This is a genomic window from Streptomyces sp. NPDC006283, assembly GCF_040613325.1.
Lineage (GTDB): Bacteria > Actinomycetota > Actinomycetes > Streptomycetales > Streptomycetaceae > Streptomyces.
The window spans coordinates 1-56392 of sequence record NZ_JBEXRZ010000014.1 but is presented as its reverse complement, the minus strand read 5'-3'; the positions used below and the strand labels follow the sequence as shown (position 1 = coordinate 56392).

The window sequence follows — 56392 nt, the reverse complement described above, 5'->3', positions numbered from 1 at the left end:
AGTGGCGGTGGCGGGCAGGGCGGCACCGGCACCTCCGAGGGAAGCGCGGCCGAGCCTCAGCTCGTCACGGAGGACGGGCTGAAGGACGGCAGCGTCGCGGTCACCTACTCGGCGCTGGGCGGCTCGGTGACCGGCCAGACGACGGTGTCGAACGCGTGCGCCGGCACGATCTACTACACGGGCGTACTCCCGGGCCAGTGACGCGGGGCGGGCCTGCGGCCTGTCCGGTCGGTAACGCGGGCGGGCCCAGGCCCCGCCGTCTGTCGGGCGCGGGTCCGCGTCCGCCCTGGCCCCGCGAGCCCGGCGGCCCGGCCGCCCACAGCCCGTCTCAGGCGGCTTCGGCCTCCAGGCCCAGGGCCCGGTCGTGTTCCGACTCCGCCTCGCGGCGGACCAGGCGGAACCACATGAAGAGCACGAAGCCGGCGAAGACGAACCACTCGCCCGTGTAGCCGAGGTTCTGGAACGCCTTCAGGTCCAGGCCGCTGTTCTGGGGCGCTGCCGCAGGGACGGCGGTCAGGCCGTCGTCCGCCTTGGTCAGCGTCACCCACGCGTCGTACACGTCGTCCGGTACGAGATTCACCAGCGAAGCCGCGCTGATCATGCCGAGCTGGCCGCTCGGCAGGCCGCCTGCCGTGTGCACCCCGTCGGTGCCGCTGGACTCGGAGGCCTGCAGCGCACCCGTCACCGTGACCTCGCCGGCCGGCGCAGCCGGGGCGGGATCGCCCTGGGGCAGCCAGCCCCGGACCACGGGAAGCGTGCGCCCCCCGTCCGTCTTCAGCAGCGTCAGGACGTACGACCCCCGCTTGCCGTCGAGCTCACGCTCCGGGACGAGGAACTGCTCCCCGTACCGGCCCGAGGCCGTCGCCGTCCGGCCGGACGTCTCCTTGTCGACGGGGAGCAGCTCGTCGAGCGGCACCGCCTTCTGCGTCTGCGGTTCCGGCTTCTGCTCCGCGGCGCGATGAGAGTCCACTCGGTCCTCGAACCTGCCCAGCTGCCACGTGCCCATGAAGATGCAGAACGGGATCGCCAGCAGTACGAAGACGTTGATCCCCCACCAGCGGGGCGTCAGCAGGAATCGGTACACCCCTCCACGGTACGGAACGCGTCCACCGCTCCGGGTGCCGGGGCCGCTGTGACGGCAGCCTCACAGCGGCGGACCCGACGATCGCCACCGCCGCCTGCGCGGCTGCGCCCGCCCCGGCTTCGCGCGGCTGCGCCACGGCAGCGTCACGGCTGCGGCACCGCCGTCTCGCGGCCGCCGTTCGGCTTCGCGGTTGCCGGTCACCGCTGCCTCGTGCCGCCGCCCGCCTGCGGTACTGCCTTGTGACCGCCACTGCCCGCCTGCGCGGTTGCGGTCACCTGCGCGGCTGTGCCCGCTTCACTTGCGCGGCTGCGCCACGGCTGCGCCACGGCTGCGGCGCCGCCGCCCCGGCTTCGCGGCTGCGGCACCGCCGTTCCGGCTCCGCGGTTGCGCTCGCTCCGCCTGCGAGGCAGCGGCACCGCTGCCTTGTGCCGCTGCCGCCCGCCTGCGCGTGGCTGCTCCCGTGGTGCGTCAGCTCTGCAGCATGGCTGCCCCCAGATGACGGTCGGCGAAGTCGATCTCCAGCCGCACCTGCTTGATGCGCTCCTCCACCACGAGGGAGCCGTGTCCCGCGTCGTACCGGTACACCTCATGGACCGCGCCGCGCGCCACCAGCCGGTCCACGTAGTTGTCGATCTGGCGGATCGGGCAGCGCGGGTCGTTGACACCCGCCGAGATGTACACCGGGGCGCGGACCGCGTCGACGTACGTCAGCGGCGACGAGGCCTCGAAGCGCTCGGGAACCTCCTCCGGGGTGCCGCCGAACAGCGTGCGGTCCATCGCCTTCAGCGCCTCCATCTCGTCGTGATACGCCGTCACATAGTCCGCGACCGGGACCGCGGCCACGCCCAGCGCCCACGCCTCCGGCTGGGTGCCGAGGCCCAGCAGCGTCAGATAGCCGCCCCAGGATCCGCCCGCCAGGACCAACTTCGCCGGGTCGGCGAGACCCGAGGCGACCGCCCACTCGCGGACCGCCGTGATGTCCTCCAACTCGATCAGACCGACCCGGTGCTTGAGGGCGTCCGTCCACTCCCGGCCGTAACCGGTCGAGCCGCGGTAGTTGACCCGGACCACCGCATAACCGTGGTCGACCCAGGCCGCGGGACCCGCCATGAATGTGTCGCTGTCGTGCCACGTCGGGCCGCCGTGGATCTCGAAGACGGTCGGCAGCGGGCCCGTGGCCCCGGCAGGCTTCTGCACGAGGGCGTGAACAAGACCGCCGGGGCCTTCCACCCAGACGTCCTCCACCGGCACCGAATCCGGTGCCTTCATGCCCGGAGGATCGAGGACAACGCTGCCGGCGGTGGACCGTACCTGCGGAGGCTGCGCCGCGGACGACCACAGATACTCCACGGACCCGTCAGGACGGGCGGTCGCGCCGGAGATGGAACCGGCGGGCGTCTCGATCTGGACGAGTGCGTGCGACGCCAGGTCGTAGCGCCACAGCTCACCGCGGGCCTCGAAGCTGTGGGCCAACAGCAGCGCCGAGCCGTCCGGATACCACTCGGCGTTCACATCGCCGGGCAGCTTGATCCCCAGGTCGGTCTGCTCCCCGGAGACGACGTCCCAGATCATCGGCTCCCAGCGGCCGCGCCGCTGGTGCCCGACGAGGAGCCTGGTGTCGCCGTCGACCGGGGCGAATTCGAGGGCCTCGAGCCCGAGCTCAACCGTGCCGCCCTCGGTGTCGTCGAGCTCGGCCACCGGGCTCCCGTCCAGGCGGGTCACACGCAGCGCGGAGTGCATCGCGTCCCCGTGCTCCGTGTGCTCGATCGCGAGCAGGGCCCCGTCGTGCGAGAGGCCGCCCACGCCTGCCGACTCCCGGTGCCGGTAGATCTCCACGGGCGCCTCGCCCGCCCGCACGACATGAATCGTCGTGCCGTCCTCATCGGTGGAGCGACCGATCACCGCAGTGGAGCCGTCACGGCCGAGGGCGACACCGGCCGGATACGACGGCTCGAGGCCCGGCGCTGCCGGCACGTCCTCGCCACCGCCGAACGGCTGCCGCATCCAGATGCCGAACTCGTCCCCGTCGGTGTCCGAGAACCACCAGATGGCCTGGCCGTCAGGGGTGACTATCCCGTCCGTCGTGCCGTTCGGCCGGTCGGTCACCTGGCGCTGTTCGCCCGTGGACCGGTCCCAGGCGTACAGCTCGTAGGTCCCCGTCGCGTTCGACACGAACAAGGAGCGGTCCGGCGCGTCCTCCGCCCAGTCGGGCAGAGAGACACGCGGCGCCCGGAAGCGCTTCTCCCAGTCGGGCATGGGGGGAGTGCCGGGCATGTCGGGCAAGGTGTGTGCGTCGCTCATGCCCTCCATCAAAGCGGATTCCGCCGACACCCTCCGCAGCCTGTGGATAACTTCTCCACAGGTGGGCGCCGGCGCATCGCGCGACACCCGCTCGGCGTCCTCTCGGCCCCGTCACCACTCCGGTCGTTCGGCACGGCGAGGCCGCCGCCTCCTCGGGCAGGGGCGAGGCTGCCGCCTCTCGGCTCTTGTTCTGTGCCCGCCGACGTTCCCCGGCCGCTCCTTGGACCGGGCAGGGCACCGCGTGGCGGGCCCGACGGGCAGCAGCACACGGCGGGGTGATCGCATGCTGGTGTGGGCAGCACGAAGCAGACCTCGGCGTTCCGTAGTGGCCGACGTCGCGGGGGAGATGCGGAGGTGGAGCGGGCGCCGGAGGCCTTCACGCAGGGCATGGCGGCGCCGGCGTGCGAGTGGGTCCAGCGGTTGGCGGAACGGAGAAAGGGTTGGTGGAACGCAAAAGGCGTGCACGCGGCGGGAGTTCGCCGATTCGCGGGCAGCTGGACGGCAGGCCGGGACGAGCAGAGCGACCGGCCGGGCGCGGCACGCTGCGGATCAGCCGACGAAGGCCGGCTCACCGATGTGCCGAGGCCCTTCTGGGCCCCGGCACATCGGGCGGGCGTTGTCAGATGTTGACGCCGAAGTCCTGCGCGATGCCGCGCAGACCCGAGGCGTAACCCTGGCCCACGGCGCGGAACTTCCACTCCGCCCCGTTGCGGTACAGCTCGCCGAAGACCATCGCGGTCTCGGTCGAGGCGTCCTCGCTCAGGTCGTAGCGAGCCAGCTCGTTGCTGTCGGCCTGGTTGACGACGCGGATGAAGGCGTTGCGCACCTGCCCGAAGGACTGGCTGCGGCTCTCGCCCTCGTGGATCGACACCGGGAAGACGATCTTGTCGACCTCGGCGGCCACGCCGGCCAGATTGACCTTGATCTGCTCGTCGTCGCCCTCGCCCTCACCGGTGAGGTTGTCACCGGTGTGCTCGACGGATGCGTCGGGGCTCTTGAGGTTGTTGAAGAACACGAAGTGCTGGTCGCTCAGGACCTTTCCGTTCGTGTCCACCAGCAGGGCGCTGGCGTCCAGGTCGAAGTCGGTCCCGGTGGTGCTCCGGACGTCCCAGCCGAGGCCCACGACGACCGCGGCCAGACCCGGGGCCTCCTTGCTGAGCGAGACATTGCCGCCCTTGGAAAGGCTGACTCCCATGGAATTCCCCTGCGCAATCCGGCGCGGGCCGCGCCACTTGACGGTTTCTTTGCCCAACCGGACAACGAGCGACTTGTCGTTCGGGTTCCCCGTTCGCCCGTTCGGCCGCGCCCGCTCCGCTCGTCCGCGCGCCGGCTGCCGCCGGGAGGCCGGTAGAAGGCCGTCCGCGCTGCGCCCGCGCCACGCGCCCGCCGCCCAGTCAGGACAGGCTGCTCACCACGTCGCGCACCTTCGCCGCTACTTTCTCCGGCAGTGGCGCGTAGTGGATGCGTGAGAGGCCCTGCTGTCCTTCCTCGCTCGCGGTGTAGGTGAGAAAAGACTTGAGGGCGGGCAGGACATCCGCCCGGTTGCCCGTGGCGCACACGACCTCATATGTGACGAGGACCATGGGGTACGCCCCCGGCGCCTTGGTCCGGTAGTCGAACTCCAGCGTCATGTCCTTGCCCTCGCCCACGTCCGCAGCCGCGGCAATGCCGTTCGAGGCCGCCTCGGCGGTGGGGGCGACCGGCTCAGACGCCCCCGTGTCCAGCCTGACGGTGGGGATCTTCCCCTCCTTGGCGAAGGACAGCTCGAAGTAGCCGATCGCGCCCTCGGTATGGACGACCTCGGACGCCACACGGTCCGAACCGCTGGCGGAGTGGCCGCCCTTGGCCTGCCAGGCCTTCTCCTTCGGATACGGCCACTCGTCCGGCGCCGCCTCGGCCAGGTACGCGTTCAGGTTCTGCGTGGTGCCCGATCCGTCGGAGCGGTGCACGGCGGTGATCGACGTCCTGGGCAGCTCGACGCCCGGATTCAGTCGCTGGATCGCCGGATCGTTCCACCGGGTGATCTCGGAGTCGAAGATCCTGGCCAGGGTGCGTGCGTCGAGGACCAGGTCGTCGACGCCCTCGATGTTGTAGCCGATGGCGATGGGGCCACCGACCATCGGGAGGTCGATGGCGCTGCCGCCGGGGCACACGTCGCGGGAGAACGCGATCTCCTCCGGCTTCAGTGCGGTGTCGGTCCCTCCGAGCACTGTCGCCCCGCGCAGGAACTGGGCCACACCGCCACCGGATCCGAGGGGCACGTAGCGGATCTGCACGCCCGGGCACGCACTCTGGTACTCCCGCATCCAGTGACGCATGGCGTTCTGCTGGGCCGAGGATCCGGAGGCCGCGATCTTCCCCTGCTCGGCGCAGTCGATCCGGCTGGACCTCGCCACGGAAGGCCGGTCGTCCGCCGCCTCACCGCTGTCGCCACCGCAGGCCGTGAGACACAGAGCGCTGCCAACTGCCGCCGCGACGACGCCGTACAGCCGCACGCGGCCCATCGGTCGATGCTGCACCGAGGTTCCTTTCGGGAGACCCTTTCGGGAGAGCCGGGAGCAGCGATGCTCGCCGACGCATGTGTGACAGAGGTGACGAGCACGCAAACAAATGTCGTCACCATGCTTTTTCTTGGGTGGCCGAGGTCTTACGGACGGACGAGTTCCGTGCCGGGCCAGTGGATAGGATCGTCCGATCATGGACGTGGACACAGGGCACGGGATGATCGACGTCCCGACCGGGCAGGTGACGCTGTCGGACCGGCGGACGCAGCGAAGTTGGACGGTGGAGCTCGCGCCCTACCGGATCGCGGCCGTCCCGCTCACCCAGGCGCTGTACGCCCGGACCACCGGCGCATGGCCGAGCACCGCGCAGGGCGACCGCCTCCCCGTCGAGGGCGTTTCGTGGTGGGACGCTGTGAGCTTCTGCAACGCCCTGTCCCGGTCGGAGGGTTTGGCGCCCGCGTACCGTCTCGGCGCCGGTGCCGAGACGGAAACCGTCGAGTGGGACGAGTCTGCCGACGGGTACCGCCTGCCTACCGAGGCCGAGTGGGAGCATGCGTGTCGTGCCGGTACGGCCGGCGCGCGGTACGGGCGACTCGAAGAGATCGCCTGGTACCGCGCCAACTCGCACGAGCGGATCCACGACGTGGGCGGCAAGCAGCCCAACACGTGGGGCCTTCACGACATGTTGGGCAACGTCTGGGAATGGACCTGGGACGTCTACGACGCCGAGGTCTACGGCACCTACCGCGTGCTGCGCGGCGGCGGCTGGTTCGACGAGCCATGGAGCTGCCGCGCCTCGGTGCGACGCCGCAGCCACCCGACGTTCCGGATCGACGACGTGGGTTTCCGCCTCGCGCGAACCGTCCGGCCGCGCTGACGCACACGACGTTCGCGCTGACGCGCCGGCATCCGTGCCCGGGGAGCTGTTGCGGGAGGCGAGGGGCGTGCGTCGCCGGCCACTTCTGGAAGCGATCGAGCGGGTGCTCGATCCCTCAGATATGTCGAAAGCACTAAGATTCCACGAAGGCGTGATGTGGCCTGCATCCATGGATGACAGGCCACATCACTGAACCTCAGCTGCGAGCTAGCTCGTCACGTCCGGAACTCGAACGTCGTGCAGTGCTTCCAGTCACTGTCGCTGCGGTAGGGATCACCCGTGACCAAGGAGACGATGATCTTGTTCGTCTTGCGTTCCGGACGGTCGAGGTTCCATGTGTAGGACTTACCCGCTCCCCTGGTCACGTGGTATTCCCTGGCGCCGCCCGGGCCAGTCAGATTGACGAAGACGGTGCGCCCGTCCTTCTTCTTGTCCTTCACATACAGATAGTCACCCTTGGAGGTGTACTTCACGTATGCACCTGCGCACCCGTGCCCCTCGTCGGCCTGCGCCGCAGGCGCAGAGATAAGGCTTCCCGCGAGGAACGCGGCGACGGCAGCCGGTACCAACGTGGCCACCCGATGCATGGGCGTGAACTTCAAGTCGTTCCCCCTGGAACGTTGCTCGATGCGCTGTCTGCCGAGCCCGGACGGAGCTGGCCCACAGGGTCGGCGCGCGAGTGAAGCCCGGAGAATGCGAACTGCCTCCAGGCTCCTGCTCAGCCTAGGGTCGTCGGCCGCACTCTGCGGTGAGAGGAAGGCGTGAAGGCTGAGGAACGTCTGTGCCAGTGACCAGGGCTGCAGCTCGCGGCTTGCCGTGGGTGGTTTCAGGACTTGGTCGTCTTCCATGCACTGCAGGTGCTGTCGATGACATGCTTGTTGTGCCACTCGCCGGCGCAGACCCGGATCTCGAGGATGTATCCCTCTTTGAGGTCCTTGTTCTCCCATCGATACGTCTGGAAGCCAGCGGTGTTCCAGATGGTTCCTTGCCGAATGGTCGCCTGGCTCTGGGGATAGACGCTGCGCCAGGCAACGAGAGTCGCGTGCCCGTCCTTTTTCTCGTCGACGACCTCGAACCAGTCCCCGACCTCGCGGAAGCAGCCCGACCCCACTGAGTTGTGGGCGCACGCCATGGCGGACGGAACACTCCCGTCATACGGCGTGGCGTCGGCCTGGTCGATCTCGAAGTGGACGGCCGAGGCGTTGCTGATCGTGAGCAGGGTCGCGGCGGCGACACCACCGAGGACAGTGGCAATTCGTGTCTTACGCAAAGCAGTTGCTTCCTTTGGCAGTTGTTCATCCAGGACGCTGTGAGTGTAGAGCGCGTCTTCCGCGCTCGGTGGTGCCTCGTCCCCGTCAGTCGCACGACTGTCCAGACCACTTGCCACCTACTCGCCGGCCCGACCGAAGAGGCCGATGACCCCACATCGCTCACAAAGGTGGGCCCACGACGCCGAGTACAGGCCGGCTCCAACCGCAGCGGGCGATGCCACCACCTGCCCTGCGGGCAGCTCCTGGGCGGGTACTACTCCTACTCTGCACCGGACGCCCGATCGCCTCGCCCGGCGCCAGTCCCGCCCCCTATCGGGCGCCGACCGCGTGCTGGTAGCCCGCAGGGTGAACTCGTCGAGGGAGACCCCAAGAGCATCGGCGACCGCGCCGACTGTGAAGAACCCTGGCTGGATCGCGCCCCCCGCTCTCCAGACGGGCCAGTGGCCCTGCCGTCCGCCGTGCGCAACCAGGCCAGGCAGCCGGCTCTTCAGTCAGGACCGCTCCATTCGAATGGAAAGTACTTGCTCGATTTGCCGGAGCGTTCCCAGGAGAAGCCGAATGCGTCGGCGCGGTCGACGGTGGCCCGGCCCCACGTGGCGATCTGGCCCGGCCCCACTTCGGCGCCCGGGGCATTGTGGACCTGGACGCGTGCGCCGTTCGGGGTGGTCGGGCCGGTGAGAGCTTCGGCGGTCGCCGTGACACGGCCTGGGATCTCGGCTCGCCAGGTGCCAAGGTCCTCGTCGATCTCCACGTGGATGGGAGCGATGTCCATGCCACGCATCTCGGGGTGGAACATCTCCACGAACTGTGCCGGCCATCCGCCCGCCTCACCGCCGAAGACGGCCCCAAGTGCAGCCCGCTGCTGGTCGTCGGCGCGTTCGTCGAGGAAGACCGCGGCGTACGGATCGGTATGCGTGCCGGCCCACGGGTTGCCCTCGAAGGAGCCGAGCATCAGGACGTTGAGATCGTCGAGCTGTACGTCGCCGAAGTTGCCTTCCCGGATGTGCCAGACCAGCACGCCCTCGCAGTCACCGTAGGTCGGGGGCTGCGCGAACGTGCAGGGGCAGGGAATGGCGCACTTGCACACGTCGAACCAGTCGCCGGCCAGGTGCCAGCGCGTAACGGTGGTGGCCTGTTGTGTCATCTCGCTTCCCTCCTGCCGAGCCCGGAAGAGCTCACTCGGAGCGGCGAGACCGCGTGTCCCGAGTCCGCTCCCGGGATCGGGAGGGGTGGCCTCGCCTCCAGCTTGCACCTCACGTCTCGGTCGGGAAACCGGTCTGCGTCGGCAATCGCCCCCGCGGTGGGCAGCGCCGCCGAGCCGCTCATCGAGCGGACCCACATCTGACGAGCCGGCGGGAGCGCCAGGGAAGTGACCCGGCACGTAAAGGGGTGATCACATGCCGTCCATCGACGGCATCGAGTCCTGCAGCCCCGGCAGCAGCCAGTCCTGAAACGGGGCGAGCAGGGCCAGGACGAGGAAGGCGACGCCCACGACGCTGGTGAGAAAGAAGCCCCGGGACCACAGCTTCTCCATGAAGATCACCAAGGCCAGTCCCGCCATCGCTGCCACGTTCATCACGCCGAGCGGAATGAGGACGACCATCAGTCCGGCGCAGCAGCCGACGCAGTAGGCGCCGTGGTGGACGCCCACCCGCAGGTCGCGGGCCGGCCGCCGGAAGCCGGCGTAGCGCACCAGACGGCTCAGCGGGTCGCGGCAGTGCCGTAGGCAGACGTGCTTGAGGGGACCGAGTTGGTACAGGCCGGCCAGCAGGAAGGCGATCGAGCCGATCCAGCGCCCGGCGGTCGGATGGTCGTCCACCAAGCCGCCGGTGAAGGCCAGGGCCGCGTAGGCGAGCAGTCCGAAGGCCGTCCACACCAACAGATATCCGCCCACGAACTCGATGGAGCGGGCGGCCCGGGTCCAGCCCGAGGACTGCCGTCCGATGCCCCGCACCCAGGTGAGGGCCACCGGTGCCATGGACGGCAGCATCATGGCCGCCATCATCGTCACCCAGAGCAGCAGGAACAGGGGCAGCGCCATCCCCATGGTGCCGGGCTCGACCCCCATGTCCCGGGCCTGTCCGATCGTCAGCGCCCAAGCGGGCACCGCGATCAGGACGACGAGGATCCAGGCCGCCGCGAGATCCCGCGTGGGCAACAATCCCCCGCCTGCTCCGGTGGGGGCGGGGGACCGGGTGGGTACGAAGGCGGAAGTCCGGCTGCGACGCATCGGTGTTGCCTCCTGCGACTGCTTCCAGAACAGCACACGTGCATCTGCGACGCGACCTGGCCCAAACGGTCTCCAGAGAAGCAGGAAGGGCCTGATCATCAGCGAGAATCATGCCCTTGAACTGGTGTTTCTCTGTCGAGGTGGCGGGATTTGGACGGCCTCCACGACGCCTGCGACGTTTTCGACGGTATCCACCCGGCCAAGGAGTGGAACGAGTCTGTTCTGTCCAGGGCCAGGTGGGTAAGGGGTGGGTAGGTCCCCTCGAGGGAGGCTGGTTCGATGCCGTGGTTCGTATGGCTACTTGCCGCCGCGGCGCTCGGTGTCGCGGAGTTTCTCACCCTGACGCTGGTCTTTGGGCTGCTGGCCGCCGCTGCACTGGTTGCCGCAGTCGTCGCCGGTGTGGGCATCGGCCTTCTCGGCCAGCTTGTGGCGTTTGGCGTGGCAGCGGCAGCGGGTCTTCTTGTTGTCCGTCCTGTTGCGCTGCGGATGGCACAGGCACCCCTCGCACGTGAGGGCAGCGACGCGCTGATCGGCAGGCGGGCCGAGGTCATGCAGGAGGTCACGGCTACCCGCGGCCTGATCAAGGTCTCTGGTGAGGAATGGTCGGCTCGCGCTCTCGACGAGAGTCTGGTGATCCCAGTGGGAGCGCTGGTGGACGTCATGGAGATCGAAGGCGCTACAGCGGTCGTCTACCCCCGCGAACTCCTTCCGTGAACGGCTGAACACATCCAACGGAGGAACTGTGGATCCGGTTGTCATCCCGTTTCTCGTGGCGGCGATTGTTGTTGTCTTCCTGGTGGCCGCCACGGTGCGGATCGTCCCGCAGGCGCGCCGTTACAACATCGAGCGGTTCGGCCGGTACCGGCGGACGCTGCAGCCCGGCCTGAACTTCGTCGTGCCGGTGGCGGACCGTGTCAACACCAAACTCGATGTGCGCGAGCAGGTGTATTCGTCCGCTCCCAAGCCGGTGATCACCGAGGACAACCTCGTGGTGAACATCGACACGGTGCTCTACTACCAGATCACCGACCCGCGGGCGGCGGCCTATGAGGTCGCTGACTATCTGCAGGCGATCGATCAGCTCACCGTGACCACGCTGCGGAACGTCATCGGCTCCATGGACCTGGAGGAGACGCTCACCTCACGTGAAGAGATCAATGCCCGCCTCCGCGCCGTCCTCGACGACGCCACCGGCAAGTGGGGCATCCGGGTCAACCGCGTCGAGATCAAGGCCATCGATCCGCCGGTCACCATCAAGGAGGCCATGGAGAAGCAGATGCGGGCCGAGCGTGACAAGCGCGCGGCCATCCTGCACGCCGAGGGGGAGCGGCAGGCCAAGATCCTTACGGCGGAAGGTACGAAGCAGAAGGACATCCTGGAAGCTCAGGGCACGCAGCAAGCCATGATCTTGCGGGCGGACGGCGAGGCGAAGGCGGTGGAGCGGGTTTTCCAGGCCGTTCATCGCAACAATGCCGACCCGAAGATCCTTGCCTACAAGTACCTTGAGACGCTCCCGCATCTGGCGAAGAGTGACAACAACACGTTGTGGGTGATCCCGGGGGAGCTGACCGAGGCAGTTCGCGCCGTCACCCACGCATTCGGCGATCAGTCGGCGATGGGTCTTCCCGCATCCGCGCAACCGCAGGAAGCAACCACCACCGATGCCGACGGCGCGTCGGATGAAGGCGGAGCTCCGGAGCTCGAGGCAGGCTCAACGTTTTCGCTCGACGCTGCCGCGGCTGCTGATGAGGTCGCGAAGCAGGCCGACGCCGCAGTGAGCGACGCGAAGGCCGAGGCCGAGGCCGCGGGTGCATCCCAGGTGCCGGGCAGGGGGCAGACGTCAGGCGATGAGCGCCGACAGAGCACCCGGCAGAGAGGCGCCTGAGATCCTGACCGAACCCCGGCTGCAGCAGCCCGCCGCAGAGGTCGCCGAGTGTGCCACACCGGTCATCGAGCATCCGGGGTCATCAACGGTCCGTGCCGCTGTCTTTCTGCGCAGGACAGAGATGTCACTTCTTCGGGCAATGATCGCGTGCGCGGCCTCGTGAGACAGCACGCTCCCGATGAGCTCCCGCCCTCGCTGTCCTCATCCGGCAGCGCAGGTCTCGGCATAGTGCGGTCACGCGGGGGGACAGGTCGCAGTCGACTACGCCGTCTTGCTTCCTGTCCCAGCGTGGTCGTACGGATGAAGGTAAGACTCTTGTCACCTGCCGAGGAATGGCCGTCCTCGCGCCCGGCATCGTTCAATGTGGGCGGTGAAGCTCGGATGCGGAAGGAATGAACATGGGTCGGGGTGACAGACGGCGCGGTCCGCTGTTCGCAGGAGGGCTGATCGTGGCGATCGTGCTTGCGAGTGTCGGGCTCTACTGGTTCCAGCCGTGGAAGCTGTGGCAGGACGAGACAGTCGAGGAAGCGCTTCCGAGTGTGGCTCCGACTGCGGCAGGGCCGGAGCCGACGACGTCCATGCTCCCGTCCACGTCCACGTCCGCGTCCCCGTCTCCGGCGGAGGAGGGGCCGCGGACTGTCGCTCAGGGTTCCCTGATCAGCCACGAGCACCAGACCACCGGGACGGTGCAGCTCATCCGGCTGCCCGATGGCTCGCACACGGTGCGGCTGGAGAACCTGGACACCAGCAACGGCCCCGATCTGCGTGTCTGGCTGACCGACGCCCCGGTCAAGGAAGGCAAGGCGGGCTGGCACGTCTTCGACGACGGGGAGTACGTCAGCCTGGGCAAGCTGAAGGGCAACAAGGGGGACCAGAACTACGCCGTCCCCACGGGCACCGACCTGTCCGGCCTCACCAGTGTCACCATCTGGTGCGACCGCTTCGACGTCTCCTTCGGCGCCGCCAAGCTGGCATAGAACGGGAAGCCGCTGGAGCTGGAGTGGGTAGGCGTTTCGGTCTCCCCGCTACTGCGCGTCCCTGTCCGTGCTGCCGGCCTACGCCGCCACAGGAGTGTCGTGGCTGTCCTTTGGCGCACGGAGATTCACGACGGACACGAGGCGTGCAGGGCGCACCGCTGGTTCACGGAACCGAGCAGCAGCCGGGCGAAGCCGCCCCTGCCAGTTTGCTCTGTGCCTCCTCGGCATCGAGGGCCGCGTCCACCGCGGGGGCGGACCAGCCGATTCCTCCTGCCACGTCGTACGCCGCCACCGCCTCGACGCCGCCTCCCGCCATCCGGACGTAGTCCATGGCCCAGCGCAGTGCCGCACAGGAGGCCGGGGAGCGATCGATACCTCCCCAGAGAGCGCCTACCCAGACCGCGCTCCGTATCCGGGAGGCTGATGGTCAAAGTCGCCCCCGCCGACGGAGTCGAAGGGTAGTTTCCAGACCTCTGTCGATCAGCCTGCGGAATGCGTGTCCGAGGGGGCACTCGCGTGGTGTCGCCCCAGCAGTTCGGCGAGGCCGCGGCGGGTTGCGGCGATGACGACGCGGTCTTCCGGTCGCAGCACGTAGCCGGGGTGGAGATCCCACAGCAGCTGGGGCTGCTCACCGTCGCGTCGGGTGGAGGCGAGGTCGGGACGGCGTGAGCCGGGGGAGGCGGTGTCAAGGGCGAGGACGCGCCAGGCACCGGGGCGGAAGGACTCGGCGACGGTGCGGCCCTCGAACTGTGGGTGCCCGGCGACAAGGAGGGCGGCGAAGACGAGGACCTTTCGTTCGACCGGGATCGCGCCGAGGATCTGGCGCCCCATCATGGCCCCGGCGAACGGGGGTGCCGCGAGGTGGGTGACGCTGCGGCTGCGCGTGAGGGCCCCGGGGTAGGCGGTCCGCAGTGTGCGGTAGACGGCAGTGGCGAACTCGTCGTCGTACAGCCGCAGGGCCACGCGCAGATCGGCCTTCACGGTACGGGCGTAGAGGGCGGCTTCCAGGTTCGTGGTGTCGGAGCTGGTGAGGGCGAGCAGGGCCTGCGCCCGGTGGACCTTCGCCGACTCCAGGACGCCTTCGTCGGTGACATCTCCGAGTACGACCGGCACGTTCAGGCTGCGGGCGAGGGGGATACCGCGGGCGTCGGGGTCCTCCTCGACGCAGACGACAGGGATGTCGAGCTCCCGCAGCCGGGCGAGGACTCGGGTGCCGACCTTCCCGAGGCCGAGCAGGACGACGTGTCCGGACAGCCCTCGGGGCGGTCGCCGAAGCGATCCGGCGGCGCGGAACGTGCCCAGTGCTTCCAGCGCTGCCGCGACGAGGAGCGGGAGCAGGGCGAGGCCGACGAGACCGGACAAGAACTGGAGGATCTGGTTCGTCGGCGGCGCGCCGAGCGCGGGGTCGTTGATCGCGAACAGGTCTAGCAGCGTGATGTATGCAGCGTGCACGGGGTCGGCGTCGGTAAGTGCGGTGGTGGTGAGGGTCAGGGCGAGTACGGAGGCGACCATGCCGACGAGCGCCCAGCGCAGACGGCTGGAGAAGAGTTCGCCCAACGGCGCCCCACGGCGGGCCAGGCGTCGCGCGGGCAGGGCGGGACCGGCGTACTGGACGGCTTCCAGGACGACACTGCCGCGCCCGGTGCTGCCCGTCACGGCCCGATCGTCCGGCAGGAGGACGGGGCCGTGCGGCCCGCTGGCCTCAGAGCCTTCGGCGCCCGCCGGGTCGGCCGTTGTGGACGACAGCAGCGCCAGGGTGCACAGGCCGGGGTCCGGCACCTCGCCGCGCCCGGGCGGAGTGCGCTCGGCGGCACGCAGCAGGACACCGTCGGCCTGGACGACCTTGCTCGTGCCGGCGACGGCGGTGGCGGCGAGAGCGGGGGCCGCGGTGTCGGCGTCGGACAGGACGGTCGTCGAGGCGTCGAGCACAGCCCGGTCCATGCCGGGGGAGTGCACGAGCGCTGCCTGGTCGAGCAGTTCCTCCAGGTGCTGGCCGAGCTTGCGGTTGTACATGCGGACGACGAGCCGCAGCCCGGGGCTGAGGCGGCGGGCGGCGAGCGCGGCACGCAGGTTGGTCTCGTCGTCCTCGTACAGCAGCGCCAGCGCCTCCGCACGGTCCACTCCGGCCCGGAGCAGCGCCTCCCGGGTGGGGGCCGGCGCGGTCCTCACGTCAACGGGGACGATCGTGCCGCCGCTCGTCGTACCCGACGGCTCCGCGACTGGCTCGACGGTCTGCTCCTCGGCTCCTGCCTCCGTGACGACCAGGACGACCCGCTGCCGGTAGACCTCCCGCAGCTCGTCGGCGAGCCGGTGGGCGAGCCCGTCGTCGCCGCACACGACCATGTGGCCACCGGCATGCGCCTGCGCGATTCCCTGATGCGGCAGCGCCGTCATGTCTCCCCCTGCGGCCTCGTAGAGATGCGTGAAATGAAGCGGCTGATCGCTGACTGTCGTCACCGACGCGAGCGGCCTCGTCGGCCACCGTGGACCAGAAACGCGACGGCTGCCAGGCTGGTGGGGGCCCATATGGCGATGAACGTCCCGATGGCCGGGTCCCACCCGTCGAGGACGAGCAACAGCAGGAACGTCCAAGCGCTCAGGCCGGCCACGGCCCATCCGCTCCTGGCGAGCGGATGTGGCCTCCGGCGGTGTGCGGCGGTCTCACGGTGCCGGAGGTGCCACCTCGACGCGTGGACGCCCCACCCGCCGCCCAGTAGGAGAATGATGCCGCCCCCGGCCGAGAACTGCGCGGCACCTTCCGGATAGGCGTCGGTTCGCTGCCCGGCCTCACCTTCCCGGAGCACGATGACCTCGCCCCGCCAGATCGTGCCCGCGACCCGATCGCCCGGGCGCACGTGGTCCAGGAAGTCGCTGACGCCGCTCAACGTCACCTCCCCGGCGGCCGCGTCGGGGCCGGAGACCTCCACCCAGCCTCCCGGGCTCTTGCCACGGCGCACTCGAACGGAATCCACGGTGAACCAGGCTGCTCGGAGGCAGTCTCCTGTGACCGCCCCACGGCACTCGCTCGCCGCCCGGAACGCACGCTCTTCGGCCACCGCTTGGGGGAGTCGCGCGAACAGCAGCGTGCCCGCGACGAGGGCTGCCGCTCCGGCGAGTCCGATGAGAGCGGCCCGAACGCGCAGCTGCAGTCTGTCGTACGGCTTGCCGCGTCGCGGAGCCCGTGTCACGGCCGGACCGCCCAATCGTCCAGCTCCGCGAAGACGAGGGGCACGGCGCCGCCGCCTGACGCCATGAGGCCGTAGACCGTGAGCATGTTCCCCCGGCCCTGCTTGCCCAGCGCCTCGTACTGGCTCATGGTGACCTCGGACCTCTGCCGCTGCGTGTTGGCGCGGAGGACGTGCACCTTGAAGCTTCTTCTCACGCCGTCCCCCGTCGGACTCTCTCAGTCGGCGATCTCGATCTGCGCGCTCGTCTCCTCCGGCACGGATATGGGTTCCGCCTTGCTGGTGATGCCCCGGAGGAGGGTGGCGAGGCCGACGCCGGTGCGAGGGAAGAGGAGTTCCATGCCCTGGGCGACGTTGTCGGTAACGGTGCGAGGATTGCGGTGCTGCGTCCGCCCGTCGACAGATGCTGCCACCGAACCGCACGGGAGTTCACTGCCGGAGCCCGGCAGTTCTTTACGCGCTCTTGATGCCGCTAACGCGCGCCCAGAGCCCCAGATACGACCTGAGCGATCCGACCCACTGCCTCGTCCAGGACCAGGTGCCCCGCGTCGCCGATCACGAGCAGGTCGGTGCCGAGGCGGAGTCCTGCGGCACGACGCAGCGCAGGCTCGGGCAGGAAGGTGTCGTGCTTTCCCGCGATCACGAAGGCGGGAGTCGTCCGGGCGGCCGTCAGGACGGACCGAGGCAGCGGCGGGGGAGCGAGGCTGCTGCGGCAGGACCCGCCCACGAGCGCCATCCAGTCGGCCAGGCCGCGCGGCGGCTCGGCACCGGGGGAAACCATGTGCCGTAGGAGTCGCTCGGCGTTGGGAACATCCCGACGCAGCAACCACGGAAGGGTCGCGCCGAGGACGGCAGGGCCGACCCGCAGCCTGACCAGCCCCGCCGGCGACACCAGCACGCGGGCCGTGATCCGCTCCGATCGGCAGGTGAGCGCGATCGCGCCACCCAGCGAATGCCCCACGACCACCGCGCCCCGGGGCGCGACCCGGTCCATGACCTCCGTCAGCCAGCGCCCGTACCAGGCCGTACGGTTGCGCCTGGGCCGAACGTCCGCGCTCAGACCGGGCTGCCCCGGCACGTCCAGCGCGATGACCTGACCGACAGCCGACAGCGATTTCAGTGTGTCCAGGGAGACGGCGGCGTTCATGTTCGTTCCCGGTACGAAGACGATGCCCGGAGTCCCTTCTGCCGGGTCGGCACCCACCGTCGTCACATGGGTGACCCCCGCAGAGGAGTCGACACGCGAGCGTGTATGGGGGACCCGCCACGCGTCGAGGCGCTGCTCACACCAGGCGCGTACGCGGTCGTGAGCGGCCGGACTGCGGTAGATCGATCGCATCGCGGCATCGTAGACCCGCGGTGCGTCTACCGGCGTGCGCGCTGCGTGCTCGATCACTGATGCGTGGTCACCATGGCGGAATGCGCCGTCGGCCGGGTGATTTCCCCGTCGGGTGGCGCGGGCGTTGTGTTCAGGGCGGCTGTCAGGATCAGCGCCAGCACTGCGATGACGGTCAGAATGACCGCTGTCACAAGTCGGGGATCGCGCCGTGAACGAGCCTTCACAGGGCGCTCCGGCTGCCGTGGAAACTGCTGGTTCAGCGTGTCCATCGTGGCGCTGAGGGCGGGATCGTCGTGTGTGAGCCCCCGCTCCATGTCGGCAAGAATGCGCTCGTCATCTGCGGGGTGACTCATCGTGACCCTCCACCTGCCGCTGGGGGAAGTCCTACCGTCAGTGTGCTCCTCCCGTGCCGCCTCGACGCGTTGAGCGGTCACAGATCCTGGTCGGGCCACCCCAGGAGGCGGGCGCCGATGACGGCGGTCTGGAGGGCGTAGCGCTGGACGGGATCGCCGGGGTCGGAGCCTGTCAGGTGTTGGATGCGGTCGAGACGGTACGTCATGGCCCGCACGCTGAGGTTCAGGCGGCGGGCCGCCTGCGCGGTGACGCAGCCGGTGTCGAAGTACGCGGTGAGGGTGTCCAGGAGCGGCTGGGCCCCGCCGCGTGCTTGCTGGAGCGGGCCGAGCACGGTGCGTACGAGGTCGGCCATGGCCTGCCGGTCGCGGGTCAGGACGGGGTAGACGAGGAGATCGGCGGCGTGCAGGACGGGGTCGTTCAGGTCCATGCGCGCGGCGAGGTCGAGGGCGTTGAGGGCTTCCTCGTAGGAGTGGACGACGCCGCCGGCGCCGGAGTGGGACCGGCCGATGGCGACCTGACCCCCGTCGGTGGCGGCGTACGCCTGCTTCGCGAAGTAGGCCAGTACCTCGGGTTCGTCGGCCGGGGCGACGCAGATGAGTCGGCCGTCCTTGGTGGTGAGCAGGATGCGGCGGTTGCCGAAGCGGGCGACGAGCGAGGACTCGACGGCGCGGGTGACCGCGTAGCCGTCGTCGTACGGCTCCGGGCCCTGCGCGACGGCCACCGCGTGGGCGTGGGAGAGGAGCAGCCCGAAACGCTCCGCCCGTTCGGCGAGCCTGCCGAGGTCGCTGCGGCCGTAGAGGAGATCGTCGATGAACTCGCGTCGTGCGGCCTCCTCCTGGCGCATCGCCAGGTGCTGTGCCCGGTCGTGACCCTCGGCGAAGGCGTCCACGGCCTGCCCGACGGCGCTCAGGAGATGGGCGGCGGCCGCATGCGGCAGCTCGGGGTGGACACGTTCCGCAGCGGAGAGATAGGCCCGGACAAGGCTCCGCAGCCCGATGCCGGCCTCCGCGGCCCGCTCCCCGCGGGACCGCAGCGCGTCCAGCTCGTCGCGTGTGAGTCTGCGGCGTGTCGCGCACACACTCGACAGGATCTCGGAATACCCCTCCAGATACTGCTCGGTGGTCTCTCGCTCCGTCACGGCCCCTCCCGGTTTCCTGTCGCGCCATTGACGAGTTCCTGACGCGCGCGGTCCAAGAGTGGCATGTCGCTCTTCGGGGGCGTCTCCGGCATCAAGGAGGCGTCAAAGACTGCCGGTTCACGGCAATGCCGACGCGGTCTCTGCTGCGCCAGGATGGTCTCGCGAGACGGGCCAGGCATCGAGTCGCTGCCTGGATCAGGAAACTTCGAGACATCACGGGGGGATCGATGCGTGAGCTCTTGAACGCCGCATTCGGCTTCCCGGCGATGCTGTTCACTGCCGCCGTGATCGTCGTCGCGGGCTTCTGGCTGTTGGTCCTGTTCCGTTTGGCGGAGCGCGACTGTTTCGACTCCGACGTGGACGCCAAAGCCCTGGGTCTCGACGGAGTGCCGGTCTCCGTGACCGTAACCCTGTCGATGGTGGTCGGCTGGCTTCTGAGTGTGGGCGGCTCAGTGCTCCTGGCGCGTGTCGGCTTGCCCGGTGTTCTTTCGCACCTGCTCTCCACGGCTCTGCTGCTGGTGGCCCCGCTCCTCTCCTGGCTGGTGACGCGGCAGCTCGTACGGCCGCTGTCGAAGCTGTTCCCCGACGACTCCGGGCTGTCGCGGCAGGACGTCGTGGGTCTGTCAGGTCCGCCCGAACGGGACCGATCCACTGTTTCTGGGCAGTGCCCTTCCGCTGCGCCGGTACGACAAGGCCGATAGCTCGTCCGGGCGCGCCGCCGGTAAGGCGCCCGCCCACGCAACGCCGCCGTTTGAGCCTGCGGCTCGCCACTTCTTCCATCGACACGGGGTTTCTCATGGATGCCATCACCCCGGGCATCGGCGCGTTGATCGCCGTTGTCCTGCTCATCGCCGTCGCTCTGCTCTTCGCCGTCACCCGGCTGTTCCGGAAGGTGGAGCAGGGCAAGGCCCTGATCGTCTCCAAGATGCGGAAGGTCGACGTCACCTTCACCGGCCAGGTGGTCCTGCCCGTGCTGCACAAGGCCGAGCTCATGGACATCTCGGTGAAGGCGATCGAGATCAGCCGGACCGGCCGGGACGGGCTGATCTGCCGGGACAACATCCGCGCCGATATCCGTATCTCGTTCTTCGTCCGTGTCAACAAGACGGTCGAGGACGTCATCAAGGTCGCCCAGGCCATCGGCACCCAGCGGGCCAGCGACAAGGAGACGCTGCAGGAGCTGTTCAACGCCAAGTTCTCCGAGGCGCTCAAGACCGTCGGCAAGCAGATGGACTTCACCGACCTGTACACCAAGCGCGAGGAGCTGCGCTTCAAGATCATCGAGCTCATCGGCATCGACCTCAACGGCTACAGCCTGGAGGACGCGGCCATCGACTACCTGGAGCAGACCCCGCTCTCCCAGCTCGACCCCGGCAACATCCTCGACGCACAGGGCATCCGCAAGATCACCGAGCTGACAGCCGTCGAGAACGTCCGGACCAACGAGTACCGCCAGCACGAGCAGAAGGAGATCACCCGGCAGAACGTCGACGCCCGCGAGGCCATCCTCGAACTCGAACGGCGCCAGGCCGATGCCGAGATCAAGCAGAAGCGCGAGATCGACACCGTACGGGCACGGGAGGAGGCCGAGACCGCGCGGGTCGTGGAGGAGGAGCGGCTGCGCGCGCAGAGCGCCTTCCTGCGTACCGAGGAGCAGCTCGGCATCCAGCGCGAGAACCAGGCCCGCGAGGTCGCCGTCGCGCAGAAGAACCGCGAGCGGGTCATCGCCATCGAGAACGAGCGCATCGAGAAGGACCGCCTCCTCGAAGTCATCGCCCGGGACCGGGAGACCGAACTGACCCGCATTTCCGCCGACAAGGAGGTCGAGGCCGAGCGCCGGGAGATCGCAGAGGTGATCCGGGAGCGGGTCGCCGTGGACCGCACGGTCGCCGAGCAGGAGGAGTCCATCAAGCGGCTGCGGGCGGTCGAGGAGGCCGAGCGCGAGCGGCAGGCCGTGATCATCGCAGCTGAAGCCGAGGCACAGGAGAAGCTGGTCAAGGACATCAAGGCAGCCGAGGCCGCCGAGCAGGCGGCAGTGCACCGCGCCGCCGAGGAGCTCACGCTCGCCGAGGCCCGGAACAAGGCCGCGGACATGGACGCCCGCGCCAAGATCCGCTTCGCCGAAGGCATCCAGGCCGAGGCCGCCGCCGAGGGCCTCGCGGCCGTGCAGGTACGGGAGAAGGAGGCAGACGCCATCGAGAAGGCCGGCCGCGCCGAGGCGGAGGCCACCGAGGCCCGGCTGCGTGCCGAGGCCGCCGGCACCCGGGAGAAGGCCCTTGCAGAGGCGACGGCGATCGGCGAGAAGCTCAAGGCCGAGGCGGCTGGTCTGACCGAGAAGGCGGCCGCCATGGCCGCACTCGACGAGGCGTCCCGTACCCACGAGGAGTACCGGCTGCGCCTGGAGGCGGAGAAGGACATCCGGCTCGCCGGGCTCGACGTCCAGCGGCAGGTCGCCGAGGCACAGGCCACGGTCCTCGCGACCGGCCTGGAGAACGCCGACATCAACATCGTCGGCGGCGAGTCGGTCTTCCTCGACCGCCTGGTCCAGTCGATCGCGCTCGGCAAGTCCGTCGACGGCTTCATGGAGCACTCGCAGACCGCGCAGGCGCTCGCCGGCCCGTGGCTGAACGGCGACGGCTCCTTCACCGAGGACCTGACCAAGGTGCTCGGCTCGCTGTCCACCGCTGACGTGCAGAACCTCAGTGTGTCCGCGCTGCTGGCGAAGGTCATGAAGTCCGGGGTCCTGGACGTGGCGGCCCCCGCAGGCGCCGAGACAGCGCTCAACGGCACCGCCAAGAGCTGACCGCCCAGCGGTCACAGCGGGGCCGGTGCCGACATACGGGGGTTGACGGCATCGGCCCCGCAACCATCACGGAACAGGGGAGCGAAACGACATGAGCGCCGGAATCGACCAGGACACGTATGCGGTGCTGCGCGATCGCCTCGTCGCGCAGGCCGGTGAGCTTGCCCGGCGCGTCGAGAACCTCAACCAGGCGCGGATCACGGAGTTCGGTTCGGGCGAGCTGACCCTCGCGGGCACCGACCGCATCCGAACCGAGAGCAACGGCCTGGCCCGGGACATCGTCGCCGTCGGCGAGGACGTCCTGCTCTTCGGCCGCCACACGACATCATCGGACCGGGCCAGGACCTCGGTCTCCGATGTCTTCAACCTGTACGACCGCGAGCTGAATCCGCTGCCTGAGGGCGCGGTGCCCGGCCTTCTGGACGACCCGGACTTCGTACGGGAGTTCACCGGCCTGCACCGCTACTTCCGTGGGACGCGTCTGCTGCGGCTGCGCCGCGTGGAAGGCCGCCTCCTCGCGGTTTTCCAGACGGGAGAGCAGGCCGACGACCTGCGCGTCCTGCGCTGGTCCGTCGGACCGACGGGCGAGACGCGTTTCCTCGACGCCCAGGGCGAGCGTGATCACGTATCCCCTCCCTCCCACGACGTCGACTGGGTGGAGACGACCCGCGACGACCACGTGCTGGGCCGGCACCCCCACATCTCGCTCGACGGCCTCCTCTTCATCTCCACGGTCGGCGGAGCGTTGACGGTGAAGTCGGAGAACGACACCGAAACCGGCGAAGGTGTCCACAGCGAACCGGTCGACGAGCCTCTGCAGTCCCTGGCCGACGCGGAGGTCGCGTACGCGACGGTGGGCGCTCTGATCGTTGTGCGTGTCCGCCCGTACAAGGAGCAGACCCGACGTCATCTCGTCTTCAACACCCTGACCGGGACCGTGGTCAGACTCGACGGCATCGGACAGGCATGTCTGCGCCTGCCGGAGGACGAGGGCATCCTCTTCCCCGGCGGTTACTGCCTCGCCTCCGGGACGGTGAAGACCTTTGACATGGACTCGGCGGAGGTGACGTTCGAGCGGGCGATCCGTTCCCCCAACGGCGAGGACATCCTCTTCGTCTTCCACGCCCAGGAGTCCGGCCGAAGCCTGCTACTGCCGTACAACCGGATCCGCAAGGAGATCGCCGCCCCCGTCTCCTGCCGCGGATACGCACTCCTCGACGACGGGACGATGGTCGTGCTGCGCGCCGAGGACGGGGAGCCCGGCCGCGTGCACCCGGCGCAGATCTGGCGGACGCCGTACGTGGCGGACACCCATGTGTCGCCGCCGAGCGAGGGGCCGTTGGCCCGGATCGGCAACGCGGATCTCGTCCGTGGCATCTCCGACTGCCTCGCCATCGCCCGGCAGGCCGTCGAGCTGACGCCCGCCGGCGCGGTGTACGAGTCGCTGGTCGTCGCGTGCGAGCGCGCCACCGACGTTCACCACTGGCTGGGCGACCCGGAGACGGGCGACCTGCACGGTCCGCTGGCCGAGCTGCGGGGCACCGCCGCACAGGTGCTCGACGAGTTCGAGACGGTGACCACACTCACCCGGCAGGCGACCGACGCGCTGGCCGAGACCACCCAGCAGATCACCCGGTTGATCCGGCGCATCCGGGGCGAGGCGCCCGCCACGGCCGAGGAGTGGATCGGGCGGATCACCGAACTGCGCCAGGCCCAGGGGCACCTGGTGACCCTGAAGGAGATGCGGTACGCCGACACGGAGAGCATCGACGCGCTCGCTGCGGACCTCGAGGCCGACATCGCCTCGGCCGCGCAGCGGGCCGTCGCGTTCCTCCGGCGCGAGGACGCCTTCACCAGCCACGACAGGGAGGCAGAAACACTTGCCACGGAGGCCGGAGAGCTGACCACCGTCGCCGAGGCGGGCCCCGTCGGCGACCGGCTCGACGAGCACACCCTAGGGCTTCGGACGCTCAGCGAGATCATCGCCGGCCTCGACATCGGCGACGCGACCGTACGCACCTCGATCCTGCAGCGGATCGGAGACGTCCTCGGCTCGCTCAACCGCGCCCGTGCCGTCCTTGTCTCTCGGCGCGCCGAACTCCTCGACCTGGAGGGCAGGGCGGAATTCGCCGCCGAGCTCGCCCTGCTCGGCCAGGCCGTCACCGGCGCACTGGCGGCGTCGGACGCCCCGGAGCGCTGCGACGACCAGCTCGGCCGCCTGCTGCTCCAGCTGGAGAACCTGGAGTCCCGCTTCGCCGAGCACGAAGGCTTTCTGGCCGACATCGGCGACAAGCGGACCGAGATCTACGACGCCTTCACGGCACGCAAGCAGTCTCTCCAGGACACCCGCGCACGCCGTGCGGAGCGTCTCGCGGAGTCTGCCGGCCGGGTGCTTGAGGCGATCGCCCGGCGCACTTCCACCCTGCGCGACCTCGACGAGGTGCACACGTACTTCGCCTCGGACCCGATGGTGGCCAAGGTCCGGCGTACCTCCGCGGAACTGCGGGAACTCGGCGACCAGGTACGGGCGGAGGAGCTGGAAGGCAGGCTCACAGCGGCCCGTCAGGAGGCCGGGCGCGCACTGCGGGACCGTACCGACCTGTTCTCCGGCGACGGTGACACGATCCGGCTCGGCCGGCACCGCTTCGCCGTCAACCGGCAGGCCCCGGAACTGACGCTCGTCCCGTACGAGGACAGCCTCGCCATCGCACTGACCGGAACCGACTACCGCGCCCCCGTCACCGACCCGGAGTTCGCCGCGACCCGGCCGTACTGGAACCGGACGCTGCCGTCCGAGTCGCCGGAGGTCTACCGCGCCGAGCACCTGGCCGCACGCCTGCTTGCCGAACACGGCGCGGACGGTCTGGCCGGCGCGGACATCGCCGAACTCGCCCGGCGGGCGGCCGAGGCCGCCTACGACGAGGGCTACGAGCGCGGCGTCCACGACCACGACGCGGCGGCGATCCTGGAGGCGGTGCTCAGGCTCCACGAGGGTGCCGGACTCCTCCGGCACCCGGCAGAGGCGCGCGCGGCCGCCCAGACGTTCTGGGCCCACTCCACCACCGTGGCGGCCCGCGAGCAGTGGACCCGGCGTGCGGTCTCACTGACCCAGGCCCGTGACCTCTTCGGCTCGGCATCGGCCCTGGACGGACTCCAGCGGGAGCTGGCCGAGGAGATCGGCGACGAGACCGCCGCCGCCTACCTGATCGCGGAACTGGCCTCCGGCCCCACGGGCTTCGCCGTCTCCGCCCAATCGCACGCACTGCTGGACAAGTTCCGCCGCGTCGTCGTCGACTCCGCGTACGACGACACCCTCGCCGCTCTCACGGAGCCGGCCGCGCGCCGGCAGCTCGTCGAGGCGTGGCTCACCTCGTACGCGTCGGCCTCCGGCGAGCAGCTCGACGAGGGCGTACTGGCCGAGGCCGTAGCCGTCGAACTCACCCCGGATCTCGAACGCTACGAGGTGGGCGCCCCGACCACGGCGACCGTCACCGGAATCCTCGGCACCCACCCCCGCGTGGCACGGGGCGCGATGCAGCTGCGCCTGGACGAGTACCTGGCCAGGACGCGGGGCTTCGCCGATGTGGACGTTCCCGCCTTCCGTGCCTACCAGCAGCACCGGGCGGAGCTCGTCACGGCCGAGCGCGCACGGCTGCGCGTGGAGGAGTACCGGCCCCGCGTCATGTCCTCCTTCGTCCGCAACCGGCTCGTGGACGAGGTCTACCTGCCCCTGATCGGCGACCATCTCGCCAAGCAACTCGGCGCGGCAGGAGACGCCAAGCGGACCGACTCGCACGGTCTGCTGCTGCTCCTCTCCCCGCCCGGCTACGGCAAGACCACGCTGATCGAGTACGTCGCCGACCGCCTCGGTCTGCTGCTCGTCAAGGTCGACGGTCCCGCCCTCGGCGAGTACACGACCTCGCTGGACCCCGCCGAGGCGCCCGACGCCGCCGCCCGCCGGGAGCTGGAGAAGATCGCCTTCGCGCTCGCGGCGGGCAACAACGTCCTGCTGTACCTGGACGACATCCAGCACACCTCGCCGGAGTTCCTGCAGAAGTTCATCCCGCTCTGCGACGCCACACGCGCTCTGGGCGGCCACGACCTGCGTGGCAAGCGATTCGCCGTCTGTATGGCAGGCAACCCCTACACCGAGTCCGGACAGCGCTTCCGTGTACCGGACATGCTCGCCAACCGGGCCGACGTGTGGAACCTCGGCGACGTGCTGACCGGCAAGGAGGAGGCCTTCGCGCTGAGCTTCGTCGAGAACGCCCTCACCTCCCACCCCGTCCTCGCCCCGCTCGCCGGCCGCGACCGCACCGACCTGGAGCTCCTGACCCGGCTGGCGACGGGCGACCCCACCGCACGACGCGACCGGCTCACCCACCCCTACGCCCCCGCCGAACTCGACCACCTCCTCGCCGTCCTGCGCCACCTGCTGACCGCCCGCGAAACCGTCCTGGCGGTCAACAAGGCCTACATCGCCTCCGCCGCCCAGTCCGACGACGCCCGCACCGAGCCGCCCTTCCGGCTCCAGGGCTCGTACCGCAACATGAACAAGATCGCGGCCCGCCTTTCACCCGCCATGAACGACGCCGAACTCGCCGCCGTCATCGACGACCACTACACCGCCGAGGCCCAGACCCTCACCACCGACGCCGAGGCCAACCTCCTGAAGCTCGCCGTGCTGCGGGGCGCCCTCACCACCTCGCAGGCCGCCCGTTGGTCGGAGGTCACCACCGCCTATCTGCGGAGCCAGGCGCTCGGCGGCGCCGGAGAGGACCCGCTGAGCCGGGCGGTCGCCGCTCTCGGCCTGCTTGCCGACCGCATCACGGCCGTCGAAACGGCGATCACCCGGGCGACGGACCCGCGCCATCTGCTCGCCCGTCCGGTAGGAACGCACGGGGCAGGACCGGCAGAGGCTTCCCGCTAGGCAGGTGAGGTGCCTGGTGCTCCACGCGTTCCTGGATATGTCCGAAACTCTGTCTGCGGCCGGGCGGGGTGTCTGTCGCAGTTGCGGTGCGCCAGTTCCACGCTGAACCAGGCTCGCGCGGGCCGTTCCCGCCGAGCCGTGGACGACTGCCTGCGGCCATCCCTGATGAACAGGGGTGTCACGTATTCAAGCCCCTGACCTGCAAAGATAAGCGCACTGTGAACGGACATTGTGTCCGGATAACGGTCACGTCACGCTTGCTGGGACTTTCGAAGATCACCGTACGTTATGTGATGTCCGTCACGCTGCGTGTCGCCGGTGTCGTGGTAGGAATGCGCAACTCCGCAGGTGGCACCGCACGTCGCCGCTCCTGCGCAGTGCCGGCGCGCGCCGGCAGCACCGCTCAAGGTGATCACGCTCCGAGTCCACGGACGTGACGCCTCTGGTCGCCGATCGGACAACGGCGTTCGCTCACACACCGCACACCTACTGGCGCAGCCCCCGCGCGCCGGTCCTGCGTTACTGAGGTCCCCACCGTGTCACTCGAATCCTTCACCCAGTCCGTCGACAAGGCTGTCAGCGGATTCTTCGAGCCCATAGCCGAGTGGCTCGGAGAGGTCGTCTTCTACGCCGTCCCCGTCGGGGGTACGGAGCTTCCCCTCATCGTGGCCTGGCTCGTCGTCGCGGGTCTGGTCTTCACCGGCTGGTTCGGCTTCGTCCAGCTGCGCAAGTTCCGGCTGGCCGTGAACGTGGTGCGGGGCAAATACGACGAGAAGGGGTCGGCCGGTGAGGTCAACCACTTCCAGGCGCTGACCGCCGCCGTCTCCGGCACCGTCGGTCTCGGCAACATCGCCGGTGTCGCCGTCGCGGTTTCCATCGGCGGCCCCGGCGCCACGTTCTGGATGATCCTCTGCGGTCTGCTGGGCATGGCGACGAAGTTCGTCGAGGTCACCCTCGGTGTGAAGTACCGCGAGGTGCACGCCGACGGCACCGTGTCCGGCGGCCCGATGCACTACCTGCCCAAGGGCCTGACCGAGCGCTTCGGCAAGAACGGCAAGACCCTCGGCAAGATCCTCGCCGTCCTCGCCTCGTTCTTCGTGCTGTTCTTCGGCCTGTTCGGCGGCAACCTCTTCCAGGTCAACCAGTCCTACGCCCAGCTCGTCTCGGTCACCGGCGGTGAGGACGGCCTGATGGGCGGCTCTGCGGGCGCGCTCTTCTTCGGCATCCTGATCGCGGCCCTGGTCGGCATCGTGCTCCTCGGCGGCATCCGTTCGATCGCCTCCGTCACCAGCAAGCTCGTCCCGGCGATGGCCGGCATCTACATCGCCGCCTGCCTCGTCGTCATCGCCGTCCACGTCACCGCCGTCCCCGCCGCGATCGCCACGATCATCGAGGGCGCCTTCAACCCCCAGGGCGTCGCGGGCGGTGTCCTCGGCGCGCTGATCATCGGCTTCAAGCGGGCCGCGTTCTCCAACGAGGCGGGTCTCGGCTCCGCCCCGATCGCCCACGCCGCGGTGAAGACCAAGCACCCCGCGAGCGAGGGCCTGGTCGCCCTGCTCGAGCCGTTCATCGACACGGTCGTCATCTGCACCATGACCGCGCTGACCATCGTCATCGCCAACCCGGCCAGCTATGTCGAGCTGCGTGAGGGCGGCGAGTCCATCGGCGGCGTGACCATCACCTCCGACGCCTTCGCCACCGTCCTGCCGTGGTTCCCGTACATCCTCACCGTCGCGGTCATGCTGTTCGCGATCTCCACGGTGCTGACCTGGGGTTACTACTGCATGAAGGCGTGGACCTACCTCTTCGGCCGCAGCAAGGCCAGCGAGGTGAGCTTCAAGGTCTTCTACACCCTGTTCGCGGTGGCCGGTTCCCTGCTCACACTGCAGACGCTGATCGACATGGCCGACGCGGTGCTGTTCATGCTCGCCGTCATCAACATCATCGGCCTCTACCTCCTCGCCCCGGTCGTCAAGCGGGAGCTGAACTCCTTCCTCGCCTTCGTGAAGAAGCGCGACGCCGGACTCGACACCGACGACGACGCCGACCAGGAGTCGGTGAAGACCACCGTCTGACCGCCCCCCGGCGGCCCGGCTCCTGAAGGGCCCTGTCCTCACCTCGCGCCTTGGTGGGGACAGGGCCCTCACTCTTGTTCCAGCAGGTGAGAGACGCCTGGTGAGGCTCCTGCGCGCCCGATAGGGTGTAAACAACGCGTCAAGGGATGACGCTGGTGTGCCGGGAAGTCTGGTCGGCGTCCGAGGGGCCTCTGTGCCCATTTGTCGACCTGCCCCGGAGGCTTCCTCTCATGACCCAGGCACGCTCGCGCAAGACCGTCTTCGGACTGCTGCCCTGGCCCGAGCGCCAGGCCGTGGCCGAGGCCCTGCGGACGGAGACGGTCGGCGGTCTGGTCCTCCTCGCGGCGGCCGTCGTCGCCCTCGTCTGGGCGAACAGCCCCTGGAGCGAAGCGTACGAGTCCGTTCGGGACTTCCACTTCGGCATCCCCGCCCTCGGCCTGGACCTGTCGGTCGCCCACTGGACCGCCGACGGTCTCCTCGCGGTCTTCTTCCTGGTCGCGGGCATCGAGCTGAAGCGTGAGCTCGTCGTCGGTGAACTGCGCACCCCCGCCACGGCGGCCCTGCCCGTGATCGCCGCCCTGTGCGGCATGGCGGTACCGGCGGCCGTCTACATCCTCGTCGCCACGTCGGGCGGCGGAAGCCTCGACGGCTGGGCCGTTCCCATGGCCACCGACATCGCCTTCGCCCTCGCCGTCCTGGCCGTCATCAGCACCCATCTGCCCTCCGCCCTGCGGGCGTTCCTGCTCACCCTCGCCGTCGTCGACGATCTCGGCGCCATCCTCATCATCGCGATCTTCTTCACGAGCGACCTCAACTTCTGGGCCCTGGGCGCAGCGTTCGCCGGCCTCGTCCTCTTCTACGCACTCCAGCGCTTCCGGGTGCGCGGCTGGTGGTGGTACGTGCCGCTCGGCGTCGCGACCTGGGCACTGATGTACAACTCCGGTGTCCACGCCACCGTCGCGGGCGTCGCCATGGGCCTCATCCTGCGTACCACCCGCGACAAGGGTGAGGAAGCCTCGCCGGGCACGCGCGTCGCCCACCTCGTCCACCCCTTCTCCGCGGGCGTCGCCGTCCCCCTCTTCGCCCTCTTCGCCGCAGGCGTCGGAGTCTCGGGCGCCGCGCTCGCCCACGTCTTCACCGACCCGGAGCCCCTCGGGGTCTTCCTCGGTCTGGTCGCGGGCAAGATCCTCGGCATCTTCCTCGGCACCTACCTTGCCGCCCGCTTCACGCGTGCCCAACTCAACCCCGACCTTGCCTGGGCCGACGTCTTCGGACTCGCCACCCTGGCCGGCATCGGCTTCACCGTCGCCCTCCTCATCGGCGAACTCGCCTTCCCGAACGCTGCCGAGGCCGAGCACATCAAGGCCGCCGTCCTGATCGGCTCCCTCTCCGCCGCCGTCCTTGCCGCCGCGCTGCTACGCCGCCGCAACCGCCTCTACCGGCGCCTGTGGGAAGACGAAGAGCGCGACGAGGACGCGGACGGCATCCCCGACATCTACCAGACGGGGCGGGCGGGCGGCAGCGCGTGACCCACTGCTGTGGAGTCTCGTCAGGACGGCCCTTCTGGCGTTCGCCGTTGTCTGTTTCGTTGCCGTCGTGCGGTCCTACTGCGTACCGCCGTCCGCCCAGTCGGACCAGCCGAGAGGATGCGAGCCCTGGTCACCGCCGCCGAAGGCCGGTTCCTGACCAGCGGAGTTGAAAACGTCGAGAGCCTCCACGAGGGCGGTGCGCTGAGCGGGGTCGAGGCGACGGAGAACGGCCATGATCTCCTTACGCCGTCGGGAGGTCACGTCCTGGACGACGCGGCTCCCCTCCTCGGTCAGGCGCAGGACGGTCTCGCGGCGGTTGGCCGGGTTCGTCCGACGGGCCATCAGGCCGGAGGCGATCAGCCGGTCCACCATCCGCATGGCGGTGGACGGCTGTACGCCGAGGTGGTCGGCCAAGGACACCAGCTTCGACGGACCGCGGGTGGACAGCACCACGAGCATCCGGAACTGCGGCAGCGTGATGCTCTCCTCGACCGTCGCCAGCGACCGGGCCGATACCGCGACGAGCAGCCGCGAGGCTGTCAGCACGGCACGCGTGACGGCTTCGATGTCGTCCTGAGGTCCGTATGCGAGAGCATGAGGAGACGGACCCGGTCCCCTCTCCAGCCGTGCGCTGACGCCCGTGAGGTCGGGCTCGTCGTGAGCGGCCTCCCGGAAGGCACCGAGTACATCGGCAGCCGTCTCCACGGCGTCGAGCCCCTTGCCCTGGACATCGCCGACGATGACCCTGCCACGTCGACGGAGCCAGATGTGTGCCCGCCCACGGGAGGGCAAGGGGCCTCGCGTGGGCGTGTCATGGACCCGGCCCGACCTCCGGTGCGGGATGTTCGTCCCGGCGACTGGTGAGTGTGCGGAGGTGTCCCGGTGGCGGCGAGCGACGGCAATCGGAGTCACCCCGAGCCAGCACCCCGGGCGCCGTCCGAGCCTCCTGAGCGTCCCACTCCTCTGAGGCGTTTGCAGACTGCCGTGGATTCCGTCGTCGCGTCGGGGCCCCCGCCGGGGCCGGCGCGGCCGGAGTTCTGGCGCAGCCCGCTGCGGGGGCTGTGGCTGACCGCGGTGCTCGGGCTGGTGCTGCTGGTCGGGGTCACGGTGTTGTTCGTGACGGGCCTGGTGTCGTACGCCGCGTACAACCCCGATCTGTCGCCGGTCAACGACCAGACGCCGGACAAGGGGTGGCTCGGCTTCTACCTGTTCTCCTGGCCGACCTCGCCGTACTGGCTCTACCGGGTGAACCAGGGCGTGCACGTGGTCCTGGGCGTCGTCCTCGTGCCGGTGCTGCTGGCGAAGTTGTGGTCCGTCATCCCGAAGCTGTTCCAGTGGCCGCCCGTGCGCTCGGGCAGCCACGGCATCGAGCGCCTGTCCCTGCTCCTGCTGGTGGGCGGCGCCGGCTTCGAGTTCGCCACAGGCATCCTCAACGTGCAGCTGCACTACATCTTCCCGGGCTCCTTCTACGTCCTGCACTTCTATGGGGCGTGGGTGTTCATCGGCGCCTTCGTCGTCCACGTCGCCTTCCGGCTGCCGCGTGCCCTGCGCGCGGTGAGGTACGGACGTGAGCTCCCGGAGGCCGGCACGGAGGAGGCGGCCGGCCTTGCGCCGCCCCGGCCGACGCCGCCGACCATCTCACGGCGGGGCGCCCTGGGCATGGTCGGACTGGGGTCCCTGGCGCTGTTCGTGGTGACGGCCGGGCAGAGCGTGGGCGGCTGGTGGCGCCGGACGGCGCTGCTCGCCCCGCGCGGTCAGGATCCCGGCTCGGGACCGAACGGGTTCCAGATCAACAAGACCGCGACATCCGTGGGGATCCGGCCCAGCGACATCGGCCCCGCCTGGCGGCTGACCGTACGCAGCGCGGGCCGCCAGGTCGTGCTGACCCGAGATGAGCTCCTGGCCATGGAGCAGAACGCAGCGGCGTTGCCCATCGCTTGCGTCGAGGGCTGGTCGACCCCCGACCAGATGTGGAGCGGCGTACGGCTCACGGACTTGGCCGCACTGGTCGGGCGGGGCACGGACACCCCGCGGGCCCTGGTGGAATCGGTACAGCGGGGAGGGGCGTTCCGCGCCGTCGTCCTGAGGGACAACCAGGTACGCGACCACCGTTCGCTCCTGGCCGTACGCGTCAACGGAGCCGTGCTCTCGCAGGACCACGGCTACCCGGCCCGGGTGATCGTCCCCGGCGCTCCCGGCGTCCACAACACCAAATGGGTCACCCGGATCACCTTCGGAGAGCCGGCATGAGCGCCATGGCCGTCTTCCGCCGCCGTTACGGAGCCTCCCCTCTCCACCTGCTCCTGGTCCTGGCCTCCTTCGCCCTCGCCGCCTACGCGGGCGTGCGACTGCTCAAGGGAGACACCCTGGGCGTGGCCCTGTGGTTCGTCGGGGCGGCACTCCTCCACGACCTCGTGCTGCTCCCCCTCTACGTGGTGACGGACCGGGCCGCGCAGTGCCTGTTCCGGGAGATCCCGGGGCAGAGGCCGCCGAGGCCGAGCGTCAACTACGTGCGTGTTCCCCTCTTTGTCGCGGGCCTTCTGCTGCTGGTCTGGTGGCCGTTGATCCTGGGCAGGGTCAATCACTACACCGCTTACACAGGGCTCCCGGCCGACGGGTTCCTTGAGCGCTGGCTGCTGGTCACGGCTGCGCTCTTGATCGCCTCGGCAGTGATTCTCGCCGTCCGCAGGTGGCGCGAATCGGCTCCCCGACGACGAGCGGCACGACACGAGCGACGGGCACGCGAAGCCGTGCGGTGACGGCGAGGCCGGCGGCTCGAGACCCGGCCGATGCCGGCCCGCTGACGGCCACACCCGCAGGGCGCGTCGTCGGGTCGTCCGGAAGAGTGGGTTCCATGACGTACGACGAAGGGCCGGCCGAACGGATCCGGGACGGGCTCGGTGAGCGGCCGGGCCTCCCCGAGATGCGGATGTTCGGCGGCCTGGCCTTCCTGCTGGGCGGGAACATGACCGTGGGCCTGGTCGGCGACGAGCTGATCGTCCGGGTGGGCCCCGAGCGGGCCGAGGAGGCCCTGGCCCGCCCGGAGGCCCGCCCGCATGGACTTCACGGGCAAGCCGATGCGCGGCTGGGTGACCGTCGGTGGCCCCGCGCTCGTGGAGGACAAGGTCCTCGACCACTGGATCGCCCTGGCCGTGGGTTCTGCGAGCAGCTGCCGCCCAAGTAAGGAGGCAGTGCCGGTTCGTCGCCTGCGTCCGGTCCACAGCGGACTGCCCTCCCCGGAGGCATGCGCCGCGCACGCCGACGGCCGGCACCACTACGTCGGCCGCCTCGTGATCCGGGCCGAGGGGGGCGACCCCGGCTCCGATGCCTGGACGGAGACGTCCTCGGGCTGACGCGTTCCGGTTCCGTGGCGCCGCCGCACCACAGCGGCCGCGAGGACGAGGAGGACCGCAAGGCCGTACGCGATCGCGGCCGTCGGCTGCCGGTGGTCGAAGACCCGGCCGAAGACGTAGACGGCGGGGCCCGCGAGGGCGACGCCGAGCCATTCCCACCGTCCGTCCAGCGCGACGAGGGCGACAAGGAGCAATGCGTACCAGGAATAGCCGGGCGTGAGGAGGGCGAAGGCCCAGCCGGTGACCAGGAGCGCGCCGCTCCACGGGCGGTGCGGGTCACCGCGCCGCATCACGTACAGGGACACCACCGTCATGACGGCGAGGACCACCGGGAGCGCCCAGCTGTCGGGCAGGACCAGGCGGAGCAGCGCGTACCGAGGCCCGGCGGCGGGCTCGTCGTAGCCTTCCTCCTCCACGTAGCCACCGAGGTAGCCGAAGACGGACCCGTCCGAGAGGAGGACGTAGGGCGTGTAGGCGAGCGCGATGAAAGCGGCGGCGGGCAGCAGCACGGCGGCCGCATCGCGGACGCGGCGGATTCCGGACAGTGCCCCTGGCAGGACGATGGCGGGCATCAGCTTGGTGGCGATGGCGGCGCCCAGGACCAGCCCGCCGGCGGACCGGCGATGCGGAAGGACGGCGAGGAGCCCGAGGCCGATCACGGCCAACAGCGCCCCGAGGACGTCTGCATGTGCGTTGTTGACCGCCTCGATGGGCACGACGGGGCACCACGCCCAGTACGCGGCCCGGCGCGGGTCGATGCCCCGGCGGCGCAGGATCAGCAGCACCGCGCCGGTCACGCCCAGGGTGATCAGGCCGCAGCCGATCTGGAGGGGCTTGTGCCGGGCCCCTTCCGGGGAGAGCTGGTCGACGGTGAGGAAGTACGCCTCGGCGACGGGCGGGTAAATGGTGTGCACGGCGGGCCGGTTGAGGCGCGTGCAGTGCGGTACCGGGCCGGCAGGGGGGATGCGGGCACGGTCCGGGCCGCCGCAGGCCGCCCCTTTGGGAAAGAGCCACGAGTCGCGCAGCCGGACCAGCGTCGGGTCCTGCGGAGCGTGGTCGTACGGGGAGACGCCGGCCGACTGGACGCGGCCGTCCCAGGCGTAGCGGTACGCGTCGGTGCTGGTCCGGGGCGGTGCCACAAGGCCGGTCACCGTCACGGCGATCGCCCCGGCCACCAGCAGGGGCACGACATGGGAGGACGGGACCCGGCGCAGCGCGAGCAGAGCCCCGGCGAACAGCACCCAGCACGCCGCGTACCACCAGAACAGCCGACCGGGGTCGGCGAAGTAGCCGTCGTACCGGATGGTGAGGACGAGGACGGCGGTGAGTGCGGCGAGGACCGTGGCGGCGAGGGCGGTGCGCGGGTTCACGTCCGCAGCGTTCCAGGAACGGCCCTGAAGGTGTGGTCGGGCGCCCCGCGCGTCCGTGTTTCGTAAGGTGTTCAGGCCACCCCCTGGGGCGTTGCCGGGGGTGTCATGGGCTCATGCGTCTCATCCCGTCTCCTGGACCGCCGATCAGCTTCAAGGGGCGTCTGCACGATGCCCGCACCGCGACCGTGATCGGCCGCTGGCTCGGGCTTGCCGTCGTCGTCTGTTTCGCGACCGGCGTGCTCAGCCATTTCCTCCAGCACCCGCCCGTCTGGCTCGTCGACCGGCTGCCGAGCCGCCCGCGCTGGGGTTACCGGTTCACCCAGGGGCTGCACGTGGCCTCTGGCATCGCAGCGATCCCGCTGCTGCTTGCCAAGTTGTGGGCGGTCTACCCCCGGCTCTTCGCATGGCCGCCGGTCCGGTCGGTCCGGCACGCGCTGGAGCGTATCTCGGTGGCCGTGCTCGTCGCCGCGGGGATCTTCGAGCTGTTCACCGGGCTGCTGAACACCTTCCAGTGGTACCCCTGGCCGTTCTTTTTCGTCCCCGTCCACTACGCCGTCGGCTGGCTCCTGGTGGGAGCGCTGCTGCTCCACGTCGCCGTGCAATGGCCGCGGATCCGAGACCACTTCACCCGCCGCTCTCCGGGGACCCTTTCCCTTCCCGCCGCCGACGGACCGGACCGCCGTCAACTGCTCGCGGCCATCGGGGCAGGGGTCGGTGCCGTCACGCTGACGACGGTGGGCCAGTCCGTCACCGCGCTCGGACCCCTGGAGCTGTTCGGCCCGCGCAGTCCGGACCACGGGCCGCAGGGACTGCCGGTCAACCGCACGGCCGCCGCGGCACGCGTCACCGAGGCGTCACTGGCCGACTGGCGGCTCATCGTCGACGGGCCGAGCCCGTACACCCTCACGCCGGCGGAACTGCGCGCGATGCCGCAGCACGAGGCGAGCCTGCCCCTCGCGTGCGTGGAAGGGTGGAGCAAGTCCGCCCACTGGACGGGGGTACGGGTGCGCGACCTGCTGGACAAGGCGGGAGGTGACCCGGGGGCGCGGTGCCGGGTGGTGTCCCTGGAGGCCGCGGGCGCGTACCGGGTGACGGAAATGGGCCGTACGTACGCTCAGGACCCGCTTACCTTGCTGGCGTTGGGCCTGAACGGAGAGATGTTGTCCCTGGACCACGGCTACCCGGCGCGCATCATCGCCCCCAACCGTCCCGGAGTGCTCCAGACCAAGTGGGTCGGCCGCCTGGAGGTGCTGTGACGGTGGTCCGGTACGTGGTGGGCGGCTGCGGGACCGGTCTGATGGTCTTCGGCGGCACCCTGCTGCTGGAGCGGCCCGAGCCGTGGCGGATCGGTGTGTGGCTCGCAGGCGGCGTCCTCGTGCACGACGGGCTGATCGCACCGCTGGTGATCGCGATCGCCGCGCTCACCGCGGCGGCGGGTCTGCGTCTGCGCGGGGTTCCGCGCGCCGCGCTGGTCGTCGCGGGCTCGCTCACGGTGATCGCCCTGCCGCCGCTCTTGCGCCCTGGAGGCGTGGCCAATGCGACAGTGCTGCCGTTGGACTACCTCCGGAACTGGCTTCTCGCGATGGCGGCCGTCGCCGTGATCACCGTCGCGTACGTCGGGGTGCGTGCGGGCCTGCGACGGGCGGCTCGTCGACGCTGAGTCCAGGCAGGGCCGCCGTGGAGTAGGGGCCGACGCGTGGCAGGCGTCGGCCCCTACTGGTCGTGTCCTCAGCGGCGTAGGCCCACGAAGTTGCGGCCCGCGGCCTGCCAGGTGAGGGATCGGGTCCAGCCGGCCCGCGGAGCCTCGGCGCACAAGGCCCGGGTGCCGAGCCGGGCCCACCGGAACGGCGCTCCGCGCCCGCCGCGTCCGTCGTCGACGTGGACCTGGACGCGTTCGTCGACGTCGGCGGTGGCCACCTCGACCAAAAGGGAGCCGGACGGTGAGGCGAGTCGGGCGGCGCGGCGGAGCAGGGCGGCCGGATCACCTCCGATGCCGATGTTGCCGTCCATGAGCAACACGGTGTCCCAGCGGCCCTCACGTGGCAGGGGATCGAAGACCGATCTGCACAGGGCGCTGCCTCCCGAACGGACCGTGATGGCCACCGCCTCCGGGTTGACGTCCACCCCCAGAGCCCGGTGTCCGCGTGCGGCGAGGGCGGTGACGAGGCGGCCGGGACCACACCCGATGTCCAAGACGGGGCCCGCGCAGCGGTCGAGGACGGTGGTGTCGGCCTCGTCGGGTTCGGCGCACCATCGCTCGACCTCCAGGGGCAGCAGCCAGCCGTCGCCTCGGCGCAGGTAGAGAGGGCCCCGGCCGGTGCGGAGGGCCTCGGCATACGGGTCGGCCCGCCAGGCGAGGGCGGGTTCGGTTAGCTGGGCGGTCATCGCGTCACCGCGCACAGACCACTGTGAAGCGTGGCGAAGCGCGTGCCGGATATGGCGGCCGCCACCTGTGCCGCGTCGGCCGGTGTGTCCACGTCGCACAACTCGGGCAGGTCCCGTACCGCCCGCCCGGACGCGGTCAACCGTCGGCGCTGCTCCCGCCCGGTGTGCGCCACCGACATGGGTACGCCGAGGAGCAGCGCCGGGTCTGGCTCGGCCAGGCCGAGTGCCCAGAACCCGCCGTCGTCGGCCGGGCCGAACCAGGCATCCGTCTCGCTGAAGTCGAGGCCCTGGGCGAGGAGGTCGGGGGTGACCTGGGGGGTGTCCATGCCGATGAGCAAGGCTGGCCCTTCGACGTGGGAGAAGGCCGCGGCCAGTCGGGCGTCGAGGCCGCCGGCGCCTTGCGGAAGGACGTCGATGCCCTCGGGCAGCCAGGACCCCGGTCGCCCGTCGAGCACCAGGACACGGCGCTCGGCGGGGGCCTCGAGCACAGTCTCGAGCGTGTCCTGGAGGGCTGCGCGGGCCAGCTCGGCTGCCTGCTCCGGGGTGAAGTGCGGCGTCAGACGCGTCTTGACCCGACCCGCCACGGGAGCCTTGGCGATGACGAGCAGGGTGCTCATACGGAGACCTCCCCGGCCGCGACGGATGATGCGCCGGGCGGCTCAGCGAGTACCCGGCGCATGTCGCGCACGGCATACCAGGTGCCCCGCCAAGTCCCGGTGACCTTCGACTTCCCCGAGCGGGGCAGGTACGGGACGTCCGTCTCGGTGACCCGCCAGCCCGCATCAGAGGCCCGCACGACCATTTGGAGCGGGTAGCCACTGCGCCGGTCGGTCAGCTCCAGCCCGAGCAGCGCCTCTCGTCGTGCCGCCCGCATCGGGCCGAGGTCGTGCAGCCGGAGTCCAGTGCGGTGGCGCAGCATCCGCGCGAGGGCCAGGTTCCCGGCGCGGGCACGAGGGGGCCAGGCACCTCGCCCCTGCGGGCGCCGACGCCCGAGCACCAGATCGGCCTCGCCCGCTGCCACCTGCGCGGCCATCGGGGCGAGCAGTCCGGGGTCCATCGAGGCGTCGCAGTCGCAAAAGCAGACCAGGTCGGCGCGGGCCGCGAGCAGCCCGGCGTGGCAGGCAGCACCGAAACCACGTCGGCTCTCGTGTACGACGGTCGCACCGAGGCTTCGGGCGATCTCCGCGGAGCCGTCGGTCGAGCCGTTGTCGACGACGATGGCCCGCCACCCGGCGGGCACCCGCGCCAACACCCAGGGGAGCGCTTCGGCCTCGTCGAGGCACGGCAGTACGAGATCCGCGCGGGGCGGTGCGGAAGCAGAGGAAGTCACCCTCCACACCGTAGGAATCAGGAACCGGGAAATGACGCTTCCAGACCTTACGAAACGCGGACGCCGTCCCGGAGGAGGCGAACCTCGCTTCGGCTTGGCCCGGACGGGTGACAACCTGGGGCCATGGCAGGAAGCGACGTGGAGAGTGCGTACGAAGGGCACCGGGCGGACGGCACCGACGAGGCCGGTGCCGTGGGCAGTGTTCTCGTCGTGGACGACGACCCGACCGTCTCGGAGGTCGTGGCCGGGTACTTGCAGCGGGCCGGTTTCGCGGTGCGCCTGGCGGCCGACGGGCCGGCCGCGCTGCGCGCGGCCGATGAGCTCCGGCCCGACCTCGTGGTGCTCGATCTGATGCTTCCCGGTATGGACGGGCTGGAGGTCTGCCGCCGACTGCGCGCGCGGGAGAGCGGCAGGCGGCCCGTCCCTGTCATCATGCTGACCGCGCGCGGCGACGAGGACGACCGGATCCTGGGCCTGGAGGTCGGCGCGGACGACTACGTGACCAAGCCCTTCAGCCCGCGAGAGCTCGTCCTGCGGGTGCGGTCGGTCCTGCGCCGCGCGATGCGAGCCGCACCCGCCGGTGAGTCACGCCTCGCTGCGGCGGACCTGTCCTTGGACCCGGCGGCCCGCCGGGTCACCAAGCATGGCCGGGAACTCGCCCTCACCCTGAGGGAGTTCGATCTCCTCGCCTACTTCCTGCGGCACCCGCGGCAGGTCTGCGACCGGGAGCGGCTGATGCGCGAGGTCTGGGGCTGGGACTTCGGAGATCTGTCCACCGTGACCGTCCATGTGCGACGGCTCCGGGGAAAGGTCGAGGACGACCCGGCTAACCCGCGCCTGATCCAGACCGTCTGGGGCGTCGGCTATCGCTTCGAGGCGAGCCCGGCCACCGAGGTCACCTCGGCTGCCGGGACGGAGACGGAGGCGGACCGTGCGTGACCTGATGCTGATCGCCCTGTACGCGCTCCTCGGCGCGGGCGCCGCCGGCCTTCTGGGAGCCGCGGCGCTGCGGATCCTGAGGCAGCGGAGTGTCGCGGTGTCCCTCGCCGTCGTCGCTGCCGTCGCCGTGTCCGCGATGCTAGCCGGGACGCTCGCGGTGGCGTGGGCGATGTTCCTGTCCTCGCACGACCTGGCCGTGGTGACCATGGTCGTCGCGATGGCGGCCGCCGTGTCGCTGGCCACCGCGCTGCTTCTGGGCCGCCAGGTCGTACGGCGATGCCGCGAACTCGTCGGAGCGGCGCGCAGCTTCGGGGAGCAGGGCACGTTCACGGCACCGCTCCTCCCCGCCCCCGCCGAGTTCGTGGCCCTGAGCCGCGAGCTGGCCCTCACCAGCGAACGGCTGGCTGCCTCCCGCGAACGCGAGCGGGCCCTGGAGACCTCCCGGCGCGAACTCGTCGCCTGGATCTCGCACGACCTGCGCACCCCGCTCGCCGGGCTGCGCGCCATGTCGGAGGCGCTGGAGGACGGCGTGGCCGCCGACCCCGCCCGCTACCACCGTCAGATGCGCACCGAGGTCGACCGCCTCAACTCCATGGTCGGCGACCTCTTCGAGCTCTCCCGCATCCACGCGGGCGCGCTGGTCCTCAGCCCCACGCGGACGTCTCTCTACGACCTCGTCGGAGACGCCCTGGCCGGCGCCGAAGCCCTCGCACGAGAACACGGCGTGCGCCTCGCGGGCGAGAACGTCGCACCACTCCCGGTGGAGGTGGACGGCAAAGAAATGACCCGCGTTCTCTCCAACCTCCTCGTGAACGCCATCCGCCACACCCCCTCCGACGGAACCGTCGCGATCGCCGCCGAACTCCGCGCGGACTCCGTGGTGCTCTCGGTCACCGACGCCTGCGGGGGCATCCCCGACGAAGACCTCCCGCGCGTCTTCGACACGGGCTGGCGCGGCACTCCGGCACGTACTCCACCCTCGGGGGCGGGCCTCGGCCTGGCGATCGTCCGGGGCATCGTCGAGGCACACGCCGGCCGGGCCGACGTCCGCAACGTCTCCGGCGGCTGCCGCTTCGAACTGACCCTGCCGGTGCCGCTGGGGTAGCCGTTCCCCCAGGTCAGCCCACTGCTGCCCTACGGCTGCCGGGCGAGCCCGGCCTCCCGCGGGGCCGGGCCTTCCGTGCCGCCCGCGAGTTCGGCCATCCCGTCCGTGAACGGCACCGCCGGACGCCAGCCCAGCTCGCGGCGCAGCCGCGCGGAGTCGGCGGTGATGTGCCGGACGTCGCCCAGCCGGTACTCGCCTGTGACGACCGGGGACGGTCCCGCGCACGCGGCGGCCAGCGCCTCGGCCATGTCGCCGACGGTCCGTGGATCGCCGCTGCCGACGTTGAACGCGGCGAAGGCCGGCCCCTCCCTCAACGCCTCCAGCGCCATCGCGTTGGCCGAGGCCACATCCCGTACATGGACGAAGTCCCGCCGCTGCCCGCCGTCCTCGAAGACGCGCGGCGATTCGCCGCGCGCGAGCGCGGACCGGAACAGGGCGGCCACGCCCGCGTACGGGGTGTCGCGGGGCATCCCCGGCCCGTAGACGTTGTGGTACCGCAGCGAGATCACGCGTCCGTCGATCGCCCGGGCCCATGAGCCCGCGAGGTGTTCCTGCGCGAGCTTGGTGGTGGCGTAGACGTTCCGGGGGTCCATCGGCGCGTCCTCCGCGACCAGACCGGGTGCCAGGTCGGCACGGCAGTCCGGGCAGCGCGGCTCGAACCGACCGGCCTTCAGGTCGGCCTCGGCACGCGGACCGGGCCGGACCACGCCGTGCGCGGCACACTCGTACCGCCCCTCGCCGTAGACGACCATCGATCCGGCGAGCAGCAGCCGCCGCACCCTCGCCTCCGCCATCTGGGCCAGCAGGACCGCCGTACCGAGGTCATTGGCCGACACGTATCCGGGTGCGTCCCCGAAGTCCTTGCCGAGGCCCACCTTGGCCGCCTGGTGACAGACCGCGTCGACCCCGGCCAGGGCGTCCCGTACCGCCTTCGGGTCCCGTACGTCCCGCCCGTCCTCCGCCATGTCGAACACCACCGGGTCGTGCCCGCGTCCGATCAGCTCGGCGACGATGTGCGAGCCGATGAAGCCCGCTCCTCCAGTCACAAGTACGCGCATGCCCCGAAGCTATGCCGCCCCGGTTCCGGCGAGGTGTCCGACGGCCCTCGCGTCACGGATCCGTAAGAGGATCCGCTTCACGAACGCACAGGAGTCCGACCAAGATCGTCTCCGAGGCCTCTCCCAGACGATCTCCGAAACCACTCAGGGGCCCGACCCGCTCTGCGGATCAGGCCCCTGACCTGGTGTTTCACTGTCGGGGTGGCGGGATTTGAACCCACGACCTCTTCGTCCCGAACGAAGCGCGCTGCCAAGCTGCGCTACACCCCGATGTCGCCGGTGTCCCGGCGACATCGATTACTTTAGCCCACCCGCGGCCGGAGACGAAATCCGGTTTCGGCCCGCTGCGGGCGACGCGCCGGGGAGGCAGGGACCACGGCGCGGGTGGGGCGGCGCGGGGGAGGAAAGCCCAGGTCGGCGGGGGTCAGTCGCGGGGGACCAGGGTCAGGAGGGTCGCTTCCGGTGGGCAGGCGAACCGCACCGGGGTGTAGCGGTTGGTGCCGCAGCCCGCCGAGACGTGGAGGTAGGAGACGTTCCCCTCGGCACGGTGGGTGGACAGGCCCTTGACCCGGTCCGTGTCCAGGTCACAGTTGGTGACCAGGGCCCCGTAGAAAGGGATGCACAGCTGACCGCCGTGGGTGTGGCCCGCGAGGATCAGGGGGTAGCCGTCGGCCGTGAAGGCGTCGAGGCTGCGCAGATAGGGCGCGTGGACGACGGCCAGCGACAGGTCGGCGTCCCGTTCGGGGCCGCCCGCGACCTTCTCGTACCGGTCGCGCTTGATGTGCGGGTCGTCAAGGCCGGTGAAGGCGATCTCGTAGCCGTCGAGCTTCAGCCGGCCGCGGGTGTTCGTCAGGTCCAGCCATCCCGCGGCGTCGAACGCGTCCCGCAGGTCTTCCCACGGGTTGTGGACGGCGCCGACGGCAGGCGCGTTGCCGTTGAGGCCGTGGCGGCCCTGGGCCTTTTCGAGGAGGTAGCGGGCGGGGTTGCGGAGTTTCGGGCCGTAGTAGTCGTTGGAGCCGAAGACGTAGACGCCGGGGATCTCCATCAGCGGGCCCAGCGCGTCCAGCACCTCGGGGACGCCCTGCGGGTCCGAGAGGTTGTCGCCGGTGTTGACGACGAAGTCCGGGCGCAGCCCGGCCAGCGACTGCAGCCACGCCCGCTTCTTGCGCTGGCCGCTGACCATGTGGATGTCGGAGACCTGCAGTACACGCAAGGGCCGCATTCCGCGTGGCAGAACCGGCACTGTGACTCGTCGAAGCCGGAACGACCGGGCCTCGATGCCCGCCGCGTAGACGAGGCCGGCAGCCCCGGCCGCCGTGACACCTGCGGTGATTTTCAGTGGGAGCCCGTAGCGTGCGCGCATGGGTCCATCGTCGCAGACCCGTCAGGGCCCGGGCAGTGCCGGGCGGCGGTCCTCCGCGGACGCGGAGCGGAGCGGCAGCGCGAAGAACAGCCCCAGCGCGATCCACATGTATGTGTTGCCGCCGAGGAAGCCGTCGATGCCGGACGAGTCATGGCTCCACAGCCACACGATGCTGCTGCTCAGTACGAAGGGCAGGGCGACGGCCCAGGTCAGCAGCCTGCGGCGGTCAGGACCGTCGGGCGTGCGGAGGCCGGCGTCGGCGAGCAGCACGAGGGCGGGCACCAGCCAGACCAAATGGTGCACCCAGGTGACCGGGCTGATCAGGCAGGCGAGGATCCCGGTCAGCGCGAAGCCGCCGGCATGGTCACCAGCCGCCGTCGACTTGCGTACGCGCACGGCCCACACGACGAGCAGGACGACCACCCCGAATGCCCACACCGCGCGGCTCGGCTCGTGGGGCTCAAAGACGCGGGCCAGCAGTCCCTGCCAGGACTGGTTGGAGACATACGCGAGCGAGCCGACCCTGTCGGTGTTCCACAGGGCCTCCGTCCAGTAGACGCGGGAGGCGTCCGGCGCGATCCACGTGGCGAGGCCGGTGGCGCCGAGTGCGACGGCGGTGGCGGTGGCGGCGGCCCGGGGGCGGCCGGTGAGGAGGAGATGGCCGATGAAGACGGCGGGCGTGAGTTTGATCGCGGCGGCGAGCCCGATGCCGATGCCCGCGTACCGCGACGCGCGGCCGCCGGCGGACAGCAGTCGCGCGTCGGCGAGGACGAGCGCCAACAGCAGCAGGTTGACCTGCCCGAAGCTGACGGTGTCGCGAACCGGTTCCAGGAGGGCGAAGGCCAAGCCGGCGAGGGAGAGTGCGTACCAGGGTGTCCACCCCTGCCTGCGCACGACCGGCCCGACGGTCCACCGCAGGATCACGGCCGCGGCCGCCCCGTTGAGGAGCAGAGTGAACGCGACCGCGCTCTGCCAGTCGACCAACGCCATGGGCAGCATGCAGACGGCGGCAAACGGCGGGTACGTGAAGCCGTAGCGGCTTCCCGGCACGAGGTAGTCGTAGATGGCGCCGTCGCTCATCCAGTGGTGAATGGTCCCGTAGTAGACGCCGAGGTCGAACCAGTCCCGGTGATACGCCACCGTCGTGGAGAAGAGCAGCACGGCGGTCGCCAGCGCGGCGACGCGGAGCAGGCGTCCCCGCGTCGTCACCGGCCGCCGCCACGTGGCCTCCGTCGTCTCCAGTTGTGTCATGCGGTACTCCCAACGAGCCGGTAGGCAAAGCGATGTACGCCCCACAGCGCCGTCACCGCCAGCAGCCCGCCACCGACGGCCAGCGCCAACTGCTTGACGTCGGGGGCGAATCCACTGGGCAGTACGGCGAGGGCGAGGACGCCGCTCGCCGCGGCGGCGGTACGCCGCAGGGGCCTGCCTGGCCCTGCGGCAGCGATCAAGAACAGACCCCACAGCATGTACCAGGGGCGGATCGCGGGCCCAAGCAGAGCTACCGCCATCAGGCTGAGTCCGAGCGCGTGGACCGGGCGTTGCAGGTGATGGCGGCGCCAGGCGAGCAGCACGGCGAAGGCGGTGGCCGCCAGACCGAGCAGATGCCAGGCGGGGGTTGCGAGTCGGGCGAGCTCTGCGAGGCCGGTGCCGCCGCCGTTCATCAGGGCGGCGGTCGCGCGGCCGAGGCTGGACGTGAGGGACCAGTTCTCCGGTGACACAGGGGTGTCCAGGGTGGCGAGCCACCCGTAGCCGGTGCCCACCAGGGCGGTCGTTGCTGCGGTGGTGGCCGCACACACACCAAGCACGGCGAGTGCTGCGGACAGGCGGGGCACCCGCGCCCATGGAGTGTGCCGAGACCACACCACGACGACGGCGACGAGCCCCAGCGCCGCGGGCGCCTTCACCAGCGCGGCCAGGGTGATCAATACGACTGCCGCGACCGGCCTGCGGCCGAGGGCGGCGACGAGCCCCGCGCCCAGCAGGCCGAGCATGAGCGCGTCGTTGTGCGCGCCGCTCACGAGGTGCAACAGGACCAGGGGGTTGAGCGCCCCCAGCCAGAGCGCCAGCGTCGGGTCGGTGTCGCAGTGATGGGCCAAGCGGGGCAGGCAAAAGGCCATCAGCACCACGCCGAGCAGCGCGACCAGCCGCATGCCGAGCACTCCCCAGGACACCTGGTCCGTCGACAGGTCCGCGGAGACCGTCGAGAACGCCGTCAGGTCCGGCGAGTGCGCCACCGCCGAGGCGAAAGCCAGGAAGACCGGGCCGTACGGCGCGGGGGTGTCCCGCCACAGCGGTGCGACCTCGGCGACGAGCGGGCCGCCCAACCGCGAGGGGCCGTGAACGTACACGTCGAGCCGCGCGTCGACCATCGCGCCCTGGGCCAGGTAGCTGTAGACGTCGCGGCTGAACAACGGCGGCGCCACCACCAGCGGTGCCGCCCACAGCGCGAGCGTCACCAGCAGATCGCGACGCTCCGGCGGACGGGAACCGCGCACGGCCCTGCCCACCAGTAGCCAGGCCGTTATCAGGACGACGAGTCCGAAGTACGCGGCGACAAGCCCGATCGCGGCCGGCCCCGAGCCGGGGGCGAGTATCTGCCGCACCGGCAGTGCTCCGGCGCTCACGCCGCCGGCTGCGAGGGCGCTCGAGCCTATGAGCCCGAGCAGCCGGCAGTGGCGGAAGTCGACGCCTGTCCTGCCAGGGACGCCGCCGACAAGCCGGCCAATGCCCCGGCCGACGACCCTGGCGACCGCTGGGCCCAAGGCCCGGTCGAGGGGGAGACGGAGGGACGGCGGGCGCGACACCTGCGCAGACTGTCAACGGGCGGTGTCCGAAACGCGACGCCACGGTCGCCACGGGGGGACGGTCGCGTGTCCGCAGCCTTACGAGCCACGCGCCGCGACCGCCCGGTCCGGCGGCGCCGTCACGGCTCGACGCACGCCCCACCCCGCCCCGCCGCGCGAAATGCGCGGGCGCTTGCCGCCGCGCACCTGACACACTTGCCGCATGACCACGCTCAAGTCCAAGCTGCAGGAAGACCTCACCGAGGCGATCAGGGCGCGCGACGAACTGCGCTCGTCCACGCTCCGGCTGACCCTCGCCGCGATCACCAAGGAGGAGGTCTCGGGCAAGACGGCCCGTGAACTCTCCGATGACGAGGTGCAGAAGGTGATCGCCAAGGAGGCGAAGAAGCGCCGCGAGGCCGCGGATGCCTTCGCGCAGGGCGGTCGCGCGGAGCAGGCGGAGCGTGAGAAGGCGGAGGGCGTGATCCTCGACGCCTACCTGCCGCAGCAGCTGACGGACGACGAGCTCCACCAGATCGTCGCGCAGGCCGTCGAGGAGGCCAAGGCAGCGGGTGCCGAGGGCCCCCGCGCCATGGGTGCCGTCATGAAGATCGTGAACCCGAAGGTCGCGGGCCGCGCCGAGGGCGGCCGGGTCGCCACCGCGGTGAAGCAGCTTCTCGCCGGCTGAGGCGGCTCAGTCCGGCCGAGCAGCCGAGCAGCGGGCAGCAAAGCAGCCGAGCAGCGGGCAGCAAAAGCAACCGAGCAGCTGCGCAGCCGATAGTGGCAGGCGCCGACCACCGCGCCCAGAAAGCCGGTGGACTTCGGTAAGCCGAAGGGGGACCCGTTCTCGACGGGTCCCCCTTCGGCGTAGTCCCTGCGCTCCTGCCTGTTGCGGCTTACGGCCAGTTGCCGCCGGTGCCGCCGCCGTTGCCCTGGCCGCGGTTGTTTCCCCCGCCGATCAGGTCCGGCGGGATGGAGATGCCCGGCCACGGCTGCTGCGGGTCGGGCCTGCCGTCGCCCGGCTTCTCCCTGTCCCGGTCCTTGTCCTTGTCCTTCGGGGCGTCCGGTATGTGCACGCTGTTGAACGGCGGGGCGGGCTGGCCGTTCAGTGCCCCGGTCATCGCGGCCTTCCAGATCGGACCCGGGACCGCGCCGCCGAAGACCTTGTCGTGGTACTGGCCGCCGATGGTGATGCGCTCCATCTTCACCTGCTGGCTGGCGCTGCCGACCCAGACGGCGCCGGACATGTTCGGGGTGTAGCCCACGAACCAGGCGTTGCGCCGCTCGTCGGTCGTACCGGTCTTGCCGGCGTTGTCCCTGCTCTGGAGCCCGGCCTGCTGGCCCGTGCCGGAGTCGACCACTCCACGCAGCAGGGTGTTTATCGTGTCGGCGGTCTGCTCGTTCATCGCCCTGGAGCACTCGGTCCGCGGGACCTTGAGGCTCTGGCCGTCGGCGGTCGTGATCGACTCGATCGCCGTCGGCGTGCAGTAGGTGCCGCGGTTCGCGAAGGTCGCGTACGCGTTGGCCATGACCAGCGGCGAGATGCCGGTGGAGCCGAGGGTGAGCGCGGAGGGCAGTTCCGGCAGCGGCTTTCCACTGCCCTGCACGACGCCCATCTTGGCGGTGGTCTCCATGACCGGGCAGGTGCCGGTCTCGGCGATCATCTGTACGAAGTAGGTGTTGACCGACTTGGCCATCGCCTCCTTGAGTGCGTACGGCCCGACCTCGGACTCGTTCTCGTTCTCCAGGACGGCGTTCTCGGTGTTGACCCATGGCTTGCCGTTGCAGCCCGGCACCGATTGCGGGTACGGCATCTTGTACGGCGACGGGTACACCTGCGTCGGCGGCTTGCCCTGCTCAAGGGCAGCCGCTGCCAGGAACGGCTTGAAGGTCGAACCGACCGGGAAGCCGTAGTTCGAACCGCCCATGCCGTAGTTGACCGAGTAGTTGATCTGGGTCTCGTTCTTGCCGAAGCCGTACGGCTTGGACTGGCCCATCGCCACGATCTTGCCGGTCCCCGGCTGGACCAGCGTCACGGCCGAGGCGACCTTGTCAGTCTGGTGGACGTGGTCCTTTATGGAGCCCTGCGCCGACGCCTGGGCCTGCGGGTCCAGCGTGGTCCTGATCGTCAGACCGCCCTGGTTCCAGACCTTGAGCCGGGCCTCCCTGGTCTTGCCGAAGACCGGGTCGGTGAGGAACACCTGGCGCACGTAGTCGCAGAAGAAGCCCGCACCGTTGACGGCGGTGATGCAGCCGTTCTTGGGTTTGCTGACCTTCAGCTCGATCGCGGTCGCCTTCGCCCGGTCCGCCTCGTCCTGGGAGATGTCGTGGATGTCGGCCATGCGCTGCAGAACGATGTTGCGTCGCTTGGTGGCCTCCTCCGAGTCGTTGACCGGGTCGAAGCGGCTCGGCGACTGGACGATGCCGGCGAGCAGCGCGGCCTCCTCCAGCTTCAGGTCCTTGGCCTTCTTGGAGAAGTAGCGCTGCGAGGCCGCCTCGACGCCGTACGCCTGCTGCCCGAAGAAGGTGATGTTGAGGTAGTTCTCGAGGATCTTCTTCTTGCCCAGCTCCTCCTCGACCTGGATCGCGTACTTCAGTTCGCGGATCTTTCGGCCGAGCGTCTGCTGGGTGGCCTGGGCGACCTTGTCCGGGTCGTCGCCGGCCTCCTCGACGAAGACGTTCTTCACATACTGCTGGGTGAGGGTGGAGGCGCCCTCGGAGACGCCGCCCGTCTGCGCGTTCTTGTTCAGCGCGCGCAGCACGCCCTTGAGGTCGATCGCGCCGTGCTCGTAGAACCGGGCGTCCTCAATGGCGACGATCGCCTTCTGCATGTACGGGGAGATCTCTTCGAGGGGCACGACCGTGCGGTCACGGGAGTAGACCGTGGCGATCTGCCCGCCCTCGGAGTCGAGGATCGTGGTGCGCTGACTCAGCGGCGGCGTCTTGAGGTTGGCGGGGATCGTGTCGAAACCCTCGACCGTTCCCTTGGCCGCGAGTCCCAGCGCTCCGGCGGCAGGCAGGGCGATGCCCGCCAGCACCGCTCCGGAGAGCACGCTGACACCGAGGAACTTGGCGACCTGCTGGGTCCCGGTCAGACCGCCGCCCGAGCGCTTCTTTGGCATGAGGGCAGCCTACGTTCTCATTTGCCGGACAGGCATAAAGGCCTTGGCCTAAGCTGCTCCCAACTGTCACAGCAGTGCGGTTTCGCATCAAGTACCTGACACAACTTCCGCTGTACCCGAATCCGGCGGAAGTGTGTCCGTCAGTCGTGTCCGAATGCGACGCATGCGTCATCGGGCGTCCCATGTGACCCAGCTGAACTGCCCCATGATGTCGGTTTTGACTGATATGCCCTCAGGTCACTCCCCTGGGTGATCTGCCGCGTACGCATAGTCCGTTCGGGCCATTCAAGATTGGGCCCCACGGGGGTGTTGCGCTGTGCCCACCTTCCGTAACGTCCTCAACTGGCAGCGGTGAATATGCCGCTGCCGCCGTGGGGGAGCCTCGATTCGGGAGAGGACGGCGCCGGCATGGGCTGGGTAACCGACTGGAGTGCGCAGGCAGCCTGCCGCACTACCGATCCGGATGAACTGTTCGTACAAGGGGCAGCGCAGAACAGGGCCAAGGCGGTGTGCACCGGATGCCCGGTGCGGACCGAATGCCTGGCCGATGCGCTCGACAACCGCGTCGAGTTCGGCGTTTGGGGTGGAATGACCGAGCGGGAGCGACGCGCACTGCTGCGTCGGCGGCCGACGGTCACCTCCTGGCGCAGACTGCTCGAGACCGCACGCACGGAGTACGAGCGCAGCGCGGGGATACTGCCCGTGGCACTCGACGACGACGAGACCTACGAGGTGTACGCGGCGGTCGGCTGACCGGCCAAGCGGCGCGAGTCGCCGGGCGGACCCGGCGGGGCAAGGGTCTCGCCGTGGTGAGTGGTGCGCGCTGCTTGTGAGTCGTGCGCTGGGTCGGAAGTGCGCGAGGCGCAGGTGTTCACTGTGCCGGCACGTGCCCAGCATGCCCGGAGCCAGGACGCCCCGTTCACCATGGGCGCGATCCCATGGCGGGGCGACGCTCTCCGCCGACGCTTCCGGTTGGTTCCCAGCCGTGCCCGGCGCGAGAAGCGCACAGCCGGGTGGCCACGCTCGTGCCTGCGGCCTCCCTGGCCCGCGCATCACCGCGAAGACGTCGCCCTTACGCAGCTACGCCGCGCCCGTCGGCAAGGCCTCGGCCGTCGAGAGGCGGTCACCGATCGCGCGAAGGCCGGAGATGTCGTGCACGTCGCCCGGCAGGGCGGGCACCTCCGCCACCGCCACCTCCGGGTGCAGCGCGGTGAAGCGGTCGCATGTGCGCCGCTCGCGGGCGATCACATGCATCCGTTCGGCATGCAGACGCAGCAGCCCCGCTGTCAGCTGCTGCGTGGTCTGCTCGTCGGAGGCGGCGGCCTCGGATCGCGTGCCTGTGGCGTGACACGCGGGCGGCGATTCGGGAGAGGGGACGACGTCCGTGATGTCACGAACACCAGTCTTCCCGGCTCCCTGATCCACAATTCCGCCTTCGTCAAGATTTTCCGCCGCCGCCAGTGCCCGCTCCGCGGACAGCCGCGCCGCCCCGCTGCCGTGCACTCGGTTCAGGACCAGGCCGGCGAGCGGCATGTTCTCCGCCGCCAGCCGCTCGACGAAATACGCCGCTTCGCGCAGCGCGTCCCGCTCGGGCGCCGCGACGACGACGAACGCCGTCCCGGGGGCCTGGAGGAGCCGGTACGTCGCGTCCGCCCGCGTGCGGAAGCCACCGAACATCGTGTCCATTGCCGCCACGAACGTCTGCACGTCACGCAGCAGTTGCCCGCCGAGGAGTTTCCCCAGCGTCCCGGTCATCATCGACATGCCGACGTTGAGGAACTTCATCCCCGCCCGGCCGCCCATCTTCGCGGGGGCCATCAGCAGCTTGATGAACTTGCCGTCGAGGAACGACCCCAGCCGCTTCGGCGCGTCGAGGAAGTCCAGGGCCGAACGGGACGGCGGGGTGTCGACGACGATCAGGTCCCACTCGTCGCGCGCCCTCAGCTGTCCCAGCTTCTCCATCGCCATGTACTCCTGCGTGCCCGCGAAGCCGGCCGACAGGGACTGGTAGAAGGGGTTGTCCAGGATCGCGCGGGCCCGGTCGGCATCGGCGTGCGCCTCGACGATCTCGTCGAAGGTGCGCTTCATGTCGAGCATCATGGCGTGCAGTTCGCCGTCACCGTCGATGCCCTTGACCCTGCGCGGAGTGTTGTCGAGAGAGTCGATGCCCATGGACTGCGCCAGCCGCCGGGCCGGGTCGATGGTGAGGACGACGACCTTGCGGCCGCGCTCGGCCGCCCGGACACCGAGCGCCGCCGCCGTGGTCGTCTTGCCGACGCCGCCCGCGCCACAGCACACGATGATGCGCGTGGCGGGGTCGTCGATGAGCGGATCGACCTCGAGCCGGGCCGATGCGTCCAGGGTCATGAGCCCGCCCCTTGCTTGCGCAGTTCCTTCGCCAGTTGGTAGAGCCCCGACAGGTCGACTCCCTCGCTCAGCGCGGGAAGCTCGTACGCACCCAGGTCAAGGGCGTTCAGCGCCCGGCGCTGCTCGCGCTCCAGCTCGACGCGCTGGGCGTGTTCGGCCGCCTGCTCGAGGAGCGGGGTGACGAGCCCTGCGGCGCGCCCGACACCGGCGCCCGTGAGCGCCTTGGTGATGGCGCCACGCCGGCCGTTCGCCGCGTCGCGCACCGCGTCCTCGTCCAGGAGATGCGGGCGGACCATGTTCACGATGACGTTGCCGACCGGCAGTTCGGCGGCGCGCAGCTCGGCGACGCCGTCGGCGGTCTCCTGGACCGGCATCTCCTCCAGAAGCGTCACCAGGTGGACGGCGGTCTCCGGCGACTTGAGGACCCGCATCACGGCCTGCGCCTGATTGTGTATCGGGCCGATCCTGGCCAGGCCCGCCACCTCGTCGTTGACGTTCAGGAAGCGGGTGATGCGACCGGTGGGCGGCGCGTCCATGACCACGTAGTCGTAGACGTAACGGCCCTGCTTGTCCCGACGGCGTACGGCCTCGCAGGCCTTGCCGGTCAGAAGAACGTCCCGGACACCCGGAGCGATCGTCGTGGCGAAGTCGATCGCGCCGATCTTCTTCAGGGCGCGGCCTGCGCTGCCGAGCTTGTAGAACATCTGGAGATAGTCCAGGAGGGCGCGTTCGGCGTCGATGGCCAGCGCGTACACCTCCCCGCCGCCGGAGGAGACGGCGATTTTGCGTTCCTCGTAGGGAAGGGCCTCCGTCTCGAAGAGCTGGGCGATGCCCTGCCTGCCCTCGACCTCGACGAGGAGAGTCCGCTTCCCCTCGGTCGCGAGGGCGAGCGCGAGTGCGGCGGCCACCGTGGTCTTACCGGTACCGCCCTTGCCGCTGACGACCTGGAGCCTGCTCACGTATTCGAGCCTAACCAGTCGCGCCGCGCCCTACGCACGAGGCTGCCTGCGGGCTGCGTCACGAAGTAGGCGGAGGGTGCGGCTACAGTCGCCTCCATGACCAAGTGGGAATACGCGACCGTGCCCCTTCTCGTGCACGCGACCAAGCAGATTCTGGACACCTGGGGCGAGGACGGGTGGGAGCTCGTCCAGGTCGTTCCCGGGCCGAACAACCCCGAGCAGCTCGTGGCCTACCTGAAGCGGGAGAGGGCCTCGTGAGCGGCGTCGTCGATGCGAAGCTCGCCGAGCTCGGGCTGACGCTTCCGGCGGTCGTGCCGCCGCTCGCCGCCTACCAGCCGGCCGTGATCTCGGGTGCGTACGTCTACACCGCCGGTCAGCTTCCGATGGTCGAGGGCAAGCTGCCGGTCACCGGCAAGGTGGGCGCGGAGGTCACCCCCGAGGAGGCCAAGGAGCTCGCCCGCACCTGTGCACTGAACGCCCTGGCGGCCGTCAAGTCGGTCGTCGGCGATCTGGACCGCATCGCCCGTGTGGTGAAGGTCGTCGGCTTCGTGGCGTCCGCCGCCGACTTCACCGGCCAGCCCGCGGTCCTCAACGGCGCGAGCGAACTGCTGGGCGAGGTGCTCGGCGAGAAGGGCGTGCACGCGCGCAGCGCGGTGGGCGTCGCGGTGCTTCCGTTGGACGCTCCGGTCGAGGTCGAGATCCAGGTGGAGCTCGTCCAGGACTGAGCCTTCGGCGCGTACATCCGCGCGCCGTACGTACGGCCCCGCGGCCGCCGGTTCTCCGGCGGGTGCGGGGCCGCTGCCATAGGGGCTCCGGCCGGTCACCGTGCCACGGCGAACCGCCGGGCCTCGACTACGACTCGAAAGTACCTCCGTGGCAGGCGGAGTTCGGCAACAGCGTCACGGCCCAGGCCGACCTGAGCCAGCAGGGCGGCAACGACGGTCTGCCGGCCTGCGAGGCGCAGCGCAAGGGAGGCTCTCGAACATCGGCGCGGAAGCGCATAGCATCCGCCCATGTCCAATGGTCAGTGGTACCCGCCGGAATGGCCCGACCGCATCCGCGCACTCGCGAGCGGAGAGCTCACCGCCGTGGCCCCCAAGCGGGCCGCCACCGTGATGCTGCTGCGTGACACGGCGGACGGCACCGCGGTCCACATGCTGCGCCGACGCACCTCCATGGCTTTCGCCGGAGGCGCGTACGCGTACCCGGGAGGCGGGGTGGACCCTCGCGACGACCGGCCGGTGCGCTGGGCCGGGCCCTCCCTGGACGTCTGGGCGCAGCGCCTCGGCGTCGACGACACCGCGTCCGCCCAGGCGATCGTGTGCGCGGCGGTGCGCGAGACGTTCGAGGAGGCAGGCGTCCTGCTCGCCGGCCGCACCCCCGACACGGTCGTCGGCGACACGACCGGTGACGACTGGGAGGCGGACCGGCAGGCCCTGGTCGACAGGGGCCTGTCGTTCGCGGACTTCCTGGACCGCAGGGGCCTCGCGCTGCGCTCCGATCTGCTGGGCGCGTGGGCGCGCTGGATCACCCCCGAGTTCGAGCCGCGCCGCTACGACACGTGGTTCTTCGTGGCCGCCCTTCCCGAGGGCCAGCGCACCCGCAACGTCTCGACGGAGGCGGAGACCACGGTCTGGATCAGCCCGGCGGACGCGGCGGACGGGTACGACAAGGGCGAGCTGCTGATGATGCCGCCGACCGTCGCGACGCTGCGGACACTCCAGGCGTACGGAACCTCCGCGGAGGCGCTGCAGGCCGCGGCGAGCCAGGATCTGGCCCCTGTGCTGGCCAGCGCCCGGCTGGAGAACGGGGAGGTCGTTCTGAGCTGGCCCGGTCACGAGGAGTTCACCAAGCATGTCCCGACGTCGGGAGGTCAGCGATGACCGACGCAGCCGGCCTGCCGGGCCAGCCCCGTGGCGGTGTCCTGTCCGGGCCCGCCACGGCCCGGGCCGTCAACGTCCTCGCGCCGAATCCGTCGGCGATGACCCTCGACGGCACGAACACCTGGATCGTCTCCGAGCCGGACTCCCCACTCGCGGTCGTCGTCGACCCGGGCCCGCTCGACGAGGGGCACCTGCGGGCCGTCATCGACACGGCGGAACGCGCGGGCAAGCGGATCGCCCTCACTCTGCTCACCCACGGCCACCCGGACCACGCCGAGGGCGCCTCCCGCCTCGCGGAACTGACCCGTACGAACGTTCGCGCCCTCGACCCGGCGCTGCGACTCGGCGACGAGGGGCTCGCACCGGGGGACGTGATCACCACGGGCGGACTGGAGATGCGGGTCGTCCCCACTCCCGGCCACACCGCCGACTCGCTGAGCTTCCACCTGCCCGCGGACCGCGCCGTGCTGACCGGCGACACGATTCTCGGCCGCGGCACGACCGTCGTCGCACATCCCGACGGCCGGCTCGGCGACTACCTCGACTCGCTGCGGCGGCTGCGCTCCCTCACCGTCGACGACGGCATCCACACGGTGCTGCCGGGCCACGGTCCGGTGCTCGACGACGCCCAGGGAGCAGTCGAGTTCTACCTCGCCCACCGGGCGAACCGGCTCGCCCAGGTGGAGACAGCGGTCGAGAACGGCTGCGCGACCCCGGCCGAGGTCGTCGCGCACGTCTACGCGGACGTCGACAGGTCCCTGTGGCCGGCTGCCGAACTGTCGGTGCGGGCGCAGCTCGAGTACCTGCAGGAACACGGGCTGATCGGGCAGCCCTGACCGACCCGCGGCCTGCCGCGTGAGGACCCGGGGACCTGCGCCGGGGAACTGGCCGGCCACTCCCCGGCGTCCTGATGCCGACGATGCTTTACGCTCCGCTTACTTTGCGGCATCAGTCCCTGGGGGGAAACGTGTTCGTCCTGTTCGTCATCCTCGTCATCGCCGCCGCGGTGATGTACCTCGTTGCCAGAGGCGGCGACAACCGGGGCCTCAAGCTCGGAGCGGCGGGGGCGCTCATAGCCGGTCTCTTCTCGGGTGTGGTCAGCTGTGTGCACGTCGTCAGCGCCTACGAGGTCGGTGTCCCGGTCACCTTCGGCAAGGTGGGCACGCCGATGAACTCCGGTATGAACATCACCTCGCCGTTCACGAACGTCACGACGTTCTCCACTCGGCCGGTCGACCTCAACCTCTCCGACAAGGACGTGGTCGAGGTGCGCTCCTCGCAGGGCGGCGTGATGTACGCGGAGGTGACGGTGAAGTGGGCGGTGACCCCGGCCAAGGCCATCGAGCTCTACAAGCTGGCCGGCAGCGAGGACGCCATCCAGCAGCGACTGGTCTTCCCGGACAGCCGGGAGATCATTCGTAACGTCTTCGCCCGCCACACCAGCGAGGAGGGATACACCTCCGCGCGCGAGAAGATCAACGCCGAGATCGCCGACCTGATCAAGGAGCGGCTGGCGCCGCGCGGCATCGCCGTCACGACCGTCAACCTCCGCAACGTGCGTCCGTCGGAGCAGCTGCAGGACCAGATCGACCGCAAGATCCAGCAGCAGCAGGCCACGGAACGGGCGACCGAGGCGGCGCGCACCGCGAAGGCGGAGGCGGAGCGCCGGCGGATCGAGGCCGAGGGCATCGCCAAGGCCAACAAGATCCTCAATGACTCGCTCAGCGACAAGGTCCTGGCCAACCAGTGCATCGAGGCGTTCAAGGAGGCGGCACAGAAGAACGCGGTCTACGCCGTGCCGTGCGGCGACGGCTCGGGCAACCCGCTGATCGTGGACGGCACCAAGCGCTGATCGACGCGAAGGGGGCCGCCCGCATCATGCGGGCGGCC

Annotated in this window: 51 protein-coding genes, 1 tRNA gene and 2 pseudogenes (1 of these 54 cut by a window edge); 24 read left to right on the top strand and 30 right to left on the bottom strand. The window is 70.3% G+C overall.

What is annotated here, in order from left to right; translation table 11 throughout:
• Positions 1-201, top strand: the 3' portion of a protein-coding gene (locus ABZ070_RS05445) for a hypothetical protein (RefSeq protein WP_356630169.1). 924 nt of this gene lie to the left of the window's left edge; 201 of the gene's 1125 nt are visible here — the last part of the coding sequence; its start codon lies off the left edge, out of view; its stop codon occupies positions 199-201.
• Positions 202-328: 127 nt separating this feature from the next.
• Here the strand turns inward: ABZ070_RS05445 and ABZ070_RS05440 are convergent, their stop codons facing one another.
• From ABZ070_RS05440 to pstS, 4 genes are all read right to left on the bottom strand, one after another.
• Positions 329-1084 (bottom strand): SURF1 family protein, encoded by a 756-nt coding sequence (locus tag ABZ070_RS05440; protein WP_356630167.1) that lies wholly within the window; start codon positions 1082-1084, stop codon positions 329-331.
• A 468-nt stretch (positions 1085-1552) separates the two neighbouring features.
• Positions 1553-3394: a prolyl oligopeptidase family serine peptidase gene (locus ABZ070_RS05435; RefSeq protein WP_356630200.1), complete on the bottom strand. Its 1842-nt coding sequence runs from the start codon at positions 3392-3394 to the stop codon at positions 1553-1555.
• Between the two features lie 610 nt (positions 3395-4004).
• Positions 4005-4580: a TerD family protein gene (locus ABZ070_RS05430; RefSeq protein WP_356630165.1), complete on the bottom strand. Its 576-nt coding sequence runs from the start codon at positions 4578-4580 to the stop codon at positions 4005-4007.
• A gap of 199 nt (positions 4581-4779) precedes the next feature.
• The gene (gene pstS, locus ABZ070_RS05425) at positions 4780-5904 is read right to left on the bottom strand and encodes a phosphate ABC transporter substrate-binding protein PstS (protein WP_356630164.1); all 1125 of its coding nucleotides are present in this window, start codon (positions 5902-5904) and stop codon (positions 4780-4782) included.
• A 178-nt stretch (positions 5905-6082) separates the two neighbouring features.
• Between pstS and ABZ070_RS05420 the strand changes: the two genes are divergently transcribed.
• Entirely contained in the window at positions 6083-6766 is a 684-nt protein-coding gene (locus ABZ070_RS05420) for an SUMF1/EgtB/PvdO family nonheme iron enzyme (protein WP_356630163.1), read from the top strand.
• A gap of 215 nt (positions 6767-6981) precedes the next feature.
• Here the strand turns inward: ABZ070_RS05420 and ABZ070_RS05415 are convergent, their stop codons facing one another.
• From ABZ070_RS05415 to ABZ070_RS05400, 4 genes are all read right to left on the bottom strand, one after another.
• Positions 6982-7239 carry a hypothetical protein gene (locus ABZ070_RS05415; RefSeq protein ID WP_356630161.1) on the bottom strand — a complete coding sequence of 86 codons (258 nt, stop codon included), beginning with the start codon at positions 7237-7239 and terminating at the stop codon, positions 6982-6984.
• A gap of 353 nt (positions 7240-7592) precedes the next feature.
• Positions 7593-8036 (bottom strand): hypothetical protein, encoded by a 444-nt coding sequence (locus ABZ070_RS05410; protein WP_356630159.1) that lies wholly within the window; start codon positions 8034-8036, stop codon positions 7593-7595.
• Positions 8037-8524: 488 nt separating this feature from the next.
• Positions 8525-9181, bottom strand: coding sequence for a DUF1326 domain-containing protein (locus tag ABZ070_RS05405; protein ID WP_356630157.1), 657 nt, complete (start codon positions 9179-9181; stop codon positions 8525-8527).
• Positions 9182-9430: 249 nt separating this feature from the next.
• The gene (locus ABZ070_RS05400; RefSeq protein WP_356630155.1) at positions 9431-10267 is read right to left on the bottom strand and encodes a DUF2182 domain-containing protein; all 837 of its coding nucleotides are present in this window, start codon (positions 10265-10267) and stop codon (positions 9431-9433) included.
• A 279-nt stretch (positions 10268-10546) separates the two neighbouring features.
• On the opposite strand from ABZ070_RS05400, the gene ABZ070_RS05395 reads away from it, so the two are divergent.
• From ABZ070_RS05395 to ABZ070_RS05385, 3 genes are all read left to right on the top strand, one after another.
• Positions 10547-10981 carry an NfeD family protein gene (locus ABZ070_RS05395; RefSeq protein WP_356630153.1) on the top strand — a complete coding sequence of 145 codons (435 nt, stop codon included), beginning with the start codon at positions 10547-10549 and terminating at the stop codon, positions 10979-10981.
• 28 nt (positions 10982-11009) lie between these two features.
• Complete coding sequence (locus tag ABZ070_RS05390) at positions 11010-12152, top strand: SPFH domain-containing protein (protein WP_356630151.1); 1143 nt, start codon at positions 11010-11012, stop codon at positions 12150-12152.
• Positions 12153-12550: 398 nt separating this feature from the next.
• Positions 12551-13129 (top strand): DM13 domain-containing protein, encoded by a 579-nt coding sequence (locus ABZ070_RS05385; protein WP_356630149.1) that lies wholly within the window; start codon positions 12551-12553, stop codon positions 13127-13129.
• Between the two features lie 163 nt (positions 13130-13292).
• Here the strand turns inward: ABZ070_RS05385 and ABZ070_RS05380 are convergent, their stop codons facing one another.
• From ABZ070_RS05380 to ABZ070_RS05345, 8 genes and pseudogenes are all read right to left on the bottom strand, one after another.
• A complete protein-coding gene (locus tag ABZ070_RS05380; RefSeq protein ID WP_356630147.1) occupies positions 13293-13460 on the bottom strand; it encodes a hypothetical protein in 168 nt (55 codons plus the stop codon).
• Between the two features lie 149 nt (positions 13461-13609).
• The gene (locus tag ABZ070_RS05375) at positions 13610-15472 is read right to left on the bottom strand and encodes an NAD-binding protein (protein ID WP_356630198.1); all 1863 of its coding nucleotides are present in this window, start codon (positions 15470-15472) and stop codon (positions 13610-13612) included.
• 110 nt (positions 15473-15582) lie between these two features.
• Positions 15583-16317: a hypothetical protein gene (locus tag ABZ070_RS05370; RefSeq protein ID WP_356630145.1), complete on the bottom strand. Its 735-nt coding sequence runs from the start codon at positions 16315-16317 to the stop codon at positions 15583-15585.
• On the bottom strand, positions 16314-16511 hold the full coding sequence (locus ABZ070_RS05365) for a hypothetical protein (protein WP_356630143.1): 198 nt from the start codon (positions 16509-16511) through the stop codon (positions 16314-16316). The genes ABZ070_RS05370 and ABZ070_RS05365 overlap by 4 nt, the downstream gene beginning before the upstream one ends.
• Positions 16512-16532: 21 nt before the next feature.
• Positions 16533-16685: pseudogene (locus tag ABZ070_RS05360) on the bottom strand (flotillin family protein); the annotation flags it as partial.
• Between the two features lie 101 nt (positions 16686-16786).
• On the bottom strand, positions 16787-17653 hold the full coding sequence (locus ABZ070_RS05355) for an alpha/beta hydrolase (RefSeq protein ID WP_356630141.1): 867 nt from the start codon (positions 17651-17653) through the stop codon (positions 16787-16789).
• Between the two features lie 53 nt (positions 17654-17706).
• Positions 17707-18006: a DUF3040 domain-containing protein gene (locus ABZ070_RS05350; protein ID WP_356630139.1), complete on the bottom strand. Its 300-nt coding sequence runs from the start codon at positions 18004-18006 to the stop codon at positions 17707-17709.
• Between the two features lie 77 nt (positions 18007-18083).
• Positions 18084-19145 (bottom strand): helix-turn-helix domain-containing protein, encoded by a 1062-nt coding sequence (locus ABZ070_RS05345; RefSeq protein ID WP_356630137.1) that lies wholly within the window; start codon positions 19143-19145, stop codon positions 18084-18086.
• Between the two features lie 227 nt (positions 19146-19372).
• Between ABZ070_RS05345 and ABZ070_RS05340 the strand changes: the two genes are divergently transcribed.
• The 5 genes from ABZ070_RS05340 (at position 19373) to nhaA (ending at position 30482) form a co-directional block, all read left to right on the top strand.
• Positions 19373-19846 carry a hypothetical protein gene (locus tag ABZ070_RS05340; RefSeq protein WP_356630135.1) on the top strand — a complete coding sequence of 158 codons (474 nt, stop codon included), beginning with the start codon at positions 19373-19375 and terminating at the stop codon, positions 19844-19846.
• A gap of 95 nt (positions 19847-19941) precedes the next feature.
• Positions 19942-21948: a flotillin family protein gene (locus tag ABZ070_RS05335; RefSeq protein ID WP_356630133.1), complete on the top strand. Its 2007-nt coding sequence runs from the start codon at positions 19942-19944 to the stop codon at positions 21946-21948.
• 91 nt (positions 21949-22039) lie between these two features.
• Positions 22040-26878, top strand: coding sequence for a DNA repair ATPase (locus ABZ070_RS05330; RefSeq protein WP_356630131.1), 4839 nt, complete (start codon positions 22040-22042; stop codon positions 26876-26878).
• Between the two features lie 536 nt (positions 26879-27414).
• Complete coding sequence (locus ABZ070_RS05325; protein ID WP_356630129.1) at positions 27415-28953, top strand: alanine/glycine:cation symporter family protein; 1539 nt, start codon at positions 27415-27417, stop codon at positions 28951-28953.
• A gap of 230 nt (positions 28954-29183) precedes the next feature.
• Positions 29184-30482 (top strand): Na+/H+ antiporter NhaA, encoded by a 1299-nt coding sequence (gene nhaA, locus ABZ070_RS05320; RefSeq protein WP_356630127.1) that lies wholly within the window; start codon positions 29184-29186, stop codon positions 30480-30482.
• 75 nt (positions 30483-30557) lie between these two features.
• Here nhaA and ABZ070_RS05315 read toward each other — a convergent pair whose 3' ends face one another.
• Both ABZ070_RS05315 and ABZ070_RS05310 read right to left on the bottom strand, forming a co-directional pair.
• Entirely contained in the window at positions 30558-31106 is a 549-nt protein-coding gene (locus tag ABZ070_RS05315; RefSeq protein ID WP_356630196.1) for a MarR family transcriptional regulator, read from the bottom strand.
• A gap of 3 nt (positions 31107-31109) precedes the next feature.
• A pseudogene (locus ABZ070_RS05310) lies at positions 31110-31394 on the bottom strand (SpoIIE family protein phosphatase); the annotation flags it as partial.
• Between the two features lie 72 nt (positions 31395-31466).
• Here ABZ070_RS05310 and ABZ070_RS05305 point away from each other — a divergent pair.
• The 3 genes from ABZ070_RS05305 (at position 31467) to ABZ070_RS05295 (ending at position 33666) form a co-directional block, all read left to right on the top strand.
• A complete protein-coding gene (locus ABZ070_RS05305; protein WP_356630194.1) occupies positions 31467-32732 on the top strand; it encodes a molybdopterin-dependent oxidoreductase in 1266 nt (421 codons plus the stop codon).
• A 5-nt stretch (positions 32733-32737) separates the two neighbouring features.
• The gene (locus ABZ070_RS05300) at positions 32738-33241 is read left to right on the top strand and encodes a hypothetical protein (protein ID WP_356630192.1); all 504 of its coding nucleotides are present in this window, start codon (positions 32738-32740) and stop codon (positions 33239-33241) included.
• Positions 33242-33336: 95 nt separating this feature from the next.
• Positions 33337-33666, top strand: a complete 330-nt coding sequence (locus ABZ070_RS05295) for a TfoX/Sxy family protein (RefSeq protein WP_356630125.1) — start codon at positions 33337-33339, stop codon at positions 33664-33666.
• A 90-nt stretch (positions 33667-33756) separates the two neighbouring features.
• On the opposite strand, the gene ABZ070_RS05290 is transcribed toward ABZ070_RS05295, so the two are convergent.
• Entirely contained in the window at positions 33757-35205 is a 1449-nt protein-coding gene (locus tag ABZ070_RS05290) for a glycosyltransferase 87 family protein (protein ID WP_356630123.1), read from the bottom strand.
• A 113-nt stretch (positions 35206-35318) separates the two neighbouring features.
• On the opposite strand from ABZ070_RS05290, the gene ABZ070_RS05285 reads away from it, so the two are divergent.
• A complete protein-coding gene (locus ABZ070_RS05285) occupies positions 35319-36461 on the top strand; it encodes a molybdopterin-dependent oxidoreductase (RefSeq protein ID WP_356630121.1) in 1143 nt (380 codons plus the stop codon).
• On the top strand, positions 36458-36865 hold the full coding sequence (locus ABZ070_RS05280) for a hypothetical protein (RefSeq protein WP_356630119.1): 408 nt from the start codon (positions 36458-36460) through the stop codon (positions 36863-36865). The genes ABZ070_RS05285 and ABZ070_RS05280 overlap by 4 nt, the downstream gene beginning before the upstream one ends.
• Before the next feature lie 68 nt (positions 36866-36933).
• On the opposite strand, the gene ABZ070_RS05275 is transcribed toward ABZ070_RS05280, so the two are convergent.
• From ABZ070_RS05275 to ABZ070_RS05265, 3 genes are read right to left on the bottom strand one after another with little or no spacing between them, the layout of a single operon-like run.
• Positions 36934-37590: a methyltransferase domain-containing protein gene (locus ABZ070_RS05275; RefSeq protein ID WP_356630117.1), complete on the bottom strand. Its 657-nt coding sequence runs from the start codon at positions 37588-37590 to the stop codon at positions 36934-36936.
• Positions 37587-38207 (bottom strand): TIGR04282 family arsenosugar biosynthesis glycosyltransferase, encoded by a 621-nt coding sequence (locus ABZ070_RS05270; protein WP_356630115.1) that lies wholly within the window; start codon positions 38205-38207, stop codon positions 37587-37589. Before ABZ070_RS05270 ends, ABZ070_RS05275 begins: the two co-directional genes overlap by 4 nt.
• Positions 38204-38920, bottom strand: coding sequence for a glycosyltransferase family 2 protein (locus tag ABZ070_RS05265; protein ID WP_356630113.1), 717 nt, complete (start codon positions 38918-38920; stop codon positions 38204-38206). The genes ABZ070_RS05270 and ABZ070_RS05265 overlap by 4 nt, the downstream gene beginning before the upstream one ends.
• 123 nt (positions 38921-39043) lie before the next feature.
• On the opposite strand from ABZ070_RS05265, the gene ABZ070_RS05260 reads away from it, so the two are divergent.
• Both ABZ070_RS05260 and ABZ070_RS05255 read left to right on the top strand, forming a co-directional pair.
• Complete coding sequence (locus ABZ070_RS05260; RefSeq protein WP_356630111.1) at positions 39044-39859, top strand: response regulator transcription factor; 816 nt, start codon at positions 39044-39046, stop codon at positions 39857-39859.
• Complete coding sequence (locus tag ABZ070_RS05255; RefSeq protein ID WP_356630109.1) at positions 39852-40964, top strand: HAMP domain-containing sensor histidine kinase; 1113 nt, start codon at positions 39852-39854, stop codon at positions 40962-40964. Before ABZ070_RS05260 ends, ABZ070_RS05255 begins: the two co-directional genes overlap by 8 nt.
• 29 nt (positions 40965-40993) lie before the next feature.
• Here ABZ070_RS05255 and ABZ070_RS05250 read toward each other — a convergent pair whose 3' ends face one another.
• The 5 genes from ABZ070_RS05250 to mptB all read right to left on the bottom strand — a co-directional run bounded on the left by ABZ070_RS05250 (position 40994) and on the right by mptB (position 46114).
• Entirely contained in the window at positions 40994-42022 is a 1029-nt protein-coding gene (locus ABZ070_RS05250) for an NAD-dependent epimerase/dehydratase family protein (RefSeq protein WP_356630107.1), read from the bottom strand.
• Positions 42023-42218: 196 nt separating this feature from the next.
• A tRNA-Pro gene (locus tag ABZ070_RS05245) sits at positions 42219-42292 on the bottom strand.
• 154 nt (positions 42293-42446) lie between these two features.
• Positions 42447-43385 carry a metallophosphoesterase gene (locus ABZ070_RS05240; protein WP_356630105.1) on the bottom strand — a complete coding sequence of 313 codons (939 nt, stop codon included), beginning with the start codon at positions 43383-43385 and terminating at the stop codon, positions 42447-42449.
• Between the two features lie 21 nt (positions 43386-43406).
• On the bottom strand, positions 43407-44636 hold the full coding sequence (locus ABZ070_RS05235) for a glycosyltransferase 87 family protein (RefSeq protein WP_356630103.1): 1230 nt from the start codon (positions 44634-44636) through the stop codon (positions 43407-43409).
• On the bottom strand, positions 44633-46114 hold the full coding sequence (gene mptB, locus ABZ070_RS05230) for a polyprenol phosphomannose-dependent alpha 1,6 mannosyltransferase MptB (RefSeq protein ID WP_356630190.1): 1482 nt from the start codon (positions 46112-46114) through the stop codon (positions 44633-44635). The genes ABZ070_RS05235 and mptB overlap by 4 nt, the downstream gene beginning before the upstream one ends.
• 280 nt (positions 46115-46394) lie before the next feature.
• On the opposite strand from mptB, the gene ABZ070_RS05225 reads away from it, so the two are divergent.
• Positions 46395-46859, top strand: coding sequence for a GatB/YqeY domain-containing protein (locus tag ABZ070_RS05225; protein WP_356630102.1), 465 nt, complete (start codon positions 46395-46397; stop codon positions 46857-46859).
• Positions 46860-47067: 208 nt separating this feature from the next.
• On the opposite strand, the gene ABZ070_RS05220 is transcribed toward ABZ070_RS05225, so the two are convergent.
• The gene (locus ABZ070_RS05220; RefSeq protein WP_356630100.1) at positions 47068-49293 is read right to left on the bottom strand and encodes a transglycosylase domain-containing protein; all 2226 of its coding nucleotides are present in this window, start codon (positions 49291-49293) and stop codon (positions 47068-47070) included.
• A 408-nt stretch (positions 49294-49701) separates the two neighbouring features.
• Between ABZ070_RS05220 and ABZ070_RS05215 the strand changes: the two genes are divergently transcribed.
• Positions 49702-50046 (top strand): WhiB family transcriptional regulator, encoded by a 345-nt coding sequence (locus tag ABZ070_RS05215; RefSeq protein ID WP_356630098.1) that lies wholly within the window; start codon positions 49702-49704, stop codon positions 50044-50046.
• Between the two features lie 327 nt (positions 50047-50373).
• Here ABZ070_RS05215 and ABZ070_RS05210 read toward each other — a convergent pair whose 3' ends face one another.
• Both ABZ070_RS05210 and ABZ070_RS05205 read right to left on the bottom strand, forming a co-directional pair.
• Positions 50374-51660 (bottom strand): ArsA family ATPase, encoded by a 1287-nt coding sequence (locus tag ABZ070_RS05210; RefSeq protein ID WP_356630096.1) that lies wholly within the window; start codon positions 51658-51660, stop codon positions 50374-50376.
• Entirely contained in the window at positions 51657-52619 is a 963-nt protein-coding gene (locus ABZ070_RS05205; RefSeq protein WP_356630094.1) for an ArsA-related P-loop ATPase, read from the bottom strand. The genes ABZ070_RS05210 and ABZ070_RS05205 overlap by 4 nt, the downstream gene beginning before the upstream one ends.
• A 96-nt stretch (positions 52620-52715) precedes the next feature.
• Here ABZ070_RS05205 and ABZ070_RS05200 point away from each other — a divergent pair, with 96 nt between their 5' ends.
• The 5 genes from ABZ070_RS05200 (at position 52716) to ABZ070_RS05180 (ending at position 56354) form a co-directional block, all read left to right on the top strand.
• The gene (locus ABZ070_RS05200) at positions 52716-52877 is read left to right on the top strand and encodes a DUF4177 domain-containing protein (protein WP_356630092.1); all 162 of its coding nucleotides are present in this window, start codon (positions 52716-52718) and stop codon (positions 52875-52877) included.
• On the top strand, positions 52874-53344 hold the full coding sequence (locus ABZ070_RS05195) for a RidA family protein (RefSeq protein ID WP_356630090.1): 471 nt from the start codon (positions 52874-52876) through the stop codon (positions 53342-53344). Before ABZ070_RS05200 ends, ABZ070_RS05195 begins: the two co-directional genes overlap by 4 nt.
• A 288-nt stretch (positions 53345-53632) precedes the next feature.
• A complete protein-coding gene (locus tag ABZ070_RS05190) occupies positions 53633-54502 on the top strand; it encodes an NUDIX hydrolase (RefSeq protein WP_356630088.1) in 870 nt (289 codons plus the stop codon).
• Positions 54499-55338, top strand: coding sequence for an MBL fold metallo-hydrolase (locus ABZ070_RS05185; RefSeq protein WP_356630086.1), 840 nt, complete (start codon positions 54499-54501; stop codon positions 55336-55338). The genes ABZ070_RS05190 and ABZ070_RS05185 overlap by 4 nt, the downstream gene beginning before the upstream one ends.
• A gap of 131 nt (positions 55339-55469) precedes the next feature.
• Positions 55470-56354 carry a prohibitin family protein gene (locus ABZ070_RS05180; protein WP_356630084.1) on the top strand — a complete coding sequence of 295 codons (885 nt, stop codon included), beginning with the start codon at positions 55470-55472 and terminating at the stop codon, positions 56352-56354.
• The last annotated feature ends 38 nt before the right edge of the window (positions 56355-56392 follow it).

Bases quoted from the DNA above. Each gene is read 5' to 3' on its own strand.
- ABZ070_RS05435 (WP_356630200.1), bottom strand. From the start codon at position 3,394: ATGGAGGGCATGAGCGACGCACACACCTTGCCCGACATGCCCGGCACT.
- ABZ070_RS05430 (WP_356630165.1), bottom strand. From the start codon at position 4,580: ATGGGAGTCAGCCTTTCCAAGGGCGGCAATGTCTCGCTCAGCAAGGAG.
- ABZ070_RS05420 (WP_356630163.1), top strand. From the start codon at position 6,083: ATGGACGTGGACACAGGGCACGGGATGATCGACGTCCCGACCGGGCAG.
- ABZ070_RS05405 (WP_356630157.1), bottom strand. From the start codon at position 9,181: ATGACACAACAGGCCACCACCGTTACGCGCTGGCACCTGGCCGGCGAC.
- ABZ070_RS05400 (WP_356630155.1), bottom strand. From the start codon at position 10,267: ATGCGTCGCAGCCGGACTTCCGCCTTCGTACCCACCCGGTCCCCCGCC.
- ABZ070_RS05395 (WP_356630153.1), top strand. From the start codon at position 10,547: ATGCCGTGGTTCGTATGGCTACTTGCCGCCGCGGCGCTCGGTGTCGCG.
- ABZ070_RS05385 (WP_356630149.1), top strand. From the start codon at position 12,551: ATGGGTCGGGGTGACAGACGGCGCGGTCCGCTGTTCGCAGGAGGGCTG.
- ABZ070_RS05380 (WP_356630147.1), bottom strand. From the start codon at position 13,460: ATGGACTACGTCCGGATGGCGGGAGGCGGCGTCGAGGCGGTGGCGGCG.
- ABZ070_RS05375 (WP_356630198.1), bottom strand. From the start codon at position 15,472: ATGGTCGTGTGCGGCGACGACGGGCTCGCCCACCGGCTCGCCGACGAG.
- ABZ070_RS05355 (WP_356630141.1), bottom strand. From the start codon at position 17,653: ATGCGATCGATCTACCGCAGTCCGGCCGCTCACGACCGCGTACGCGCC.
- ABZ070_RS05350 (WP_356630139.1), bottom strand. From the start codon at position 18,006: ATGAGTCACCCCGCAGATGACGAGCGCATTCTTGCCGACATGGAGCGG.
- ABZ070_RS05340 (WP_356630135.1), top strand. From the start codon at position 19,373: ATGCGTGAGCTCTTGAACGCCGCATTCGGCTTCCCGGCGATGCTGTTC.
- ABZ070_RS05335 (WP_356630133.1), top strand. From the start codon at position 19,942: ATGGATGCCATCACCCCGGGCATCGGCGCGTTGATCGCCGTTGTCCTG.
- ABZ070_RS05330 (WP_356630131.1), top strand. From the start codon at position 22,040: ATGAGCGCCGGAATCGACCAGGACACGTATGCGGTGCTGCGCGATCGC.
- nhaA (WP_356630127.1), top strand. From the start codon at position 29,184: ATGACCCAGGCACGCTCGCGCAAGACCGTCTTCGGACTGCTGCCCTGG.
- ABZ070_RS05300 (WP_356630192.1), top strand. From the start codon at position 32,738: ATGGCCGTCTTCCGCCGCCGTTACGGAGCCTCCCCTCTCCACCTGCTC.
- ABZ070_RS05295 (WP_356630125.1), top strand. From the start codon at position 33,337: ATGACGTACGACGAAGGGCCGGCCGAACGGATCCGGGACGGGCTCGGT.
- ABZ070_RS05285 (WP_356630121.1), top strand. From the start codon at position 35,319: ATGCGTCTCATCCCGTCTCCTGGACCGCCGATCAGCTTCAAGGGGCGT.
- ABZ070_RS05275 (WP_356630117.1), bottom strand. From the start codon at position 37,590: ATGACCGCCCAGCTAACCGAACCCGCCCTCGCCTGGCGGGCCGACCCG.
- ABZ070_RS05270 (WP_356630115.1), bottom strand. From the start codon at position 38,207: ATGAGCACCCTGCTCGTCATCGCCAAGGCTCCCGTGGCGGGTCGGGTC.
- ABZ070_RS05260 (WP_356630111.1), top strand. From the start codon at position 39,044: ATGGCAGGAAGCGACGTGGAGAGTGCGTACGAAGGGCACCGGGCGGAC.
- ABZ070_RS05250 (WP_356630107.1), bottom strand. From the start codon at position 42,022: ATGCGCGTACTTGTGACTGGAGGAGCGGGCTTCATCGGCTCGCACATC.
- ABZ070_RS05240 (WP_356630105.1), bottom strand. From the start codon at position 43,385: ATGCGCGCACGCTACGGGCTCCCACTGAAAATCACCGCAGGTGTCACG.
- ABZ070_RS05235 (WP_356630103.1), bottom strand. From the start codon at position 44,636: ATGACACAACTGGAGACGACGGAGGCCACGTGGCGGCGGCCGGTGACG.
- ABZ070_RS05225 (WP_356630102.1), top strand. From the start codon at position 46,395: ATGACCACGCTCAAGTCCAAGCTGCAGGAAGACCTCACCGAGGCGATC.
- ABZ070_RS05220 (WP_356630100.1), bottom strand. From the start codon at position 49,293: ATGCCAAAGAAGCGCTCGGGCGGCGGTCTGACCGGGACCCAGCAGGTC.
- ABZ070_RS05215 (WP_356630098.1), top strand. From the start codon at position 49,702: ATGGGCTGGGTAACCGACTGGAGTGCGCAGGCAGCCTGCCGCACTACC.
- ABZ070_RS05210 (WP_356630096.1), bottom strand. From the start codon at position 51,660: ATGACCCTGGACGCATCGGCCCGGCTCGAGGTCGATCCGCTCATCGAC.
- ABZ070_RS05200 (WP_356630092.1), top strand. From the start codon at position 52,716: ATGACCAAGTGGGAATACGCGACCGTGCCCCTTCTCGTGCACGCGACC.
- ABZ070_RS05190 (WP_356630088.1), top strand. From the start codon at position 53,633: ATGTCCAATGGTCAGTGGTACCCGCCGGAATGGCCCGACCGCATCCGC.
- ABZ070_RS05185 (WP_356630086.1), top strand. From the start codon at position 54,499: ATGACCGACGCAGCCGGCCTGCCGGGCCAGCCCCGTGGCGGTGTCCTG.